Here is a 57,671-nt window from a genome sequence, read left to right as displayed (position 1 = left end):
TCCACTAGTAACTGTACGTAAAATAATATCAGCTTTCTTATTTAGAGGAGATTTTGTCAAGTTAGTAATCACAATTGTTTTAGCCCCAGCTTCCTTTGCCGCATCCAAAACTTGGATTGTTTCTGCATTCGCCCCTAAATCCGAAATAATTACTGCTACGTCTTTTTCTGTAAGCTGGGATGCTGCCCTCAGCTGTAAATAAGGATCTGTATAGGCTACCGTAGAGATGCCCGATCCAATAAATTTATGATGGGCATCAAGCGCTACGATTCCCGAACCGCCTATCCCATAAAATTCAACTCGCTCTGCATGTAATATGGCCTTTACTGCCTTTTTTATTAAGGAAAAATCCATCATTTGAATAGTATCTTTAAATGTTCGAATACTAGTATTAAAGATTTTTTCCGTAACGGCCCTTTCATTATCCTGCTCCTGAATTTTTTCCTGAACCATTTCTCGAATCGGCAGAGCAATTTCAGTCGCCAACACAATTTTCATGGCTTGATATCCTTTAAAGCCAATTCTTTGACAGAAACGAAAGACGGTTGAAGTTGCTACTCCAATATCCTCAGAAACTTGTGTAATTGTTTGATGCATCATTTTCTCTGGAAACTGCAAAATATAATCAGCAACTTTTTTTTCTGTTTCACTAAACTCCGGATAAAATGACTGAATTCTAGTGAGACATTGTTGAGGCTGTTCCATTTTTTCACCCCTTTCCTATAAAACCTTACTCTTATTATAACTAAAATCACTTGAAAAGAAAATTTTTTCTTGAAAACGATTGCACGAGGAATTTTTTTTCGTATAATGAACATATTAGAAAATTTTTTCTCGTTAATTAGGGAAGAAATTGAAACAAGTAAACATATGGCATTTTAGAAAATCGGGGGTGTTGGCACACTTGGGAACCCTAAAACTGTAAAACTCTACAAGGTATCGGAGGATTCATCATGTCCGAATTCAAACTTATTCTAGCCTCTGCCGCCGGGATATCGTTCCTTTTATTCTTAGTTATTCGAACAAAGCTCCATGCATTTGTCGCTCTGCTTCTTGTTAGTTTACTTGTTGGCTCTGCCACGGGAATGCCTTTAAATGATGTTGTTCGTTCCATGCAAAAAGGTATGGGCGAAACACTCGGCTTCGTAGCTGTTGTCGTAGGCTTAGGTGCTATGTTTGGACAAATGCTTGAAGTATCAGGCGGAGCAGAACGTCTTGCCAAAACACTCATAAAAAAATTTGGAGAAGACAAGATTCCTTGGGCATTAGGGTTTACAGGGTTTCTCGTAGGGATTCCAGTTTTTTTTGATGTCGGCTTTGTTGTTTTAATTCCCATTGTTTACCGGCTAGCAAGGAAAACAGGGCGTTCCCTATTATATTATGGTATTCCTCTGTTTGCAGGTCTGGCTATTACCCACAGCTTTATTCCTCCCACTCCAGGTCCCATTGTTGTTGCCAATTTAATTGGTGCCGATCTTGGATGGGTCATTTTATTTGGAACGATTGCAGGTCTGCCTGCAATGATAGTAGCAGGGCCTTGGTTTGGAAAATATATTGCACAAAAAATACATGTGGCTGTCCCCCACTATATGAATGTAGAAGAAATCGAAGACGACCAAGAGCTGCCAAGTTTTGGACTCATTACAGGTATTATTTTAGTTCCACTCGCTCTCATTCTTCTAAATACAATTTCAAAGGTTGTTTTACAAGAAGGAAATATCGTCCGTACAATCTTTACATTCTTAGGGCACCCATTCGTCTCTTTGCTTATTTCAACTCTGCTTGTATTTTACTTGTTAGGCGTTAAACGCGGATATTCAAAGCAGGAGGTACAAGTGATTGCCAGCAAGGCTCTTGAACCAGCAGGAATGATTATTCTTGTCACAGGTGCCGGCGGTGTATTTAAGCAGGTCTTAGTTGATTCAGGCGTGGGAAGGGTATTAGCAAACTCAATGGAACACTCTTCTCTTCCTCCTATTGTCCTTGCTTTTCTTATTGCATCCATTGTACGCATTGCCCAAGGCTCTGCCACAGTAGCAATGGTAACTGCAGGCAGCTTATTATCACCCTTTATAGCCAGCCTTGGCTTAAAAGGGCCAGTCTTAGGATTGATCGCGATTTCTATTGCTGCGGGTGCAACGATTGCATCTCATGTAAATGATTCTGGCTTTTGGCTTATCAATCGGTATTTTGGATTAGATGTGAAGGATACCCTTCGATCTTGGACAATCATGGAAACACTAAGCTCCCTCGTAGCATTCGGGGTTGTATTTTTGATTGGCTTATTTATTACTTAAAAATCTACAAACGATGATGCAGCAGAAGACCGCTAAGCGTGTATATACGATCACATGCTGTATAGATAGGAGATTATACTTATGAAGCAAACTGGATATATGTTAGGTGTCGATATCGGAACAACCAGCACGAAAGCAGTACTTTTCTCAAAGGATGGCACAGTGATTTCCCATCATACCGTTGGGTACCCTTTATTAACTCCAACGCCTTTAACTGCTGAGCAAAATCCTGACGAGATTTACAAGGCGGTATTAGAAACAATCAAAGAGGCAATTGGGCAAAGTTCGATTCGCCAAGAGGAGCTTCTTTGCGTTTCATTCAGCTCAGCTATGCATAGTGTCATTGCAATTGACGAATCCGGGAAACCGCTTACGAACTGTATCACCTGGGCGGATAACAGAAGCACAAAGTGGGCTGAAGCTATTAAGGAGAAGTGGAATGGCCATAGTATTTACATGCGCACAGGAACACCGATTCATCCAATGTCGCCATTATGCAAAATTCGTTGGATAAAGGAAGAAAAGCCAGAGATTTTCTCCAAGGCTTTTAAGTTTATCTCCATTAAAGAATATGTATTTTATCAACTATTTAAAGAATTTGTAGTCGATCATTCCATCGCTTCTGCCACTGGTATGATGAACTTACACAACCTAGATTGGGATGAGGAAGCGCTTGAGGTAGCTGGAATTACAAGAGCTCACCTATCTAAACTCGTTCCTACCACTTATTACTTCGATGGACTCGAGGAAACAGTTGCACAGGAGCTGGGAATTTCTTCTTCTACCCCTTTTGTCATTGGGGCAAATGATGGTGTACTATCCAATCTTGGCGTAAACGCCATTGATCCTGGAGTTGTAGCCGTAACAATTGGGACAAGCGGAGCAATTCGCACCGTAACAGACCGGCCTGTTACAGATCCGAAAGGACGTATTTTCTGTTACGCCTTAACAGAAAATCACTGGGTCATCGGCGGACCTGTGAATAATGGCGGCATGACATTCCGCTGGGTACGGGATACAATCGCTTCTGCTGAGGTCGAAACGGCAAAAAGCTTAGGGGTGGATCCGTACGAAGTACTCACTAGAATTGCAACCCGTGTTTCTCCTGGTGCAGACGGATTGCTGTTCCATCCGTATTTAGCTGGCGAACGAGCACCATTATGGAACGCAAATGCTAGAGGATCCTTCTTTGGTCTAAGCCTGCATCACAAAAAAGAGCATATGATTCGTGCTGTATTAGAAGGTGTAATTTTTAACCTCTACAGCGTTTTGCTCGCACTTGAGGAGCAGATTGGTACGCCGAAAAAGGTACAAGCAACTGGCGGCTTTGCACGCTCAGAGCTGTGGCGCCAAATGATGGCAGATATTTTCGATCAAGAAGTAACTGTCCCGGAAAGCTTTGAAAGCTCTTGTCTCGGCGCAGCTATTCTTGGCCTATATGCTCTAAAAGAAATTGACTCCCTCCGTGTTGTTTCCAACATGGTAGGAGCTACCCATACACATCGACCTATAAAAGAGCATGTTGAAGTGTATCGTGAATTAGTTTCTATTTTCCTTCGTGTCTCTCGTAAGCTGAATGAAGAGTACAATGCTATTGCAGATTTTCAAAGAAAAACATTAGGTTAATTGAAAAAATATAAAAGAGTTGGTTTGCGCTTTGAACCAACTCTTTTTAGTTCCCTTAGTAAAGAAAACTTGCTGATTAGCGGGCTGTTAGGCGAAGACAGAAGCGTAGCTGCACTTACACTGTATTCCTAAAATTTCCTGCTTCGTCGAATTCGCTTCTAGATGGAAATGTATACTTTCTTACAAGTGTAAGAAAAAACAGACTGCGGAGAACATCTTCTCCACAGCCTGGATTTCTATGATTAACGCAGGTTAGCTATACTCTCATATTAAATATTTAATCCTTCTTTAATAGATTTCAGATTTAATCCCTCTGTAATGGATTTCAGCGTTACTTCGTTGGACCATTCTGGTTTATCAGGGTAAGCGAATACTGAATTTGTTACAATTCCATCAAACTTCATTTCTCTTAATTTCCGATATAATGCATCAAAGTTTACTTCTCCTTCACCAGGGTTCAAATGCTGGTGAATGGTTACGTTTGCATTAGGAGGATTCACAATATATCGTAATCCAAATGCAGCTTTATGATTAAGAGTATCAGCAATGAGAACGTGAGCAAGTAAATCTCCTGCCTCGTCTAAGTGTTTCTCTACATCGCCAATACCATCATCATAAAAGAAGGCATGTGCAACAGAATATACCAGCTTAATCCAATCTTTATCCAGTGCACGAATCATTCGAATCGCTTCTGTATTTAACTCAATAAAATCGTTAGGATGAGATTGTAAATTAAGTTTAATACCTTCTCTTTCAAAAATTGGCATGAGCTCTTCCATTGATTTAACAAAAGCAGCTTCACTTTCAACCGGACAGCTTTTGTCGCCGGCAAATTCGCTGTTCATTAAATCTACTCCCAATTCAGAAGTGATTTCAATACAGCGTCTCCAATTTCTCACTGCAGCTTGACGTTCTTCTTCAATGGGTGAAGACCATTGTTGAACAGGAAGTACAGAAGAGATTTTAACACCGGCATCCAAACAATATCTTTTTAAATCCTTTATCAGCTGCTTATTAACCTTTGGATATTCATAAAACCAAATAAAATCTTTACGAGGTGATAGCTCTACATATTCATACCCTAATCTGGCAACTGCCTCGATAGTATCTTTTAAATTTGTATTATCACGATAATGTGACGGATCATATGCTAAACGCAATGTAACCTTCCCCTTTCTTTGACTGTTTGGATTTAACTGTTATCTTCATCTGTTCAGGCTCGGAACTTCATAAGTATGTTCCCTTTTTCTCCAAATAATCACTAGAGCAGTAGCTAATAATCCTAATGCCCCTGCAAAATAAAATCCGGCCTCAATTCCCATCATTGAGTTCAACATTCCCGCAAAAAACGGTCCGCCAAATATACCAAGTGCATATAACGCTTGATATCCTCCTATAGCAGTAGCCCGTTTTTCAAGCGGAATCGATTCAACTGCCATTCCTAGGAAAAGAGGGAAAAGAAGCCCTAGTGAGAACCCATTAAGTCCTTGAATAACACATAATAATCCTTTCGTATGAATTAAAGGTGTTATAAGCGTAAAGCATGTTGTTAAAAAGAAAGCTATTTCTAATGATCTCCACTTACCAAGAAGAGGAACAAGCACTCTCCCCATAAACAGGGTAGCGATAGCATGAGGAATCATAAACGAAAATACAATCATGCTAATATCACTCGTCTTAAGCCCAACACTTAATGCGTAGGCAGGGATAAAACCAAACATTGTCGTAAAAATGATACTGTGCGCCAAAATAGATAAGAAAGAAATTTTGAGTAATAACGGTTCCCGCATAACGGATGTTAAATCCTTCAGCTTAATTGGAGCCTTCGTCACTTCCTCTTTTCTCTCAAAAATAAGTAATGAAAGCGCTAAACCTGCAATACCAATTGCCCCGCCTATCCAAAAAGGAGCATGCCACCCCCATTCATTTACAACGTAACCGCTTAAACTCATCCCAAGCAGCTGTGCTAAAACGACAATGAATGAGATACTTCCCATCGCACGATGAACCTCGTGACTGGCAAAATAAGTTGGATATAGCGCGGTAAAAGCAACCCATGTAGCAGCTGCGAGCCCGGCCAATGAACGAGCTGCAAGCACCCAGCCTAAGCTATCTGTTATAGCGAATGCGAAACAACTAAACGCGCTCACTATCATTCCAAAAATCATAAATGGTTTTCTTAGCTTAGTGAGATCTGAAAAAATCCCAAGCGGCAGCCGAAATAATAGCTGCATGAGTCCATAGCTGCTTAAAACAATGCCTGTAAATGTGTACCTTCCTCCCAACGACTGCACATAAGGAGCTAAGATAGGGACATAGATAAAGTGTGAAAACCAAAGGATAAAGGAAACAACTAGAAAAATATATCTGTCTCTAGTAGGGCTAGATGTACCCAATATATCACTTCCATTCCGTTTGCAATCGATTACAAATGTTGATGCAATCGATTACATTTATGATTATAATTTATTTCACATTCATTTGCAATCGATTACATGCTAATTTTTTTACTATTTTTAATTATATTTCTAAATGGTGAGCTTTCCTATTTTATAGCAGCTGCCAGTAAAGGAGAACGGATGAATTCCATTTTAAGACTACCTTGATTGCACCAAAATCAGAATCTGGCAATAGCCGCTTCAAAAGGGCTGTAAAACAAAAAATACAGACCCAGCATAAGTGACTGGGCCTCTTAATTCCCTTATTGTACAGAAGTTGTTACATCATCTACACTGCTTTCTGATACACTTCGACTTGCAAAACGCATTAACACTACGTAGGAAACAAACCCAAAACCAATTCCTAAAAACCAGGAATACGTATACAGCACTTCCAAAGCAGGAACAACCAGACCAATAAATGATGCAGCTAAACCGATAGCGAGCGCAATAAGAGCAGCTGGATTCCAGCCATTCTTATAGGTGTACGCCCCTCGTTTTGTATAAAAAGCTGATATAGTATATTCTCTGTGTCGTACAATATAAAAGTCTGCAATCATAATTCCAGCAACCGGACCTAACGCACCGCCAATTGCACCGAGAATATTAAAAATTGTTCCGGCATTATCAAACCAAAGCCACGGCATGAAGAAAACCGCAACTACAATAGAAATCAAACCTGCCTTAACAAAGTTCAGCTTTTTCGGGAGCAGGTTTACAAGATCATACGCTGGTGAAACAACGTTCGCTGCAACGTTTACTGATAAGGTAGCAATTAAAAGAGAGAATGCACCTAAAATAAGGACAATGGGATTATCAAATTGCTGCAGTAATTCCACTGGATCCCAAATTGGTCGTCCAAAGGCGATAACTGTTCCAGAGGTAATAATAACGCTCATAAGAGAGAAGATGATAGCAGTTCCCGGCAAACCAATAGCCTGACCCACTACTTGGTCCTTTTGGCTCCGCGAAAACCGGGTAAAATCCGGAATGTTTAAAATCAAAGTCGCCCATGTTCCAACAAGCCCAGTAACTGAAATCGCGAAAACCTTCCAAAACTCTGCGCCAGACAATGTTGATTTTTCCTCAAACAGCGGTCCTAATCCATCTGCTGTATAGATTGCCCAAGCAACAAGACCAAATCCTAAAACAATAACGAGCGGTCCTGCCCAAAGCTCGAAAAACTTAACGCGATCCATTCCGTGGGAGATAATATAAGCATGCAGCACCCAAAATAACACAAGAGCAATTGCATCATTTAAGCCCATTCCAATTACATGATAGGAAGAGAGAGAAGCCCATCCTGGAATTAAAACCCCTAGAACGGCACCAACAGCTTTACTGCCGGCATAGGCTTGCACGGCGAACCAGAAGATTGCCACGAACGCCCTGACTAGTACTGGAATATGTGCTCCTTTATAGCCAAACGCAGCTCTCACTAATACAGGAAACGGCAATCCATACTTTGCTCCAGCCACACCGTTTAGCCACATCGCCACGATTAGTACGATATTAGCAACAATGACTGTACCAAGTGCTTGCCATACACTCATTCCTAGGCCAAGTAAGCTTCCTGCTGTCTCATATGCTACAATGTTATGAACCATGCCCATCCATACAGTTGAAAAGTTAATCCAGCTCCAATTCCGTTTTTCCTTTGCAACAGGGGCAAGATCCTCGTTATAAAGATCCGGATCCAGTTCTATCAGTTTACTCGTATCCTCCATCGCCTTACTCAATACAATCCCTCCCTATTCTAATGAGCTTGCAGCTGTTAGCTGCATTGTACTAAGCTGCATTCACCTCCTCGGGATATTCATTTTCAAGCGACTTCAACAAGGGAAGCAAATTTACTGAAGATTACATTATCTGATGTACATTCAGCTTATCGGATTTACTTCCCTTGTACCCTCATTTTATATATCTGACAAATATAAGTCCTAATATATGTGAGATTTTATTACACATTTTTCTAAATAGTCTGATAATATAAGTTCAGCTTCCCATTGAAGCAGCGGGAGAAAATGTATTGTTTTTAAGCGAATACAGCTCGGGTGAAGCTGATTCATTGAAGTTTTCTATGTGTTCTTCCACGCACAAGACGCTTTTTACCTTATTTGTAAGGGAGCTTATAGAAGAGAAATAAACCGTGGAAGCGAGACATCACTCAAAAGGTTATACCTTCTTGCCCTTAAATAAAAATATCCCATACGGATGAATCCACCGTATGGGATATCAGCTATACAATATTCTTCTATGTATGAAGGAAAATACGTTAGCGCTTTTTACTGCGGCTTTTATTCGCTGAGGAGGCAGTTCTTCCTCGTCCCTGTCTTCCTGGTGCAGTACCCTGCCTTTGTTTATCCCGACTGGAATAACGGGAGGTTGACCAATCTGCTTTCGCTGTACCCCTTGGCTTCTTGTCCTGTTCTGCTCTTGTGCCTTTACTGCGCTGCTCCGCTCTTGTTTTTGAAGCACCTCTTGCACTGCCCTCATTGCGCTGATCCGTTCTTGCCCTTGAGGCATCCTTGCTGCGCTGCTCTACCCCTGCTTTTGGAGCGTGCTTACCCCGCACATTCGCTCCTTCTTTTTGTTCAGCCTTCTGACCTTCCATTATTTTTCTTGGAATCGCGGACTCAATTCCTTTCTCGATAACCTCTAGCAGCTGACGATCCTTCGGTGCAACCAATGTAATTGCAACACCCTTTTCGCCAGCTCTTCCAGTGCGGCCAATTCGATGAATATAGCTCTCCGTATCAAGCGGAATATCATAGTTAAAGACGTGTGTTACACCTTCTACATCAAGTCCGCGTGCTGCCACATCCGTCGCAATTAGGTATTGTATTTCCGCGTCGCGAAATCTCTTCATTACCTTCTCACGCTTCGCCTGAGATAGATCCCCGTGCAATTCATCAGAATTATAGCCATGTTCCCGCAAGGCTGCCTGCAATGTGCTTGCTCGTCGCTTTGTCCGGCAAAAAATAATCGCCAAAAATGGACGATATTGATCAAGCAGCTGCCTGAGCGTTGATTGCTTTGCCCGATCTGTTGTTTCCACAACAAGCTGCTCAATATCACGCAGTGTCACTTCCTCACTTTGGATGCGTACATCCTTCGGGCTATTCATATATTTCCTTGCAAGCTTACGGACCTCAGCAGGCATCGTAGCGGAGAACAAGGCTGTTTGTCTATCTTCAGGAGTCTTTCTAATAATCTCCTCCACATCTCCTAAAAAGCCAATGTGCAGCATTTGATCTGCCTCATCAAGCACAAGCATTGATACTTGCGACAAGTCTACTGTACCGCGCCGCATATGGTCGAGAAGCCGCCCCGGTGTAGCAACAACAATCTGGGTTGCCCCCTTTAGCCTTTTCATCTGCTGCTCCACATCCTGCCCGCCGTATACAGCAAGCACATGAACACCCTCTACATAAGCAAGCAGCTTTTTAATTTCACTTGTAATTTGCACAGCCAGCTCCCGCGTCGGCGTAACGATTAAAGCTTGTACATGCGGTTCGTCCGGCTTAACCCTTTCCAGCATTGGAAGAACAAACGCCAACGTCTTTCCGGTTCCTGTCTGCGCCTGTGCCACTACATCTCTTCCCTCTAGCAAGAATGGAATCGCCCACTCCTGCACCGGCGTTGGCTGAACAAGCCCATGCGAACGCAGCGCCTTTTGTAGCTGATGACCAAGGCCAAGCTGTATAAAATCTGTCAAAATCTTCACTCCTTCTTATTTGGTACACACTGCAACGCCAATAAAATAACGAACATTCTCCCTTGGTTTTTCAAAGGTTACCCCTCTTTGATAATACATCTCCATATTGGAAAAACGGGTGAAGAGCTCCTCAAACTCTTCAGGTGTAAGCTGATGAACATGAAATGGCTCGCTCGTAGGCATTCCCCTGCCTCTCCCAAATGGACTTGATAAGATAAGCATGCCACCAGGCTTTAGCATTCGATATAAGTTATCCATAAACAATTGATCATTCTGTACATGTTCAATTGTTTCAAAGCTTAAAATTGTGTCAAACATCCCAAGCTTCTCTGGAAGCTCTGGATCTAATGCATCTCCTTGGATGTATCTTACCTTCTGATGATTATATTCCCGATTTGCATACAAAACTGTTTCCTGATCCACATCGACACCGATAACTTCATGAACCTCTCGTTTTCGATCCTTCGCTATCATATGACAGCCATACCCTGTCCCACATGCAATATCTAGTACTCTCCCCTTTATATAGGGAATCGCAAAATAATAACGGGCAATATGCTCAAGCAGCATCCCATTCATTGGCTTCATTAATTTCGGAATAATTCGTTCTCCAGTCCATTCCAACCTTATCACCATGTTTCCTTCATTTTCTCATACAGAAGCTTCTATTATACAGACTTTCGAACATCATATATAACAGCTTCTGTAACAGCCCGTAAATCCTCTACGCTTAACTCGATCTGCATCCCAATTTTCCCGCCGCTTACTACTATACTAGAAAGCACTGCGGCACTCTCATCAATAAAGGTAGGATACATCTTTTTCATTCCGATTGGCGAGCAGCCGCCGCGAATGTAGCCTGTCCACTTTTGAATGTCTTTAACAGGCAGCATTTCCAACTTCTTTTCCCCCGCTGCCTTTGCTGCTTTTTTTAAATCCAGTTCAGCTTCGACCGGAATGATGAATACATATAAATTCTTTGTCTGTCCTTGTGTAACAAGTGTTTTATATACAATTGACGGATCCTTGCCAACCTTTCTTGCAACAGATACACCGTCAATTTGTCCATCATCGTTATTGTACGTCATAACGTTATAAATAATTTTTTTCGCATCTAAAATACGCATTGCATTTGTTTTTCCTTGTGCCATTTTGTTTCTCCTTTTTCAATTACTTACCTCTATGTTTATATTTTATCCTAAATTGTACTCTTTTTTCTTATCCTCTTCCTAGTTAATTGTTTCACGAGTACACACCACGCCCTATTAATATTGTTTTACCGACTTATAAATGATTATCGCCTTCATATGCAGGCTATCCTTTACTAGAACTCTCTAGAAGAAAAAACAGAATGAGCAGCATGAATCCAAAAGGAAAAGGGCAAGCCTCATAGCAGCTTACCCTTCTACTTATTATTTTCCCCTCCACACTATATTATTGCAGGATGATCATAACGAAATGAGAGACTCACAAATTACCTCGGACAAAATTCTACATCCTTGTATGCTTTCATATGCTTCCTTTGCTTCCTTCTCAGTTTCAAACTCAAACATTTCAATATCGTTCTTTACATAAACGGTGATGACCCACATGAAAGAGTTCCTCCTACTTCGTTATTTCTCTACCTTCTGCATACTAAAAAGACAGGAGTTTTATGACTTAAATCCAGCCTCTAAAGCGAGTTGCTTCGGCTGTTTTCCGGATACCTATCATATAGGCTGCCATACGCATATTGACTTGATGCGCTTGTGCCGTTTCAAAAACCTCTTTGAAGGAATCTACCATTACACGTTGCAATTTCCCATAAATCTCCTCCTCTGACCAATAATACCCTTGATTGTTTTGTACCCATTCAAAATATGAAACTGTCACACCACCTGCACTTGCTAATATATCAGGAACAAGCAAAATACCCCGCTCCGTCAATATAGTTGTCGCCTCAAGTGTTGTCGGCCCATTGGCTGCTTCGACAATAATAGATGCCTTTATGCGATGTGCATTTTGTACTGTAATTTGATTCGACACAGCAGCCGGTACTAAAATATCACAATCAAGTTCGAGCAGTTCTTCATTAGAAATTGTATCTTGAAAGAGCTGTGAGATCATCCCAAAGCTGTCACGGCGATCAAGCAAATACGGGATATCTAATCCATCAGGGTCATACAATCCCCCGTGCACGTCCGAAATCCCAACTACTTTCGCACCCGCATCGTACATAAACTTCGCAAGGAAGCTTCCGGCATTCCCAAAGCCTTGCACAACAATGCGCGCATCCTGCAGCCGCAGATTTCTTCTTTTTAATGCCTCTTCAATACAAATAGCCACACCTCGTGCCGTAGCCGTTTCCCGTCCGTGCGATCCGCCCAGCACAATTGGTTTACCTGTAATGAAGCCAGGGGAATCAAATTCGCGAAGGCGGCTGTATTCATCCATCATCCAAGCCATAATTTGGGAATTTGTATACACATCGGGTGCTGGTATATCTTTTGTTGGTCCAACGATTTGACTAACAGCCCGGACATACCCGCGGCTGAGCCGTTCGAGTTCACCGAAGGACATTTTTCTTGGATCGCAAATAATGCCGCCTTTCCCCCCTCCATACGGCAGGTTAGTAATCCCGCACTTTAAAGTCATCCAAATGGATAGTGCCTTTACTTCCTCCTCCGTCACCTCAGGGTGAAAGCGGACCCCTCCCTTGGTCGGGCCTACAGCATCATTATGCTGTGAACGGAAACCAGTGAAAACTCGGATTGAACCATCGTCCATCTTTACAGGTATACGGACAGTAAACATACGAATTGGTTCTTTCAACAGTTCAAATACTTCATTTCCATATCCTAGCTTTGTAAGTGCTTCTTTAATAACCTGTTGTGTAGAGAAAAATAAATCATCAGACCCATCCTTCTCCTTTTCCTGCTTGAGTACCTCTTCCTTCGTTTTTACAGCCGACATACACTTCACCTCATTTATAATAGAATACAAGCTCCCTTTGCGTCATTACTGAGATAATACACTGTAAATTTTATTAATTGCCCAATCAAGCTCGGCCTCGGAAATGGTAAGCGGCGGTGCAAAGCGGATGACAGTACTATGTGTCTCTTTACAAAGCAGCCCTTTTTCCTTCAGTTTTTCACAGTAAGGTCTAGCCGCTTCATGGAGCTCCACACCAATAAACAAGCCTCTTCCTCTTACTTCCTTAATAATCGGGTTTGGAATTTGGAGCAACTTTTGTTTAAAGTACTCCCCTAATTTCAGAGAGCGGTCTGCTAGATTTTCCTCCTCCAGTACTTCAAGTGCTGCAATTGATACCGCACAAGCAAGCGGATTTCCGCCAAATGTGGACCCGTGAGAACCCGGATTAAACACACGTAAAATTTCTTTATCTGCTGCAACGCAGGAAATTGGAAATACACCGCCGCCAAGCGCCTTTCCTAAAATTAAGATATCAGGAGTGATATCCTCCCACTCGTAAGCAAACATTTTTCCCGTACGCGCTAGGCCGACCTGGATCTCATCCGCAATGAACAAGACATTATTTTCCTTGCATATATCAAAAGCAGCTTTTACAAATCCAGCAGGCGGTATTATAATTCCTGCTTCTCCCTGAATCGGCTCAAGTAAAAATGCTGCAGTGTCGGGTTTAATGGCTGCCCGTAATGCTTCTATATCTCCGTATGGAACTAATGTGATACCTGGCAGCATTGGACCAAATCCCCTCTTATATTCCGCCTCCGAGGAAAGTGAGACGGCAGCCATTGTGCGGCCATGAAAGTTACCCGTACACGCGATAATTTCAGCACAATTCTCTTCGATCCCCTTTACCTCATACCCCCAGCGCCGCGCTGCTTTTATTGCAGTTTCCACTGCTTCAGCACCGGTATTCATTGGCAGGGCCATACTTTTGCCTGTTAGCTTGCAAATTTTTTCATACCATGGACCGAGCTGATCATTATAAAATGCACGGGATGTTAAGGTTACACGGTCTGCCTGGTTCTTCAATGCCTGAATGATTCTTGGGTGCCGATGTCCCTGATTAACCGCGGAATACGCACTTAACATATCCATATACTTGTTGCCTTCTGGATCCGTTACCCATACACCCTCTGCCCTCGAAATAACAATTGGCAGCGGATGATAGTTGTTCGCTCCATATTGCTCCGTCTGATTAATGATGTTGTTTGTATTTGCTACTGTTTTCATCATATATTCCCTTCCCCCTTTAAATTTTAAAAAGTTTCTGATGTTGTTTTTGCCTGCATATGAAGAAGCAAGTAATCAGGGCTGCCTGCTTTAGAATCCGTACCTGACATATTAAATCCCCCAAATGGCTGGTATCCAACAATTGCCCCGGTACACCCGCGGTTAAAGTATAGATTTCCGACATGAAACTCCTGACGGGCCCGTTCGATGTGCTCCCGATTATTTGAGATGAGTGCACCTGTAAGACCGTATTCTGTATTATTCGCAATATCCATCATGTGGTCAAAATCTCTTGCTTTACAAAATGCTACAACCGGGCCAAAAATTTCTTCCTGCATCAGACGGGATTTTTCCTCTACATCTGCAAAAATAGTAGGCTGAATGAAATAGCCGCTTGCATCATCCCCTTCGCCTCCTGTCATAAGTCTGCCTTCCTGCTTGCCAATTTCTATATAACTCATAATCTTCTTATAAGATCTTTCATCAATAACAGGCCCCATATACGTATTTGCATCTTCCGGACTACCGACTGTTAATGTTTTGGTTAAGGCTACAGCCTTCTCCAGCACTTCGTCGTACACGTCCTGATGGATAACGGCCCTTGAGCCGGCAGAACATTTCTGTCCAGAAAAACCAAATGCAGAATATACAATAGATGATGCTGCTACATCTAAGTCTGCATCCTTATCTACAACAACTGTGTCCTTGCCTCCCATCTCTGCAATGACACGCTTAAGCCAAATCTGTCCCGGGTTCACTTTTGCAGCACGTTCGTAAATACGACAGCCTACCTCACGTGATCCGGTGAAGGAAATAAAGCGAGTTTTTGGATGATCTACAAGATACTCCCCAACTTTGCCTCCTGCACCAGGGGCAAAATTCAATACTCCTGCTGGAAGCCCTGCTTCTTCCATAAGCTCCACAAATTTAGCTGCAATGACTGGTGTTGCATTCGCTGGCTTTAAAACAACTGTATTTCCCGTAACAATGGCTGCTACCGTTGTTCCAGCCATAATGGCAAGAGGAAAGTTAAATGGCGAAATGATAATTCCTACACCCAGTGGAATGTAGAAGAATGTATTTTGTTCCCCCGGACGGCTATTTACGGGAACACCATGCTGCAGCTTCACCATTTGACGTGCATAATACTCTAGAAAATCAATTGCTTCTGCTGTATCTGCATCTGCTTCCTTCCACGGCTTTCCTGCCTCCTTCACAAGATACGCTGAAAATTCATGTTTCCGGCGGCGCAGAATGGCTGCAGCACGAAATAAAATGTTGGCACGATGCTGCGGATCCCACTTCTTCCAGCTTTCAAATGCTGCTAGTGCGGCTTGCATTGCCTGTTCCGCTAAATTCTCATCAGCCATAGACACAATGCCGATAATCTCTTCCTTATTGGCTGGATTTCTCGAAATAGTATGGTTATCTGTTTCAATGCGCTTACCGCCAATTACAAGTGGGTATGATGCACCAAGCTGAGCTTGGACATATGATAATGCCTCTTGAAATGCTTTTACATTTTCTTCTCTTGTAAAATCTGTAAATGGTTCATGTGAATATGGAAATGACATACGTTTGGCCCCCTAATATTTTGGTTTCACTATTTTATAAAGCAATTTTCATGCCAACTTTGAAACATAGAAAATATACATTCTTTTCAGAACACACACGCAAAAAACGCAATATTTTTTTGCTTATAATTATTTATTTTTTAAAAAGCGCAAAAATATTTTGCGTTAAGGAAGTATGTTTGGTTAAATAGTAGGAAAGAGATACTTAGATAGAGGGGTATAGGTCCATGGCAGAACATTCTAAGCAATCTATACAGCATTTAAAGTACATAAATCGTGTATATGAGAGAATTATGAACGAGATAGATATAGGCTTACATGCAGTTGATGAAACAGGAACAACGATCATTTATAACAAGAAAATGATGCAAATGGAATCAATGGATAGCAAGGATGTGTTAAATAAGGACTTACTAGATGTATTCGTATTTAAAGAGGAAGGGAGCACATTGGTTCGGGCTGTACAGCAGGGAAAAGAGACTTTAAATGTAAAGCAAACGTATTTCAACAACAAGGGGAAGAAAATTACAACAATTAACAATACATTTCCAATTATAGAAGATGGAAAAATTTGCGGCGCTGTTGAGATCGCTAAGGACGTAACAAAGATGGAGCAATTAATAGGCAGTATGAAAAAGAAGGGAAGCACAAGGTTTACCTTCGAAAACATTATCGGAGACAGCCCCTGCCTCAAGGAGGTTATTGAAAATGCAATACGTGCAACGCGTACCTCTTCTTATGTACTCATCGTTGGAGAAACTGGAACAGGAAAAGAGTTATTTGCCCAAAGCATTCATAATGGAAGTGCCCGGGCGTCTGGACCATTTATTTCACAAAATTGCGCCGCTCTTCCTGATAATTTAATAGAGGGACTCCTGTTTGGTACAAAGCGTGGTGCATTCACAGGTGCCCTTGACCACCCGGGCCTATTCGAACAAGCGCAAGGAGGTACATTGCTGCTCGATGAGATTAACTCCTTAAACCCAAACCTGCAGGCAAAGCTGCTGCGTGTGCTGCAGGAGAAAACAATCAGACGTATTGGTGATACAAAGGATACACCTATTGATGTCCGTATTATCGCAAATATTAATGAAGACCCGATCGATGCTATTGCTAATAACCATTTGCGTAAAGATTTATATTACCGACTGGGTGTCGTAACATTATTTATTCCTCCTTTACGGGAACGAAAGGAAGATATTCCCCTTTTGGCACAAAGCTTTATTGAAAAATATAATTCCTTGTTTCAAATGGATGTAAAAGGCTTAACAGATGAGGTTCTTCAATTATTTTCTAAATACGATTGGCCTGGTAATGTACGCGAACTAGAGCATGTAATTGAGGCAGCTATGAACTTCGTAGCAGATGAAGATGTTATTCAGTATTCCCACTTACCGTTTCAGTATCGCAGCCGCATACAGGCAAAGGAACAGGCTGCAACTGTTCCAAATACTAAATCATTTATTAATGAGGATCTAGATATTACAGTCAACTTAAAGGATCAGCTAGAGTTGTTTGAAAGACATTATATCGAGCATATACTGCGTAAAAGCAGCTACAACATCTCGCACGCGGCAAAGCTGCTCGGTCTAAGCCGCCAAAGCTTGCAATATCGGATGAAAAAGCTGAACATTACACTTAATGGAAGATAGTTCTACAGGACACGGCTCTCCTTATAACAGTACAGAAAAGCGACCTGTCAAAACAGATCGCTTTTCTTTGCATAAGTATATTAATAGCTTACTTGCTCTGCGAATACAGGAGGAGACTTTAATCTCCTTCCCGTCGATATTTGTCACCGTCAGCTGTTTCACTTCTTATAGCTATCTTTCCAAATCATACCAGAAGTATTAAGAGGAAGGATGGGGCTTAAAATATCGATATGTCTGACGGGATTTATATAGTTATTTTACCACCTTCACGGTATGAATGGATGGGTCTTCTGATCCCTGTACCGGAAGTCCGGCATCAATACAGTCACGAATATATTCAAAGTTATCCATGGTGATGACTTCACCCGGTAGAAGTACAGGAATACCTGGCGGATATACCATTATTGACTCAGCTATCACTCGTCCTATTGCCTTTTCAAATGGAATCTGTTCTACATCAGCATAAAAAGCTTCGCGAGGGGTCATAGCAAGTTCAGGAATATCTGGAACCTTTACCTCGATTGGGTTGGTAAAATTTATGCCATAAAGTCGATTTGAAATTATCTGAAGTGCATGGACTAATTCATCTAATTCTTTTTCTCCATGACCAAGGGAAACAATGCAAAGTATATTGTATAGGTCTGAAAGCTCGACTTCAATATTAAACTCCTCACGAAGCAACCTTTCCATATCAATCCCCATAATACCTAGATCTTTGACATTGATGCACAGTTTTGTTGGATCAAAAGCATAACGCGAACTACTATCGCCTATAATTTCAGCACCAAAGCAGTATAAACCTGGAATTTCATTAATTTTTTCACGTGTCCTATGGGCTAGTTTAATCGATCGGTCTATCATCTCTCTGCCCTTTGTCGCTAATTGTTTACGTGCAACATCAAGAGATGAAAGGAGAAGATAGGATGTGCTAGTGGTGGTTAACATTGAGATGATTGCTTGTACACGTCCAGGATTAACCAACCCTTCTCGTACATTGATTACACTTGTTTGGGTTAAAGAACCGCCAAGCTTGTGAACACTGGTAGAAGCAATGTCGGCCCCAGCCTCCATAGCAGACAAAGGGAGCTCCTCATGGAAATTAGTATGAACTCCCTGGGCTTCATCCACAAGAACAGGAATATTTCTAGAGTGAGCAATATCTATAATTGACTTAAGATCTGTCGATACACCAAAGTAAGTGGGATTAATTATTAGAACCCCTTTTGCATCAGGATGCTCATTCAGTGTATCCCGTACAGTTCCAACACTTACTCCATGGCAAATTCCAAATTGAAAATCCACTTCAGGCGTCATAAATACAGGAACAGCTCCAGACAGGATAATACCTGTAATGACAGATTTGTGTACATTACGTGGAACCAAAATTTTATCTCCTGGCTTACATACACTCATAACCATTGTAATGATAGCACCACTAGTCCCTTGAACACTAAAAAAAGTATGATCAGCCTTGAATGCATTGGCAGCAAGAACCTGAGCTTCACGGATAATACCATGCGGACTGTGAAGATCATCTAGAGGGGCAATATTTATTAAATCAATAGAAAGAGCATTTTCTCCAATAAAATTTTTGAACTCTTCCTCCATTCCTGAACCTTTGATATGACCCGGAATATGAAATTGTAGAGGCTTTCTTTTCACATGGTTAAGAACGCCAGTAAATAGGGGCGTAAGTTCTTGGTTCATATAGTCAAGGACGCCAGTAGATAGGGGCGCAAGTTGTTGATTCACATTCTCACCTCAATAATTTATAACTAAAAAATATTTGAGCAACGAATAGAAATTTTATCATATGGAGGTTATTTTTGTAAATAAAATTTGAATTAAAATAAATTTTAATGAATTAATATAAAATACTCATTGTTATAAAATTCACATTATGTTAGAATTTTCCCTGTCAATAATCAAAAAATGGTAAATTTAACCTAATTTTTCATGCATGAAGGCGCTTTTTTATACGTCTTACTAACTATATTTGAACTAAATAGGAGGGAGTTACACATCTAAAAATCCATAATTTACCTTAGCAATGGTTTGGAGCAGCATGTATTCAATCTTTTAGAAGGGAGTTTGTTAAAAGTTCTCAAAGGCAATTTTAGATTTTCAATTCTAAGTTCTTTAAACACATTATAAATATAGTAAGCTGGGGATATATCAAAATGACTTCTTATGAAAATAATCAAGGATATTTAAAACTTCTAAAAAACAATAAACCTTTTTCATTCCTTTTCTTAAGTCAGATTATGACAAATTCAGCAGATGGTCTTTTTACCGTTCTCGTGACTTTTTTAGCTCTTCAAATGAAGATCTCTTCTGCTGAATTAGGTATTATTACTTTTTGCACAGTGCTGCCACGAGGGATTTTTGGTTTTATTTCGGGATTTATTTCGGATCGCTTCAATCGAAGAAAGGTACTGATTGTTGTTGATTTGTTACGCTGCTTGTTTACTATTGCATTTCTTATGTTGTATATAAGCGGAAATGTTACTTTTTTAGAATTAGCTTGCTTCACCTTCATTATAAACGGACTATATTCGTTTATTATACCAGCAAGCAAATCTTATCTCCCTTCACTAACAACCAAGGAAAATCTACAATTGTCTAATGGTTTGATTCAAACGGTTGTTTGGCCAGCATTTTTTCTAGGATCAGGATTAGCGGGGATACTACAGACAAAAGTGGACTATACCATTTTAGTGTTAGTCAATGCTATTATGTATGCTCTCTCAGTTTTTTCATTACTCATGATTAGAACTACACTGAAAGAAAGAACTCAACAAACTAAAGCAAAATTATCCTTTGTCTCTGACTTTATGAATGGGTACCTGGCGTTAAAAGAGAATAGCTCTCTCCATTTCCGGGTAATATTGTATGGGGTATTTACATTTTTTTGGAGAGGGATTCTAAATGTCGGGTTACCGTTGTTCATTACAGATCAACTTCACGTAAAAGTTGGACTATTTGGTATCCTAATGGCTGTCAATGGTATAGGTGAATTTATCTGGAATTTAGTTATAGGTAAAAGAAAATTACGCAATCAGATCTTTACATCCTTTACAGGTGAAATGATTTTTGGGATTGCAGCTGTTGGAATTGCAATATCAGCTTTTCTTCCCGGATCTTTATGGTTTGTAATATTTTTTGTTTTCCTTATTGGAATTGCCGCTTCTACCGTTGACATTCCCTTAGTAACAGCAATCCAGCTAAATATTCCTGAAGACCACACTGGAAAAGCATTCAGTTATTGGCAAACCTTATCTGTAATAGGGGGTTCCTTGGGAAGTTTGTTTATAGGTACACTATATCAACATATCGGATCTATCAATACTTTTGGATTAAGCGGTATATTTCTAATAATGTTTAGTAGTTCTTGCCTAATATGGATTTATAGAAAGGAATTAGTTAGTACGAAACGAAAAGATAAAATCTCTTAAAAGAGAATTATGGATTATCGGGATATTGTTTTGAAATGTCATTTAATAAGGGGCTGTTTCACGTGAATACAATAGAACAAACAATAGTAGATAAAAACAAATATTATCAATATTTTCTTCGTGAGATTACTGAAGCAAAAAATTTTTGGTGGTTAAATTTAGAACTCAAATCAGAAGGCGTTACTCCACATCAGTGGAGTGTAAATGGACAAACGGTTACCTTTAAGGAGTTAATTCGCTATATGGAGGATTACAGGGCTGGGAAATATCAAAAGTTGACCGATCCTTATGAAACCCTGCTTGTCTCTATCTATGTACTTTATAAGTCCGGGTGTTTTTTTGCAGAAATTACAAACACAGAAGTTTCATGGAGCTCAATCGAACAATTTTTAGATACAAAAATCAAGGAATTCTGTAAATATCAAGATACCTATAACCTAGAGACTCTTCTTGCAAAGACAACTATAGAGAAAGTAGAGATACTTCCAAAGTTACGAGAGGAAGTAAGCAAAAAATACGCTTTTTACACTGATATTGATGGCAATCTAATGAATTGGTGGGAACGTATTTATGACCCTATAAATCTTACAAATGACAACATCCCTCAAGAACTTCAAGAGAAAATAAATAAATGTCTATCTAACAAAGTACAAGCAGACCCTGGTGATTACAAAGCTTTCTTTGGAGAAGCTGTACTATCCTTCCTTAGGGAAAAAGGAAATGTAGTACCACTTCTTGAAGTAATTATCCGCTATCTAATGGATGATCCAGATATTGAAGGCGCGGATTCCTCTATATTAGTAGGCCCTCGCTTTATATTGACTGATCGGCCATGGGATATGGCATCAGAGGAACACTTATTCTGCATAGTATGTATGAAGGAAAACTACAATCCACAGAGCCATGGTTTACGGGCGACTACTAAATTGGTACAAAGCATGGTAGTAACCAGAATGTTTGTAGATAAAATTAGAAAAGCACACTACTACAATCCTGATGAAATGGTTAGATATGAAAAGGCTGTAGCACATTTGGCATATCCTGATATTTCCAATTTCCAACACATCCATCAAAAGGGGCATGCTGCTGCAGGAGTGCGTGCTACATTAAGGGCCCCTATTGCAATTGATATTGCACATGACGGGAAAGTCTCAACATTTACAGGGTTCTCAGATGTACGACTGTTTCGCTCAAATAACGAGGATAGATTCAATATTAATAACTTATACAGAACCATCACCTATTCCCGTTGGATAAAATTTATTTTTGAGCTAACATTTGCTCAAGGATCTAGCTTGCACCACCAGCATACAAATCCAGATATTACATTCTTCACTGCCAGCAATAAAAAATAAATGAAAGAAGGGTTTATTGTGCCATATGTAATTACATCTGCATGTAAGGAACGTAAAGCTGGGGATTGCATTGACGTTTGTCCGGTAGATGCAATTCATTCAGATAATATCCAGTTTTATATTAACCCGGAGGTATGTATCGACTGTCAGGCTTGTGTAACAGTCTGTCCTGTGAATGCGATATATCTTGATGAATACGTACCTGAATCAGAGCAGGAATATATCCAAATTAATGCTGACTTCTTTGATAGGATAAAACAGATATAATATTATAATGATTATTTTAAAATCTATTAAATCACAGTCATCATGTCGCAGAGCTACAATGAAATGGTAAAGCCCTACATAAACAATAGTGATGGATAAGAAAATAGTATCAATTGTAAATAAACATTATTGGTCTCTAAATCTATCGCTCTTTCTTTTAACATAAGAAAAACGTGTTTAATATTTACACATCAACATAATAAAAAAATACTTGCAACCATATATATCTATGCATAAGAACCAATCCGATCGATAATCATAACGATATTCCCTACTATTAGGATTAAATGATTATAATGTTAACTTAAAAACAGCGACATGCAAAATTCAGAATGAAGATAAGCTGGCAGTCTTCTTAGATAGTGAGCAAGATTAAATTCTTATGTTCCATTCTAATAGATGTAACATCTTGATGAAAGATAGTTCTGCAGAACACAGCTATCCTCATAACAGTACACAAAAACGACCTGTTTTGGCAGGTCGTTTTTCCTTGCATATACAGTTAATTGCTTGCTTGCTCTGTGAATACAGGCTGAAGCTTCAAGCTCTTTCCCATCAATGATTGAATGAGCTCTACCGCTGTAATCGCTGTTTTATTTCTTTCATCTAAGATTGGATTCACTTCTACAAATTCAGCCGATTTGACTATGTTGGCCTCCGCCAGCATTTCTAGAGCAAGGTGACTCTCTCTATACGTCAGTCCTCCTATAACCGGTGTTCCCACCCCGGGTGCATGGCTTGGGTCTAAACCATCTAAGTCTAATGATAAATGTACGCCATCCGTATGGGCTAGGTAAGCAATTGTTTCTTCCATTACACGAGGCATACCCATTCGGTCAATATCCTGCATCGTAAATACTTTAATGCCTTGTTCGAAAATCAGTTCTTTTTCCCCTTCATCCAGTGACCGTGCCCCGATAATAACAATGTTTTCTTTCTTTACTTTCGGATACGCCCCATATAGCTCCGTCAGCGAAGGATGGCCGTGCCCTAGACTAACAGCTAATGACATACCATGTATGTTTCCTGAAGGTGATGTTTCCGCTGTATTTAAATCCCCATGGGCATCAAACCAAATTACCCCTAAATTGCTATAATGCCTCGCGAGTCCTGCTAATGTCCCGATTGCGATGCTATGATCCCCTCCTAGTACAAGCGGGAAACTATTTGATTGTACAGTTTGGTCTACCGCTTCAGCAAGAAGCACACACGTATCACGTACTTGGGATAAATTTTTCAATTTTTCATTTACACTCTCTTGAACTTTAGAACGCGGTGCTACATATACGTCACCCATATCACTCACTTCATATCCTAAATATTCCAACTGCTCCACAAGACCCGCATAACGAATAGCACTTGCTCCCATATCTACCCCGCGGCGTGTCTGACCTAAATCCATTGGGCATCCAATTACTCTTATCTTCTTTTTCATCGTTTTTTCTCCTCTCTATACCTATAAATCTATAAATTGTTTTTAGGAATTGATTCTCCTCTGTCGTTGTTCCCCTAGAGAGATTTTATATAATCATCTCTTTATTAGATTCAAGCTGTACCTCCTGCGGTCTTGTTTCTGCTTGACGGGTTCTCTTAATCTTCCATTCATACAATATATAACAGCCAATAAAAAACACACCTCCGCAATAAAGTGCGATTCGCTGCTCCGAATCAAACGCAAGACTAATCATCACAATACAATTTAACAGCAGTGCAATCAGTGGAAGGATTGGGTAGAGCGGGACCTTAAATTTTAAGTCCTCTACCTTGCCGCCTTTACGGGTGTATGCTCTTCGAAATGCAATCTGCGATGCTGTAATGGCAATCCAACCAATTTGTGCGCCTAATCCAGCAAGTGAAAGGAGCCAAACAAATACTGTCTTTTCTGCTACTACGCTTGATAACAGTGAAAGGCCTGCGATGGCAACTGTAATAATTAAAGCCTTCATCGGTACTCCCCTTTTATTTACTTGGCCGACCCACGGCTTTGCCATCCCCTCCTTAGAAAGCGCATACAGCATACGAGTCGCTGCATATAAGCCTGAATTAGCTACGGACAACAGTGCTGTCAAAATAATAACATTCATTATATCTGCAGCGTACGGGATTCCTAAGCTATCTAACACGACAACGAATGGACTCTCGGTAATTCCAGCCTGTTCCCTCGGAATAAGACCTGAAAGTATAACTATAGATAGAACAAAGAAGAAAAGAGTCCGCCAGACTGTTTGTTTAATAGACTTTGGAATTGTTTTAGCAGGATTTTCACTTTCCCCTGCTGCAATTCCAATTAATTCTGTTCCCTGGAAAGAGAAGTTTACCGTAATCATCGTGATAAGTAATGCACTTACTCCATTCGGAAACAAGCCTTCATCGAAAAAGCGGGAGAATAACGGTACTTCTTGTCCACCTTTGATTGGAATAACACCAAACATAGCGGCTCCTCCAAGAATAATGAATAGAAGAATAGCTAATATCTTAATACTGGAAAAAAAGAACTCTGACTCGCCAAATGCCTTTGCGGACAAGGCATTGAGCAAAAATAGCAAAAATGCGAACAATGCGCACCACATCCAAACAGGAGATGAGGGAAACCACCGCTGCATGAGTTGAGATGCCGACAAGCACTCCAGTGCAACTGTTACCGCCCATCCTAGCCAGTACAGCCAGCCAATAGCAAATCCCATAGCGGGACTAATGAACTTTGTTGCATACGTTTGAAATGAACCAGAAACCGGCATGGCTACAGAAAGTTCACCAAGACACAGCATTGTTAAATACATAATAAAGCCGCCTACTATGTATGACAAAATAGCGCCCATCGCCCCTGCCTCATGAATCGTATAACCAGACCCGAGAAAGAATCCTGTACCGATACACCCCCCTAATGAAATCATGAATAGATGTCTTGCTTTCATTCCCCGCTTTAGTTCATATTCTTGTTTTCCCGCTTTTTCCATTCCTGCTCCCCCTTTGATTATAGTAAGTAACTGCAGCTAAGCTAGCATTTACCTTCATTCGTTTTACATGCAATTTTCGTGCCAAATCAATTGACTGAATTGTTAAACATTTTTTAAGGTTACAGCCAAATTCCTATGCATATATGCAATTTTTTTTGCATATCAAGCGCAAAATTTTTGGCTGCATACAGTTTATCTAGATTTCTATGACATCTAACACGGTTTATCTATAATACTTATTAACTTCCCTATATTCATTTATCTAATCTTTAATGGGCTTTTAATAAAACATAGCTGCTAATATCTATCCTCTATAAAGATAAACTGTTAATAATATCTTAGAATCAGTACCTAGGTCTTGACCCCACCGGGAAACCTGTACACAACTCCAAGCATAATTGATCATTTTCCATAACCCCATTAGGTTGTTATATTTTCTTACAATATTTTACTACAATCATTTTCCCATATTATTGAGGTTCTGTCATCTTAAATATAAAAGGGATACAACGGTAATGTATTCTATCCGACAGATGGTTAGTCTCTATCTTTCTATGTACCTGCTCCTAACCTCAACAGATACAAGGATCTAATGATTATACAAAAATGTTTTAAAGGAACAACTGCCTTCTTGCATTCCTGGATAAGTCATAATTCTGCTACAGGTGATCCAATAAAGCTTATATATGGAGATTCTCCTCCTATTGTTTCAACCGAAAACCATGGTCAGTTCCACATTCGTATTACAGAAAAGGATACTTTGCTTGACCTGGAATTTATCAGGGCAAAGTCCCTTGCATGGATTAAAAGGATCGGAGAAGCAAATTTAAAAGGCAATGGAGATATGTGATTGATCACAAGCCCATTGCCTTTTAAATTCTGTTATACCAAGACTAATTGTGCCACACACTCCACATGCATCGTCTGAGGAAACATATCAACCGGCTGAATCTCAAGCGTTTTAAATCCGCCATCCTCCAAAATACGTAAATCTCTAGCTAAAGTTGCCGGGTCGCAAGATACATATACAACACGTTTTGGCTTCATCGCGATAATTGTTTCAAGCAGCGATTCGTCACAGCCTTTACGCGGCGGATCAACCACGATTACATCGGCTTGGATGCCTTGCTCATACCAGTTCGGGATGATCTTTTCAGCCTCTCCAACCGCAAACTCTACGTTCGTAATACCATTTAACTCCGCATTGCGATTCGCATCCTCAATTGCTTCCGGCACAATTTCCACGCCATATACATGCTTTGCCTTTTGCGCTAGGAATAGAGAGATCGTACCGATTCCGCAATATGCATCAATCACTGTCTCCTCTCCTGTTAGCTTTGCATACTCTAGTGCCTTTTCATACAGCACCTTCGTTTGTACTGGATTAACCTGATAGAAGGAACGGGCGGAGATCGCAAACTTTACGTTTCCAATATAGTCATATATATATTCAGAGCCCCAAAGCAGCTTGGTCTTCTCTCCAAAGATAACATTCGTCCGTTTCTCATTTACATTTTGTACAATGGATTTAATGTTTGGAAATGCTGCTGTGATTTCCTCAATGATCGCTTGCTTATGTGCCAGCTCATCCGTTCGTGTAATAAAGACAAGCATAATTTCTCCCGTTACTTGACCATAGCGAACCATCACATGGCGGAGCGTTCCTTTATGCAGCTTTTCATTGTAAGCCTGAACGCCATGCTTGCTGCAAATTCGCTTTACTTCTTGAATGAGCGCATCATTTTCCTCTACTTGGATAAGGCATGACTCGATATCAATAATGTCGTGCGTTCCTTGACGGTAAAAGCCAGCAACGAGACCGCCTTCACGGTCGCCAATTGGTACCTGTGCTTTGTTTCTGTATAGCCATGGATGTTCCATACCAAGTACAGGGTGAATCATTACATTCTTTAATCCGCCAATGCGTGCCATTACATCTCGTACCTGCTTTTCTTTAATCTGCAGCTGCCCCTCGTAGCTTACATGCTGCAGCTGGCAGCCGCCGCACTGCTTATAAACAGGGCAAGGCGCTTCCTGACGATACGGGCTTTCTTTGTACAGCTCAATAAGACGCCCAAATGCATAGTTCTTTTTTACCTTAATAACCTTAATCTTTGCCTCTTCCCCAGGCAAGCCGTGCGGAACAAAAATGGGATAACCATTCACCTTCGCCACGCCGGCACCATCATGTGTTACATCCTCAAATACTGCATCTATGTACTCGTTTTTTTCAACGGGCGGTGCCATTCTCATTGATTCAACCTCATTTTCAGTTTTATGCTGTTGTTCATTTTATCATATTTTGACCCTAAAAAGAAAACTCCTCATAAGCAGCTCAAAAGTAACTAAATTTAAGAAGCCTTACTTTTTAAAGCTGCATTATAACTCCTTCACACAACACATCATGCACATCTATCAAACACTAGCTTCTAAATAGAAACAAAAAAAACCGCTTCAATCAGCGGTCTTCCTTTGGTACAAAAAGCTCTAAATGATGATACAAATTCTCAAACTCCATCGGTGCATCGCCGCCATATTCTCCGTCTAGGTTAATCATAAGCTTTTCAGGAGTATGTATCTTGATACGATTTGCCTGCGTATATAGGATTTGCGGATTGTTAATATGCTCCCCGCGCAGCGCCTGTGATGCTGCTTTAATTAGGTCAGCGATTGAACCCTTCTTCAAAACAAGCAAATCAAACAAGCCATCATTAATGGAGGCGTACGGAGCTACCTTCTCAAAGCCGCCGACTGAGGTAGTATTCGTAATGAGAAAAAGTGTAATCTCTTCGTTTAGCATTTTCCCATCATATTCGATCTCTACATATGTCGGGTGCAAGGATGGCAGCATTTCAATCCCCTTTAGGTAATACGCCAGCTGTCCTAAAACTGTTTTTAGCTTGCTCGGTACTTCAAATGTTAGTTCTGTAATACGGCCGCCACCGGCGATGTTAATAAAGTATTTGTCATTAGCACGCCCAATATCAAGCGGAACGGAATGACCTTCGCAAATAATATCTGCCGCCTCTTCAATGGAACGATTCACGCCAATTGCACGGGCGAAGTCATTTGTTGTACCAACCGGAATAATACCAAACTTCGGACGATGCGCAGCACCGACCAGCCCGTTTACAACTTCATTCAGCGTCCCGTCCCCTCCAGCTGCAATGACTACATCAAACTTACGCTCCACCGCCTGCCTTGCCGCCTCCGTCGCGTCACCTGCTCCTGTTGTTGCATGACAAGATGTCTCATAGCCTACTTGTTCTAATTTTTGCAGCACTTCCGGCAAATGCTTTTTAAACAGCTCACGTCCGGAAGTAGGGTTATAAATGATTCTTGCACGTTTCATTTACACATCATCCTACTTATTTAATCTTTCATTTCATAAAAAAATCCTCTAAATTTAGATGTATCATCATTATAATCATTTTGCAACTATCTTAGTATGCTTAATCAAACGTTTGATTAAGCCTTATACATATACAAATGATTGTGAGAAGAAAAAACCAACGACTCATACACCATGAATCGTTGGTTTTTTTGTTATACTTTAAGAAATTATACATTTCCAACTGAGAAACTATTCAACGCAGCTGGAAATTTCACGTGTAAAGTATAAGCGCAGCTGCACCTCCGCCTTCTCCCATGGCGGGTCGATCGCGTCTTTATCGTTTCGCAATCTCCTCAAGCAATAGCTTGTTCACAAGAGGAGGGTTTGCTTGTCCCTTTGTTGCCTTCATAACTTGACCAACAAAGAAACCAAGTGCTTTTTCTTTACCATTCTTATAATCTTCAATCGATTGCGGACCTTTATCTAACGCTTCGTTGATAATTTTGCGCAGCTCTCCCTCATCAGAGATTTGCACAAGACCCTTTTCCTTTACAATCGCTTCTGGGTCTCCGCCCTTTTCAACCAGATCAACAAAGATCTGCTTCGCAATTTTAGAAGAAATTGTACCGTTTTCGATTAGCTTAATCATTGCAGCAAGGCTTTCTGGTGTTAAAGCAATTTCGTTCAGCTCTTTGCCGTTTTTATTTAGGTACGCCGATACATCACCCATTAACCAGTTCGAAGCAAGCTTTGCGTCTGCACCGCTCGCGACAGCAGCATCAAAGAAATCGGACATTTCCTTTGTTACTGTTAACACTGCTGCGTCGTAAGCCGGCAAGCCAAGCTCCTCTACATAGCGCTTTTTACGCGCGTCTGGCAGCTCAGGAATTTCCGCACGAATGCGTGCCTTCCACTCATCATCAATGTATAAGTCTACTAAATCTGGATCTGGGAAGTAACGGTAATCATCAGAGCCTTCCTTTACGCGCATCAAAATTGTTGTTTTCGTAGCTTCATCGTAGCGGCGTGTTTCTTGTTCAATCACTCCGCCTGCGCGCAGTATTTCCGCCTGACGAATTTCCTCATATTCTAAGCCCTTTTGTACAAAGGCAAAGGAGTTTAAGTTTTTCAGCTCTGTTTTTGTACCAAATTCCTTTTGCCCAACCGGACGAAGGGAAATGTTTGCATCACAGCGAAGTGAGCCTTCTTCCATTTTACAGTCAGATACACCTGTATATTGGATGATAGATTTCAGCTTCTCTAAATATGCATAAGCTTCCTCCGGCGTACGAATATCCGGCTCAGATACAATTTCAATAAGCGGTGTTCCTTGGCGGTTCAAGTCTACTAGTGAGAAGCCATCGCCTGTATGTGTTAGTTTTCCTGCATCCTCTTCTAAATGAAGACGTGTAATACCAATTCGTTTCTTCTCGCCATTTACTTCAATATCAATCCAGCCGTGCTCGCCAATCGGCTTATCATATTGAGAAATTTGGTATGCTTTTGGATTGTCAGGATAAAAATAATTTTTCCGGTCGAATTTCGTTTCTGTCGCGACCTGACAATTTAATGCCATTGCTGCCTTCATCGCAAATTCTACCGCTTTCTTGTTTACCACCGGCAATACGCCTGGATATCCTAATTCAATTACGCTTGTATTCGTGTTTGGAGGCGCACCGAATTCATTTGGACTTGCGGAGAAAATTTTTGAGTTTGTTTTTAACTCAACGTGAACCTCTAACCCTATGACTGTTTCAAACTCCATTTCTTTTCGCCCCCTTACAGCACCGGTTTTTGTTTATGATAATTTGTTGCTTGCTCGAACGCATGAGCAACACGGTATACAGTTGATTCATCAAAGTGTTTTCCAATAATTTGAAGGCCAAGCGGTAAGCCGTTCGCACCGAAACCGCACGGCACAGAAATACCAGGAACCCCCGCAAGGTTTACTGGAATCGTCAAAATATCGTTTGCGTACATCGTTAATGGATCGTCAATTTTTTCACCAAGCTTAAACGCAGTAGATGGAGCAGTTGGTCCAATAATAACGTCATACTTCTCAAACACATTCTCAAAGTCATTTTTAATTAACGTGCGTACTTGCTGCGCCTTCTTATAGTACGCATCATAATAGCCGGAGCTTAACGCGAATGTGCCAAGCATAATGCGGCGCTTTACTTCATCGCCAAAGCCTTCGCTGCGCGTTTGCTTGTACATCTCGATTAAGCTGGAAGCATTGTCGGAGCGCACTCCGTAGCGTACGCCGTCAAAGCGCGCCAGGTTGGCAGAAGCCTCTGAAGATGATAGTAAATAATACGTAGCAAGTGCGTACTTAGAGTGCGGCAGAGATACTTCCTCCCAAGTTGCCCCCATGCCCTCAAGCACCTTAAGTGCTGCAAGAACAGATTGACGCGCTTCCTCGCTTACACCTTCTCCTAAGTACTCCTTAGGAACTGCAATACGCAAGCCTTTTACATCACCTGTTAAAGCGGATAAATAGTCTGGTACCTCTACAGGAGCTGAAGTTCCATCCATTTTGTCCACGCCTGCAATTGCTTGCAGTAAGTATGCGTTATCCGCAACAGTGCGCGTAATCGGTCCGATTTGGTCAAGTGATGAAGCAAATGCAACAAGTCCGAAGCGGGATACACGTCCGTATGTAGGTTTTAAACCAACGACTCCGCAATACGCTGCTGGCTGACGAATCGAGCCGCCCGTATCAGAGCCTAAAGAAAATAATACTTCTCCCGCTGCAACAGACGCAGCAGATCCGCCGCTCGAGCCGCCTGGTACATATTCTATGTTCCATGGGTTTTTCGTCGGTTTAAAGCCAGAGTTTTCGTTGGAGGAACCCATCGCAAACTCATCCATATTCAACTTACCGATTGTAACCGTTTCTGCACTTTGCAGCTTTTGTACAACTGTTGCGTCATAAATTGGATCAAAGTTAGCTAAAATTTTGCTCGCGCATGTTGTACGAAGACCTTTTGTGACAATATTGTCTTTAATACCAATCGGCAAACCAAACAACAAGCCGTACTCATCCGCCTTGCCTGCTTTTTCGTCTAACTCCTTCGCTTTAGCGCGGGCGTTTTCTTCATCTAGAGTTAAAAACGCCTGTACCTTGTCCTCTACTTGTGCAATGCGTTTATAGGACTCTTCTACTAAGTCCGTAACAGAAATCTCTTTGCTATGGAGCTTTTTGTGCAGCTCCGAAATTGAGTAATCAAATAAAGACATGCTCTCTCTCCTCTATTCCAAAATGGCAGGCACGCGAATTTGGTTCTCGTCATGGTCCGGTGCATTTTTCAATACTTCTTCAACAGGCAAGCCTTTTTCTGCAATGTCCTCACGCATAACATTTTTGATATCCAATACGTGGGATGTTGGTTTTACATTCTCAGTATCTAATTCTTCTAATTGCTCAGCAAACGTTAAGATTGCATCCAATTGCTTGGAGAACTTCTCTGCTTCCTGCTCCGTAATCGCAAGACGGGCTAGGTTTGCAACGTGCTTTACAGTGTCTACAGAAATTCTTGACACGTTTCATCCACCTCCATAAAAACTCGTTCTTTATGCAATAATATTGATGATACCAAACTTTTCAGATATTAAGCAACCTGCGGCACGATACTTGTATAACTTTTACATAGAATTTCAAGGTCTATGAGCACATTTTCATAATGAAAGCGGTTGATTTTCCAGAGAGGGTTTCAGGTTTTTCGAGAACCCCTTAACCCCTTCTCATAAAATGTAAAAGAAATCAAAAAAGGAAAGGCTCCACCTTCCCTTTATATTCCTTCCTTAAAGCATTTCCGATGTCGTTTTTGCCTGCATGTGAAGCAATAGATAGTCAGGACCTCCTGCCTTTGAGTCTGTACCTGACATATTGAATCCGCCAAACGGCTGATACCCAACAATCGCACCGGTACAGCCGCGGTTGAAGTACAAGTTGCCAACATGAAAGTCCTCGCGCGCCTTCTCGATATGCTTACGATTATTCGAGATAACCGCCCCTGTTAAGCCATACTCCGTATTATTTGCAATCTCAATCGCATGATTGAAATCTCTGGCTCTGCAAAATGCAACGACCGGTCCAAAAATTTCTTCCTTCATAATACGGGCATCTTCCGCTACATCTGCAAAAATCGTCGGCTGAATAAACCAGCCTTTAGAGCTATCCCCTTCCCCGCCTGTCATAAGTTTTCCTTCCTGCTTCCCAATTTCCACATAGCTCATCACCTTCTGAAAGGCTCCCTCATCATTCACAGGCCCCATATATGTTCCTTGGTCAGAAGGATCTCCGACAGTAAGCCGCTTCGTCAATTCTACCGCTCTTTGCAGTACTAAGTCATACACATCTTCTACAATAACCGCGCGAGAACAAGCGGAGCACTTTTGACCGGAAAATCCGAACGCAGATGCAACGATTGATTGTGCCGCAAGCTCTAAATCCGCCTCCCGATCAACAACAATTGTATCCTTACCGCCCATTTCTGCGATTACACGCTTTAGCCAAATTTGTCCTGGATTCACCTTGGCTGCCCGCTCATAAATACGAATTCCCACTTCCTTTGACCCTGTGAAGCTGATGAATCGTGTACGAGGATGATCAACTATATAATCACCTACCTCAGCACCGCTCCCCGGAAGAAAGTTTACAACCCCTGCAGGCAAACCTGCTTCCTCTAAGACCTCCATGAATTTTGCCGCTACAACAGGTGTTGTACTTGCTGGCTTGAGCAATACCGTATTGCCGGAAACAAGTGCTGCCGCCGTCATCCCTGCCATAATCGCAAACGGGAAGTTCCAAGGAGAAATAATGACTCCTACCCCTAATGGAATATACGTAAAACGGTTATACTCTATTTTACGGCTCTCTACCGGCATACCATCCTTCAGCTTCAGCATTTGACGTCCGTAGTACTCCATAAAATCAATAGCTTCCGCTGTGTCTGCATCCGCCTCTCTCCACGGCTTTCCAGCTTCCTTCACTAATAATGCAGAAAACTCATGCTTCCTGCGCCGAACAATTGCGGCCGCTCGAAATAAAATATCTGCCCTCATTTCCGGGTTAGACTTTCTCCATGTTTGAAATACTTTATCCGCAGCCTGCATAGCCTTCTCCGCCAGTTCACGGTTTGCTTTTGAAACTCGTCCAATAATCTCCTCCTTATTTGCCGGGTTTACAGATACAATCTTCTCCTCTGTTACAATACGTTCATCCCCAATTCGTAACGGATAATCCTGCCCAAGGTATGCATCTACTGTCTTAAGCCCTTCTTCAAATGCGCGGCGATTTGCCTCAAGATTGAAATCTGTAAAAGGCTCATGATTATAGGGTGCTACCATCATCCTTCCCCCTTTTCAAATGTTCGCATCACCAAATCATTATTTCGGAAAACTTTCTCCATTTTGTTTAGATAATCGCTCATCCAAAAGCTTCGCTTTTTGTACCGGTGAGCTAGCTCCTCAGTTTAATATATTCTTCTGTTTTCCCTGTTATGTCCCTGCCAACCTCACAGTTTAAGCCTTTCCACTCAGTTATATTGAAAAAGCATGGTCAGCAGTAACAAAAAAAGGTAACCGAGCAGAGAAATAGTTCCTCTTTTCGATCACCTTACTAAAAAATAAAACAACAGATCAAAATGAAAGCCTGTAATCCATTTCTAACTAAAAATATGAACAAACGGTTCTTCTTGATCCACATCACGAAGAATCACCGCTTCTGGATTATTCACAGAGTAAATATTTACTTCTACCTTTATATAATTCGGGAAATGCTCCATAACAAGACCCGTTACATATTGGGTAAAGCCAATAATTTCTGCCTTTCCATTAAATTGCACAGGGATACTAATCTTTAGTTCCTGCAGCTGGCCATCCTTATAAAAGCCGCGTCCTACAACAGCTGTGAAATCATTTGGAAAATACTCTGAAAGGTCAGAACGGAAATTAGAAACCTTCATAGCATCCTCCCGATAATTTTTAGATGCTTCCTCGGATGGAAATAAATAGTACTTTTCATCTAAACTTTCCCAATCATCGGCCGTATCATCTCCTTTATCTACTTTTGTATATGCGAGGAGATTGCCAGGTACGAGCGAGGACTTTGCCTCCTGACGATAGATGGCAATAATAATGGGAACGTTCTTGAGTTCATCCTTTTTACGCAGGGTTTCTAACACTGTTTGCGCCATTTTCTTTCCTTGCGCTAATGATTCTTCGACCGAAATCTTTTGCTCCCTAGGATATCCTTGCTCCGTATTAAAATAGTGCACAGAGTTCATCGCAAGTCCAACCACAACGCCGCTTAGCTCAACCTTATTATCGCTTTTCTTCACAAGGTAGTTATGTTCTAAAATGTTGGAAATATAAATTGGGCTTTTCGCATTCTTTTCTTCAGCCGTCCCCGCCGCACTTTCATCAAGAGGAGGATTTAAGCCAATGTTCGGTACCTTCTTATTTAATTTCTTTTCAAGCTCCGCCTGCTGAGCATCAGTCCGTTGTCTCTCAACAAGCAGCTGTGCTGTTCGTTTGTCCAAATACTGACCTTCTTGAAATAAATAGTCCTTCGTACTAAAGGTTTTTTGCGCAATGCGCATCAGTCCTGTTTCAAACTCATCGATATCCAATCGGCTGTTTAAGCCTTGCACAACTAAGCCGCGTGCCGCTCCTTCTTGAAATGGAATGAGCGTTTTATAGTATTCATCTGAGATTGAATACTTCGGAACAACTGCACTTTCTTTTGAATCGCTCGTTTCTTTTACAATTTTCTCTTCTTGCTGAAAGCCCGGGCTGCACCCGCTAAGAAGCAGCCAAAGGCTTGCGATAAGTAATGTTAACTTTTTCATACCCAACCGCCTACTCTTATTTGTTAAGCTCCTGCAAAAATCTCTCTTCATCCCAAATCTCAACATTATGCTTCTGCGCCTGCTCCAGCTTCGACCCCGCTGCTTCACCGGCAATAACCAAATCTGTGCTTTTACTAACACTGCCTGTCACCTTTGCACCTAAAGCTTCAAGTTTCTTCTTCGCTTCACTTCGTCCCATTGATTCCATCTTTCCGGTTAATACAACTGTTTTCCCCGCAAGATACGAATCTGCTTCGTCTATATTCACAGGCTGCGGACCTTTATATGCCATATTTACGCCATGCGCCTGAAGCTGTTTGATGAGCTGCTGCGCCTCTTCATTCTCAAAGTATGCCGTAATAGACTGCGCCATCTTTTCCCCAATTTCTTTGATGGACGTCAATTCCTCCTGAGAAGCTGTCTGCAGCCGCTCCATCGTTTGGAAGTGCTGCGCAAGAGTACGAGCTGCCTTCGCGCCAACATGACGAATACCAAGACCAAACAGCAGCTTTTCAAGCGAATTGCCCTTGGATGCCTCAATGGAAGCAATTAAGTTAGTTGCAGATTTCTCTCCAAATCGCTCTAAAGCAAGCAGCTGTTCCTTCGTGAGCGTATATAGATCAGCAAACGTGCGAATAAGATTCCCATCAAACAGCTGGGTGATTACACGCTCTCCCAGCCCTTCGATATTCATCGCGTCACGAGATACAAAGTGAATAAGCCCTTCTCGAATCTTTGCCGGACATACAGGGTTTATGCAGCGAAGCGCTACCTCTTCCTCCAGCCGGACAAGCTCGCTCCCGCATTCCGGACAATGGGTCGGCATGCGGAATTCCTGCTCATCTCCTATGCGGCGCTCCTTAATAGAGGCGACTACCTCTGGAATGATTTCAGCAGCCTTTTTCACAATTACATAATCACCAATGCGAATATCCTTTTCACGGATTAAATCTTCATTATGAAGCGAAGCCCGTCTTACGACCGTACCCGCCACACGAACTGGCTCTAAAATTGCAGTTGGTGTCACCGCTCCTGTACGTCCGACATTTAGCTCAATATCAATGAGCTTTGTCGTAACTTCCTCTTCCGCAAATTTATACGCAACAGCCCAGCGCGGACTTTTTGCCGTTGTCCCCAATTTTTCCTGCAAGGCTAATTCGTCTACCTTAATTACAATTCCGTCGATTTCGTAATCAAGTGTATGGCGCTTCTCCTCCCACTCTTTTACAAAGGCTACAACCTCTTCAACGGTTTGACATACACGACGATGCGGATTTGTTTTAAATCCAAGCTCTCCGAGAAGATTCAATGCCTCTCCATGAGAAAAGACAGTTCGCCCTTCCAAATTAGCAAGACCGTAAACAAAGAAGGAAAGGTTACGCTGAGCCGCAATTTTCGGGTCAAGCTGCCTGAGCGAGCCCGCTGCGGCATTACGCGGATTCGCGAATACCGTCTCTCCTCTTTGCTCCCGCTCCTCATTCAGCCTTTGAAATGAGCTTTTTGGCATATAAGCTTCCCCGCGCGCCTCTAAGGCTACATCCTCAGTAAGACGGAGCGGAATAGCTTTAATTGTTTTTAAATTGCTTGTAATATCCTCTCCGGTCACTCCATCTCCGCGCGTTGCACCCTGTATAAACCGGCCATTTTCATAATGAAGGGAAACGGCAAGACCATCAATTTTCAGTTCGCAGACATACGATACATGCTCCGCACCCGTTCCTTGCCGTACCTTCCGGTCAAAGTCCTTTATATCACCTTCATTATATGCATTCCCAAGGCTTAGCATCGGTGCCTTATGCGTTACCTTTTGGAACATATCAAGCACCGCACCGCCAACGCGAACAGTCGGAGAATCCTCTGTCATAAGCTCTGGATTCTCTTCCTCAAGACGAATCAGCTCCTGCATATAGCGGTCGTATTCCGCATCGGAAACAGAAGGATTGTCCAATACGTGATACTCATAGTTTAATTTATTTAAAATATCCCTAAGTTCTTCAATGCGAGCCGATACAGCTTCGTTTGCCATTCTCCTCACTCCCTTTCCTACATCTTTGTAATCGGCGCAAATTTTGCAAGCAATCGTTTAATTCCAGTCGGACTCGGAAATGCGATATCAAGCTCCATTCCATCTCCTGTACCCTTGACACTTACAACCGTGCCAATGCCCCACTTTCCGTGTGAAGCCCGATCTCCCGGCTTCCAATCCATCTGCTCGCCGCCAGTTGCTTTTAAGGCAGGAGTTTGCACCGCGCTGCGGACAGGAGCGGACCTTACCGGAGACGCGCTCGGGAATGCACGTTGTTTAGGAACTGTATGAAGCGGCTCTATCAAATCCTGCGGGATTTCCTTAATAAACCGGGATTCTGCGTTCACATTTGTTCTACCGTATAACGTACGGCTTTGTGCATTCGTTAAGTACAGTTCTTCCTCTGCACGCGTAATGCCAACGTAGGCGAGGCGACGCTCTTCCTCCATTTCACTCTCATCCATTAACGCACGCAAATGCGGGAAGATTCCTTCCTCTAAGCCGAGAATAAACACAACCGGGAATTCTAAGCCCTTCGCTGCATGCATTGTCATCATGATGACTTCTTCACCAGAATTGTTTTGCTCATCTACACGGTCAATATCAGCAACAAGCGCCAAGTCTGTAAGGAATGCCACAAGGCTCTTGTCCTCACTTTGTTCTTCAAAGCTTTGCGTCACCGATAGAAATTCGTTTAAGTTCTCTAAGCGTCCTTCTGATTCAAGTGTGCGATCATTTTTTAACGCCTCACGGTATCCCGTTCTCTCTAACACATCCTCAACGAGCTCCGTAACAGACAAGTATTCCTGCATTTGCACCCAGCCTTTGAGACTCTTGTAAAACTCCTCGACCATCTTGGATGTTTTGCCCGTGAGCCCAACGAGGTCAATGCGCTCTAGCACCTCACCGAGCGACAAATCATGCACGCGTCCATAGTTAATAATTTTATCAATAGAAGCTGCCCCAATACCGCGCTTCGGCACATTAATAATACGTGAGAAGCTAATTTCGTCATCCGGGTTAGCAATTAAACGCAAGTATGCTAATAAGTCCTTGATTTCTTTACGGTCATAGAACTTCGTACCCCCAACGATTTTGTACGGAATACCTGACTTTAAGAAAACCTCCTCGACCACACGCGACTGCGCGTTCGTCCGGTATAACACAGCAAACTGGCTATAGTTTCGTCTTCCTTTTTGTACCTCTTCCCGTATTTTCTTCGCAACAAAGTATGCCTCATCCTGCTCCGTTACTGCTCGGTAGTACGAAATATGGCTTCCTTGGTCATTATCGGTCCAAAGGTTCTTTGCCTTGCGCTGCAGATTGTTTTCAATGACTGCATTGGCAGCCCTTAAAATCTTTTTCGTCGAACGATAATTTTGCTCAAGCAGAATTACCTTTGCGCTCGGATAATCCTTCTCAAAGGATAGAATATTTGCGATATCCGCGCCGCGCCAGCGGTAGATAGATTGATCAGAATCGCCCACTACACAAAGGTTTTTCAAGCGCGAGGCCATCATATTCACAAGCTTATATTGGGCTTTGTTCGTATCTTGATATTCATCTACGTGAATATACTGAAACTTTCGCTGATAAAACTCCAGCACTTCCGGCACACGCTCAAACAACCGAATCGTTGTCATAATTAAATCATCAAAATCAAGCGCGTTGTTTTTTAAGAGGCGGCTTTGATAGTCCTTATACACATCGCTAACCATTTTCTCAAACGGCTCGCCCGGCGTAATTTGCTTTGCATAATCCGCTGGGGAAAGCAGTTCATTTTTCGCACTGCTAATGCCGCTTAGTAAGGCACGCGGTTCAAACTTTTTCGGATCCACATTGCGCTCTTTTAAAATATTTTTAATGACTGTGAGCTGATCACTGTCATCTAAAATCGTGAAATTCCGGCTAATTCCGATGCGATCGATATCACGTCGTAAAATACGCACACACATTGAGTGGAACGTCGAAATCCAAATATCACTCGCTTCAGGTCCTACCAACTTATCAATACGATCTCGCATTTCGCGCGCGGCCTTATTCGTAAATGTAATCGCCAGCACATTCCATGGCGCCACGCTCTTCTCCGCTAATAAATATGCGATACGGTGTGTTAACACACGTGTTTTTCCGCTTCCGGCTCCAGCCATAATGAGGAGTGGCCCGTCCGTCGTTTTTACCGCCTGCTGCTGCTCTCGGTTCAATCCTGTTAACAATTTTTCAGCTGTATTCATTTTACTCCCTCCCTTTTACCGCCTGTACTGTTCGCAAAGCCTCCTCAATGTTTGTATATATGATATTGCCAACCACAACAGTATCCGCATACTGTGCCATTTCCTCTGCCTGCTGGGCACTGGTGATACCGCCTCCGTAATACAGCCTTGCATGTTCGAGCGCTTCCTTTACTTGCTTCACAAGCTCCGGGTCTCCGTAAACGCCGCTGTACTCCAAATAAAAAATAGGCAAGCGAAACAGCTTGTCTGCCATACGGGCATACGCAATAACATCGTCATTTGTTAGATCGCATCGTGCCTCTGACAGCTTTGCTGCTTTTGCATCCGCATTTAGGATACAGTAGCCTTCTGTAAAAATTTCATCCCAATTCATAATGTCGCCGAACTCCTTCAGCGCCTCATGATGAAGTCCTGTAATCCATTCTGTTTTCCGGCTATTGAGTACGGTCGGTATGTAGTAATAATCAAAACCCGGCGTAACCGAATCAATTGTTGATACTTCAAGTACACATGGTACGCTGTATCTTCGAATGCTCGCGAGCATATGCAAAACATTATCTAAGGTAACACCATCGCTGCCGCCGACAATGACAGCATCTGTTCCAGACTCGCAAATAAGCTCCAGATCCCGTTCGCTTAACTCCTTCTCTGGATCCAGCTTGAATACATGTTTCCATCCCAAAAAATCCTCCATGAAAACACCTCTTTCTTCTTAATACATCGTTTCATTATACCAAAAAATGATGAAAACACGTACCGTCCTTTAGCGTATACCGAAATGTTGGATTGTATAGTCGGAAAAAGGTGAGGGACACTATACATTGAAGCGGAATCCTTTCCCCTTCAATGCTCATGTAAAAAGGAGCTGATTCAATTGTTTCATTTTAAGCAAAATATTGGTATCGTAAATGCGCTTATTCGCATCACAATCGGGCTAACGATGATTAGCCTATCGTCAGCCAAACTTGTTAGAAAGCCTTGGTGCTTCTCCTCCAAGCTTTCTATCTTCCTTGGAGCGATGAAGGTAGCTGAAGGTATTGTCAGATTCTGCCCGATAGTGGAAGCAATGAAGTTCGGTAAATACATGAATTTACCAGCCATGAATATGCTAAATAAAGCTAACGATAAAAAGCAAGAAGCCGGGCCGTTCAGCGACGACAGCGAAAAACACCATTCTGCTTCAAGCAGCAATGGTGAGAAACACGAAGCTGCATCTAACAACAACGGCTACGATGCTTCTGATAAACAGATAGAGACAGCAATAGAAGAAATGGTTCTGGGTACGAAATCATTGTGAATTCGGAAGAGGAATCAGCATATTTCTATTGGTTCTCAATGTGCTAGTATGATACCCGTCTCAAATGAGGCGGGTATTTTTGATTGTAATCCTGGTACAACATATAAAGCATAATCATTTTTTAGATCCCTTTTCTAAATGCTAATGAGTTCAAACCTAATATAGGGAGAAGTCCATATTTGCTATACCATGTTTCTAAAAAGACTTAGAAGGATTGTTATTTTCAATCTATACGGATTATAGGAGAGGCTATCTTCGGCCTAAGACATGAAATAGGGTGGATAAAATATAGAATAGACAAACACAATAGGAATTTTTTTATATTCGGTGAGCGACTAGTTAATTGCAAAAATGCTAATACCTTACCGATACAAGCCTATGTAAAAGCAAACCAAAAGGCTTCATCATCTCTTGAAGCCTTTTCGTCTTTTTGGGACAAACCTTTCTATTCGCTTAATACACTTTTTAAGGCGATAGCCCTATAACGGAGATTCTTTCTTAGGTAACTGTTCTACATTTTGATTATCCTTCTCAACAGTATCAGATTTTAAATAATCAGACACATATACATGCCCTTCCCCATTACAAACCTTACATTTGATAAAGGAAAGCAGCCTGAACCCATACTTATGCCCGTCTCCTTGACAATGCGGACAAATGTACCGAAATGCCATGATAATCTCCCTTCCTGTTTCGCAGTATAAATAAAAGCTTGTACGAAAAATAAACACAAAGTTCTCTTATCCGTATGTTATCAAGCTCTCTACATACATCTTTTGAGTTATTATAACGTAGTGAACATGATGTATGGTTACAGAAGTATGAAGTTTTCATTACACCCATATATTGGAATATTTTCCCTCAATCAACCAAAACATTTATACGCCCTAAATTTACGTTTTATAAATTTAAAAAAGCTATCGTCATCCGGATAGCTTTTTAAATTTATCTATTTACTTTTTCATTTACAAAATAAAAGGACATCCTAATAATATACCTTATCCCTGGTACCAGCCCCACCTACGCTGTATACCTTGACGGCCACGCGCGCCATCCAACCCAATTACTAGTATAGTAGAAAATACCTAAAATGTAAAGCGCTTACATTTAATTAAGGGTTTTTGTTTCATATTTGTGTATTCTCTAATCAGCAAATGTACTAAAAAGGGGTGCTTTCCAAACACTTTTGAAAATCACCCCTTTTGCTTTTATGCCGTTTTATGCCGTTACAAAGTCAATTGCCTTTTGTCCGATATCAGAGCGGTAGAACAAGCCTTCACTCTTAATATTTTGAAGTTCTTTATAAACCTTTGCCTTTGCCTCACGCAAATCGCTGCCCTTGCAAGCAACAAACAGCACACGGCCGCCGTCATTGACGAATTGTCCGTCTTTTACAGCTGTCCCTGCATGAAACACAAGTACATCTTTACTTAAAGCATCTAATCCAAAGATCGGGTAGCCCTTTTTATACTCTTCTGGATAGCCTTTAGATGCCAAGAACACACCAACAAGCGCGTCTGTTGACCATTCTAGCTTCGGCTCTTTGCCGTCTAATACGTCGATCATAACTTCAACAAGATCGCTTTCTAACAGCGGCAGTAAAACCTCTGTCTCCGGGTCACCGAATCGTGCATTGAACTCAATAACCTTTGGACCTTCCGCTGTTAAAATAAGTCCTGCATATAAAATACCTGTGAATGAGCGGTCTTCCTGTACCATCGCATTTGCTACAGGTTTTAGAATTGTTTCAACTGCCTCATCTAACACACTTTGAGGAATTTGCGGAACTGGAGAATATGCACCCATTCCACCTGTGTTTGGACCTTCATCATTATCAAACGCACGCTTATGATCCTGTGAGATAATCATTGGATAAACAGCTGTTCCGTTTACGAATGCCATAAAAGAGAATTCTTGTCCTTCCAGGAACTGCTCGACAACAACCTTTTGGCTTGCATCGCCAAATTTTGCGTCTACCATCATTTCCTTTACAGCGGACAGCGCATCTTCAAGTGTCATTGCTACCGTTACACCTTTACCAGCAGCTAGTCCATCAGCTTTAATAACGATTGGCGCACCGATTTTTTCAATATACGCCGCTGCATCCTCGTAATTTGTAAATGTTTCGTAAGCAGCTGTTGGAACGTTATATTTCTTCATTAATTCTTTTGTAAATGCTTTGCTGCCTTCAATAACTGCCGCGTTAGCGCGAGGTCCAAATACGCGAAGACCAGCTGCTTCAAATGCATCCACAGCACCGTTTGTTAATGGAACCTCAGGCCCAACCATTGTTAAGCCAACGTTATTTTCCTTTGCGAACGCAACAAGTGCATCAAAATCATTTTCATCAATTGCTACAGGTGTAGCAACATCTTTCATTCCTTCGTTGCCAGGTGCAACATATACTGTCTCAACTTGCTTCGATTGTGCGAATTTCCACGCTAATGCGTGCTCACGGCCGCCGCGGCCAATTACTAAAACGTTCATGGTTCTCCTCCTGCCGAATTAATGTTTAAAGTGACGAACTCCTGTAAACACCATTGCAATGCCGTACTCATCCGCTTTTTTGATGGAATCTTCGTCACGGATAGAGCCGCCCGGCTGGATAATCGCCGTTACGCCTGCCTTTGCTGCCGCTTCTACTGTATCATCCATTGGGAAGAATGCATCAGATGCAAGAGCTGAGCCTTTTGCTTTTTCTCCTGCTTGCGCAAGTGCGATGTTCGCAGCGCCGACACGGTTCATTTGTCCTGCTCCGATACCGATTGTCATGTTATCCTTTGCTACAACAATCGCATTGGATTTTACATGCTTAACAACCTTCCAGCCTAGCTTCAAATCTTCCCATTCTTGCTCTGTTGGCTGACGCTTTGTTGGAATAGTCACGTTTGCATCTTCTAAAGAAAGGATGTCCTCTTCCTGTACTAGTAAGCCGCCCTGTACAGATGTAAGTTTTTTGCTTGCCGCAGCACTCTTCGCAATATCAACTGTAAGAAGGCGAATGTTTTTCTTTCCTTGTAGAACTTCTAATGCCTCTTTAGAGAACGATGGAGCGATAACAATTTCTAAGAAGATTTCATGCAGCTTTTCTGCTGTCGCTTTATCGATTTCACGGTTTGCTGCTACAATGCCGCCGAAAATAGATACTGGATCTGCCGCATACGCACGCTCGTAAGCTTCTTCAATTGTGCTGCCAACGCCAACGCCGCAAGGATTCATATGCTTAACCGCTACAACTGCAGGCTCAGTGAATTCCTTTACAATGCTAAGAGCTGCGTCCGCATCGTTAATGTTGTTATAAGACAATTCTTTTCCATGAAGCTGTTCTGCATAAGCAATAGAAGATGCTGCTGCAAATGCGCTCTTATAGAAAGTAGCCTTTTGATGCGGGTTTTCTCCGTAGCGCAGATCCTGCTTCTTCTCAAACGTTACTGTGATCGATTCAGGGCTTTCTTCTCCAACTTGCTTTGTTAAGTACTCAGAGATCAGCGCATCGTAAGCTGCTGTATGACGGAATACCTTTGCCGCCAACTTTTGTTTTAACCCTTTTGATACTTCCCCGTTTTCCTTCAGCTCTGCTAAAACAGCACCATAGTCTGCTGGATCTACAAGAACAGTCACATACTCATGGTTTTTCGCTGCAGAACGAATCATCGTCGGACCGCCGATATCGATATTTTCAATCGCATCTTCGAAAGTAACATCTGGCTTAGACACTGTTTCTTTAAATGGGTATAGGTTTACAACAACGAAGTCAATTGGCTGAATGCCAAGCTCATTTGCTTGTGCCATATGTGTTTCATTGTCGCGAACTGCAAGCAAACCGCCATGAATATTCGGATGAAGTGTTTTTACGCGGCCATCCATAATTTCAGGAAAGCCAGTTACATCTGAAATACCAATTACATTTAAGCCGTTTTCTTGTAATAGCTTCTTTGTTCCGCCTGTAGAGATAACCTCTACTCCTTGCTCGATTAAGCCTCTTACAAATTCTACAATGCCTTCTTTATTTGATACGCTCACTAGCGCGCGTTTTGTTGCCATTATAATTTCGCTCCTGTCTGTACTAAATCTCGGATTGTCTGTACATACAAAGTATGTTCGACAGCTTGGATCTTCTTTTGCAGACTTTCGTATGTGTCATTCTCTACCTGTACTGCTTGTTGGGCAATAATAGGACCCGTATCCATTCCTTCGTCTACATAATGAACCGTAACGCCTGTCTCCTTCACACCTGCGGCCAAAGCCTGTCCAATTGCATCTTTACCCGGAAAGTTTGGAAGCAAAGAAGGATGGATGTTCACAATGCGTCCGCTGTAGGCAGATAAAAGTGTTTCGCCGATTAAACGCATATAACCGGCTAGAATAACCCAATCCACTTCTGCCTGCTGCAAATGTTTTATAATTTCTGTTTCAAAGGCAGCCTTAGAAGGGTAATCCTTTGCAGAAAAAACAAACACTGGAATGTTATGCTTATTGGCACGTTCAATTACCTTAGCACCGGGCTTATCACATACTAGCAAGGTAATTTTCACATCTAAAGCGCCGCATTCCACCGCATCGACCAGCGCTTGAAAATTCGTACCGCTCCCCGATGCAAATACTGCTATTCGACTCATGCAAACGCGCCTCCAAAACTAATGCCTTCTCCTGCTTTTGTACGACCGATTACGTAAGCTTTTTCTCCCTGCTCTTCTAGAAGGGCTGTGATACCAGCTACATCCTCTTCCTTCACCGCAAGCACCATTCCGATACCCATGTTGAAAATGTTGAACATTTCCTTTTGATCTAGCTTGCCCGTTTCCTGCAGTAAATCGAAAATCGGCAAGATTGGCCAAGAGCCGTACTCAATTTCTGCTCCAATTCCTTCAGGAAGCATACGTGGAATATTCTCAATAAAACCACCGCCGGTAATATGAGCCATTCCCTTAATTTCAAATTGCTTTAGCGCTGCTAAAATTGGTTTTACATAAATTTTTGTAGGAACTAATAGCTCTTCGCCGAGCGTATTCTCGAGTTTACCGTACTTTTCATGAAGAGATAACTTTCCAACCTCAAAAAGAACTTTACGTACGAGGGAATAGCCATTACTATGAATCCCGCTTGAAGCCAAACCGATTAACACATCACCAGCTTGAATGCTTTGTCCTGTTACAAGCTTTTGTTTATCGGCAATACCTACTGTAAACCCAGCTAGGTCATACTCCTCTTCCGTATACATCCCTGGCATTTCTGCTGTTTCTCCGCCAATCAATGAGCAGCCTGCTTGTTCACAGCCTTGTGCTACTCCTTTTACAATGCTTTCAATTTTCGCAGGATCTGCCTTTCCACATGCGATGTAATCAAGGAAGAAAATAGGCTCCGCACCTTGTACAACAATATCGTTTACACACATTGCTACTGCATCTATCCCGATTGTATCATGCTTATCCATAATAAAAGCCACCATGAGCTTCGTACCAACACCATCCGTACCAGATACAAGCACAGGCTCCTTTAGACCAAACTTTGAAATATCAAACATACCGCCGAAGCCGCCTAGTCCACCAAGCACTTCTGGTCTTATTGTTTTTTGTACGTGCTTTTTCATGCGGGATACGGCTTCATAGCCTGCTTCGATATCAACACCCGCTTGTTTATATGCATTTGCCATCTATAAATTACCTCCTTTTTAAGAAAAGCGGACACAGCCCGCTTTCGCTCCCGGAGTAACATACTCCTCAACATAGAAGAATCTTTTTCCGTTTATGCTGGGAGCTATATTACGGAAGGGAACAGGCTGTGGCAGCTAGACAGCCCCACTTATCTTATATTTTCCCTAATGTAAGAAACGCGGCTTCTACCGAAGTAGAAGCCTGTAAGTTAACTGCGCTGATGCACCAATTCATCTTCATAAGTCGGCGTTGGATACTTTCCGTTAAAACATGCCGTGCACTGTCCGCGTGATTCTGTTGTATTCGGACGCCCTACCGCTTCGAGCATTCCCTCTTCGCTCAAAAATGCCAATGAGTCTGCCCCAATTAATTCACGAATTTCCTCAATAGAATGCGTCGCAGCAATCAGTTCCTCGCGTGTAGATGTATCAATGCCATAATAGCAAGGATTCATAATAGGAGGTGAAGCAATTCGAACATGAACCTCTGTTGCTCCTGCATCACGAAGCATTTGTACAATACGTCGGCTTGTTGTGCCGCGTACGATGGAATCATCAATCATGACAACGCGCTTTCCTTCGACAATACCGCGGACAGGAGAGAGCTTCATTTTTACACCGCGCTCGCGCAGCTCTTGCGAAGGCTGAATAAATGTCCGGCCTACGTATCTGTTCTTAATTAAACCGATCTCGTATGGAATACCCGATACTTCAGCAAAGCCAATCGCTGCAGAAATACTTGAGTCTGGAACACCTGTCACAACATCTGCTTCAATCGGTGCTTCATACGCCAATTTCTTCCCCATGCTTTTGCGTGCCGCGTGTACATTAATACCAGAAATATTGCTGTCTGGACGGGAAAAATAGATATATTCCATGCTGCAAATCGCATCTCTTGTTTGTGTTGTAAAGTTATGGGATTCTATTCCTTCATCGGAAATGACAAGCAGCTCACCTGGCAGTACATCACGAATATAGCGTGCCCCTACCACATCAAAAGCACACGTTTCAGATGCAACTACATAAGCCCCATCCATTTCTCCGAGCGCAAGCGGACGGAAGCCATTTGGATCAAGCGCTACAAGAAGCTGTGTTTCTGTCATCATTAAGAAAGCAAATGCACCTTCGATCTTATTTAAAGCTACCTTAGCGCGATCTAGCAGCGGAAATTCACCGTGACGCTTCAGCAAATGCGCCAAAACTTCTGTATCAGACGTTGTTTGAAAAATACTTCCTTGCATCTCGAGCTCAAGCTTTAATTTATTGGCGTTCACAAGATTTCCGTTGTGGGCAAGCGCAAGACTTTCTAGCTGGGAGCGGAATAGAAGCGGCTGCACGTTTTCGTGGCCGCCTCCACCTGCTGTTGCGTAACGCACATGTCCAATAGCAGCTTTTCCGCTTAGCTTCTCCAATTGACCTTGCGAAAACACTTCTGTTACTAACCCAAGCCCCTTATGACCAATTAGCTTCTCTCCGTTGCTGACAACAATACCGGCTCCTTCTTGACCGCGGTGCTGCAGACTGTGCAGACCGTAATACGTGATTTGCGCCGCATTTTCATGACCCCAAATGCCGAAAATCCCGCATTCTTCATTTAAGCCTTTTATTTCAGCAAGCATGCAATTGCTCCTTTCCAAGCATCCCTCATCTGATCTACTGAAGCTTGTACAAGCACTTGCCCCTCTTCGCCTTGGATTACAAGCTCATTTGTGTTTGTCACTTCTCCAATAAGATACGCTTCAACAGCTTGTTCAAATGCTTCTTTATTTTCTGGCTTAACAGATACAATAAATCGTGATTGCGTTTCTGCAAATAAAGCAGCCACCGCTTCACCCGTTACTTTTACATTTGCTCCAAGGCCTTTTGCTCCAATGAGAGCTTCGGCAATTGCTACTGCAAAGCCGCCTTCAGCCACGTCATGGGCTGATTGCACAAGACCATCTTGGATTGCACTTAATAATTGCTTTTGACGCTTTGATTCTACATCTAAATCAATCGCTGGAGCTGGTCCAAAGATTCGACCATCATTCAATAGTTTTTGCAGTTCGCTTCCGCCAAATTCTGCTTTTGTTTCTCCAATTACGTATACTAAGTCGCCTGCTTGCTTGAACTCTTGTGTTGTAATATGGCTTAAATTATGCACAAGACCGACCATACCAACAGTAGGAGTTGGATAAATCGCCTCACCGCTGCGCTCATTGTATAGTGATACGTTTCCGCCGATAACCGGTGTGCCTAACGTACGGCAAGCTTCGCTCATACCGTCTACAGACTTTTCAATTTGCCAGAAAATCTCTGGTTTTTCTGGATTTCCGTAGTTTAAGCAGTCTGTAATCGCTAGAGGCTCTGCTCCGGAGCAAACGATGTTACGCGCTGCTTCAGCTACAGCAATTTTTCCGCCCGTTTCTGGATCTAGGTAGATATAGCGGGAGTTACAATCTGTTGTCATCGCTAACGCCTTTTTCGTTCCGCGTACGCGCACTACAGCAGCATCAGAACCAGGTGTGACAACCGTGTTTGTACGAACCTGATAATCGTACTGGTCATATACCCATTCCTTACTTGCGATTGTTGGCTGCTGCAGGAGAGCAAGCAATGTTTCTTTATAATCGTTTACCTCTGGTGTTTCTAATGTCATCCCTTGGAACTCAGCAAAGTACGCCGGCTCTTTAGAAGGCTTGTGGTAAACTGGCGCTTCCTCTGCTAATGCATCAGCAGGAACCTCTGCTACAATTTCACCTTTATGATATAAGCGAAGCATTTTATCGCTTGTTACCTTACCGATTGATACAGCTTCTAAGCCGTACTTGTGGAATAGGTCAACAATCTCCTGCTCGCGTCCTTTTTTCACAACGATAAGCATACGCTCTTGAGATTCAGATAGCATCATTTCATATGCTGTCATACCTGTTTCACGCTGTGGTACATGATCTAGGTACATCTCAATTCCCATGCCAGCTTTACTTGCCATTTCAGCAGAAGATGATGTAAGCCCTGCTGCACCCATATCTTGAATACCAACAAGCGCATCAAAGTGCACAAGCTCTAGACATGCTTCAAGTAAAAGCTTTTCCATAAATGGATCGCCTACTTGTACAGCTGTACGTTTGGATTCTGATTCTTCAGAAAGGTCTTCAGAAGCGAATGTTGCACCGTGGATGCCATCGCGTCCTGTAGCTGCACCAACATACATAACTGTGTTGCCTTCGCCGTGTGCTTGACCTTTTTTAATATCTTCATGGTTAATTAAGCCTACGCACATTGCGTTTACAAGCGGATTTCCTTCATAGCAATCATCAAATTGGATTTCGCCGCCTACTGTCGGAATCCCAATACAGTTTCCGTAGCCTGCAATACCAGCAACTACTTCTTCAAACAAATATTTCACGCGCGGAGTTTTCAGTTCTCCGAAGCGAAGAGAGTTTAATAGAGCAATTGGACGAGCTCCCATAGAGAACACGTCACGAATAATACCGCCCACCCCTGTTGCTGCGCCTTGGTACGGCTCAATCGCAGATGGATGGTTATGACTCTCAATTTTAAATACAACCGCTTGATTGTCTCCGATATCTACAATACCAGCGCCTTCTCCCGGACCTTGCAAAACACGCTCGCCTGTTACTGGAAACTTACGAAGTACAGGCTTGGAGTTTTTGTAGCTGCAGTGCTCAGACCACATAACAGAGAAAAGACCGATTTCTGTGTAGTTTGGAAGGCGGCCGAGGATTTTCTCGACCATTGCAAATTCTTCATCGGACAATCCCATTTCGGCATATATTCTTTTTTCTTTAATTTGCTGTGGATTTGGCTCAAGCTGTAACGACATACGTTTCCCTCCAGTGCTTCAAAATAGATCGGAACATTTTCAATCCGTCTGCTCCGCCTAACAATTCGTCTACAGCGCGCTCAGGATGCGGCATCATTCCAAGTACATTTCCTTTTTCGTTCACAATACCAGCAATATCAAGTAAACTTCCGTTCGGGTTGCTAGCATAGCGGAACACAATTTGATTATTTGCTTCTAGCTTCTTAAGCGTTTCTTCATCACAGTAATAGTTACCCTCACCATGCGCAATCGGAATCGTGATAATTTCTCCGGCCTCATATTGTGAAGTAAACATCGTGTTGTTGTTTTCTACACGAAGCTCAACCGGACGGCACATAAATTTCAGGTTTTGGTTACGAATTAAAGCACCTGGCAGCAAACCGGATTCTACTAAAATTTGGAATCCATTACAAACACCTAAAACCGGTTTGCCAGCTTCAGCTGCTTTTTTCACAGCAGCCATTACATTTGAATAATGGGCAATTGCTCCGCAGCGCAGGTAATCACCGTAGGAGAAACCGCCTGGCAATAGAACTGCATCATACTCATCTAAGTTGTCGGCAGTATGCCAAACATATTCTACTTCTTCTCCAAGCTCATCCTTCACAGCATGATACATATCCACGTCACAGTTGGAACCAGGAAAAACGATTACGGCGAATTTCACTGTGCGACTACCTCCTCAACATCATAACGGTAATCTTCAATTACAACATTCGTTAGAAGCTTTTCACACATTTCTTTTACTAATGTGTCAATATCCGCTACATCTTGATCAATTTTCAACTCCAAGTATTTTCCGATACGTACATCTTGTACAGCATTAAAAGATAGGCTGTGCAGAGCACCTTTTACAGCATTTCCTTGTGGATCAAGCACGCTTTCGCGTAACGTAACATAAACTTTTACTTTATACATGTGAAGCTCCCCCTAATCGTTTTAAAATTTCTTCATACGCATCTGTTAAGTTTCCTAAATCACGACGGAATACATCTTTATCAAACTTTTCATTACTTTCTTTATCCCAAAGACGGCATGTATCCGGTGAGATTTCATCAGCTAATAAAATGCTGCCCTCTTCTGTTACACCGAACTCAAGCTTAAAGTCGACTAATCTAACACCGCATGCTGAGAAGTGCTCTGTTAGAACATCGTTCACCTTTAATGCTGCTTCGCGCAGAGATGCAAGCTGCTCAGAAGAAGCAAGACCTAGCAAATGAATGTGATCTTCCGTTACAAGCGGGTCACCTAGGCTATCATCTTTATAATAAAATTCAACAATCGTTGACTTGAGCTGAACGCCTTCTTCTAAGCCTAAACGCTTCGAAAGGCTGCCTGCAGCAATATTTCTAACAACTACCTCAAGAGGAATAATTTTTACTGCTTTCACAAGCTGCTCCGTATCAGACACTTTTTCAATAAAGTGACTAGGAATTCCAGCCTCATGCAGCTTTTTGAACAACAGGCTTGTAATTTCATTATTCAAACGCCCTTTACCGGAAATGCTTGCTTTTTTCTCACCGTTAAAAGCTGTTGCGCTGTCTTTATATTCTACCCAAACAATGCCTTCCTGCTCCGTCCGATAAATTCTCTTTGCTTTTCCCTCATAGAGCAAATCTAACTTTTGCATCCCGAGTGCCCCCTATGTTTTGAATAGTAAGAATCGTTCGATTAAATAATATGGCACAGAATTTATGTATTCTGTGCCATATCCAATTATCAGTTTAAGCCAAGACGTTCAAAAATTGTATCCACATGCTGTAAATGATATTCATAGTTAAAGCATTCGTTAATTTCTTCTTGAGACAGCTTGCTTGTAATACGCTCATCACTTTCTACAAGCTCTTTAAACTGCACTTGCTTCTCCCACGCTTCCATCGCTTTCGGCTGTACGATATCGTAAGCTTCTTCGCGAACAAGACCTTTGTCAATCAAGGAAAGCATTACACGTTGGGAATAGATAAGACCGAACGTTCTTTGCATGTTGCGCTTCATGTTTTCTGGGAATACCGTTAAGTTTTTCACGATATTACCGAAGCGGTTTAACATGTAGTTAAGTGCGATTGTTGCATCCGGTAAAATAACGCGCTCAGCGGATGAATGGGAAATATCGCGCTCATGCCAAAGCGGAACGTTCTCATACGCTGTCATCATATAACCGCGGATTACGCGAGCTAATCCTGTCATATTCTCAGAGCCGATTGGATTACGTTTATGAGGCATAGCGGAAGATCCTTTTTGCCCTTTCGCAAAGAACTCTTCTACCTCACGCGTTTCACTCTTTTGCAAGCCGCGAATTTCTACAGCCATTTTTTCGATAGATGTTGCAATGAGAGCCAGTGTTCCCATATAGTGAGCATGGCGGTCACGCTGTAATGTTTGTGTGGAAATTGGAGCTGCTGCTAATCCAAGCTTTTCACATACAAACTTTTCAACAAATGGATCAATATTTGCATACGTACCAACAGCACCGGAAATTTTACCTACACGCACGCTCTCAGCAGCTTGCTTGAAACGTTCTAAATTACGTTTCATTTCCTCATACCAAAGTGCCAGCTTTAAACCAAATGTAGTCGGTTCTGCATGAACACCGTGCGTTCTTCCCATCATTACCGTATATTTATGCTCTTTAGCTTTTTCTTTCAAAATCTCAACGAAACGCTCAATGTCCTTAAGAAGGATTTCGTTCGCTTGTCTTAATAAATAAGATAGTGCTGTGTCTACTACATCTGTAGACGTTAAACCGTAGTGTACCCACTTACGCTCTTCACCTAGTGTTTCGGATACTGCCCGTGTAAATGCAACAACATCGTGACGCGTTTCTTCTTCGATTTCATAAATACGATTGATATCAAAGGATGCGTTCGCACGGAGCTTTTGTACATCCTCTTTTGGAATTTCGCCAAGCTCAGCCCATGCCTCACATGCTAAAATTTCTACTTCAAGCCATGCTTGAAACTTATTTTCTTCCGTCCAAATAGCTCCCATTTCCGGGCGCGTATAACGATTAATCATTTTGTCCCCTCCAATAATTGTTCTTCCCTATGCCAAACACCTAGTGTTCGGGCCTTTTCCAAGGCTATATCTGTATGGTCTGCTAAAATATTCAGATGTCCCATCTTACGTTTATACTTTGCCTCACTCTTTCCATACAAATGAAGCTTGCTGTCTGAAAGCTGATCTAGCTGACCAAGAATTCCTTCTACATGCTCTCCGAGGATATTTACCATAACAACCGGCTTTAATAAGGTTGTTTCACCGAGAGGCAAATTACAAACCGCGCGAACATGCTGCTCAAACTGACTTGTCTCGCACGCATCAATCGTATAGTGTCCTGAGTTATGAGGTCTCGGGGCTAACTCATTAACATATAGCCCTCCATCTGCAGTTACAAACATTTCTACAGCAAGCGTACCGATTAGCCCAAGTTCATTTGCCAAATGTTCTGCGCACTCTAGTGCTTTTTGTTCAACTTCTTGCGAAATCCGAGCCGGTACAATTGTTTCATGCAAGATATTCTCAACATGGATATTCTCTGCTACTGGAAACACCTTTGTTTCTCCGCCAACAGATCGCACTACAATAACAGAAATTTCTTTTTCAAACGGCACCCAAGCCTCTAATATGCATTCAGCTTGCTCCACAAGCTCTATTGCAGGAGCGAGCCCTTCTTCATTCCGAATGACAACTTGTCCCTTCCCGTCGTATCCACCTGTTGTTGTTTTTAACACAGAGGGATATGATAATCGCTCCAATGCAGAGAGTAACTCTTGTTGGCTGCGAACCAATGCATAGGGAGCAACGGGAATTCCCGCATTAGAAATTGCATTTTTCTCCGTGAACCTATTTTGAGTTGTTTGCAGTACTTTGCTTCCTTGTGGTAAATATGCATTTTGCTCTAACCAGCGCAAGCAATCGTAGTCAATATTTTCGAATTCGTACGTAATTACATCGCTAACCTTAGCTAATTGTTCAATAGCTTGTAAGTCGTTATAAGGAGCAACAATTTCTATGTCCGCCAATTGTGCGCAAGGACCATTTGGAGTTGGCTCTAGCACAGCAATATTATAGCCCATCTCCCTTGCGGAAATAGCCATCATTCGTCCAAGCTGGCCGCCTCCGATAATACCTATAGTTTGACCAGGTATAATCCTCTTCGTCATAGGAGTTCACTGCCTTCTAATACCGTTCTTTTCGTTTCTTCTCTTCTCTTTTCCAAAGCCATATATATTGTATCGTCAAACGCTCCGAGAATTTCCGCTGCCAGCAAGCCAGCGTTTGTTGCCCCAGCCTTTCCGATCGCTACAGTTGCAACCGGGACTCCTCCCGGCATTTGAACGATTGATAATAAAGAATCAAGTCCGTTTAAGGCCTTTGACTGTACAGGAACACCAATGACAGGGAGTGTTGTTTTCGCAGCTACCATTCCTGGCAAATGAGCCGCTCCTCCAGCCCCTGCAATAATGACCTTAAGTCCCTTTTCCCTTGCAGTTTCTGCATATTCAAACATATAATCTGGAGTACGGTGGGCTGATACAACCTGCTTTTCATATGAAATTCCTAGCTCATCCAGTACATCACATGCATGCTTCATCGTTTCCCAATCCGAAGTGCTTCCCATAATAACTCCAATTACCGGTTTCATACCGAGCCTCCCATCCAAATAAAAAAGCCTAAGCAGAGTATTCCCTTTATGAGGGAAAGTACTCTACCTAGGCACATTCATCCTGTTGGACTAAGATACACTAAGCAGCTTTCCCTCATAGTCCAATGATTTACGGTCATCAGGTAGAAACTTGCAGGCCATATCCCTGCGATTATATGAGGTATTTTTCGTTTTCTTGTCTCCTTCGTTATCTTACCAATCTTTTTAAAGAAGTGTCAACTAAAAATCGAATATTTATATACCTTAAAAAAATATTGTTCGTCTTTTGTTAGTTAGATGGAAAAAATAAGATTAAAATACAAAAAATAAAACAAAGAAAGCGGTTTAATAAGGGTTGATACTACTCTGAATAATTCGCCAAATAAGAACTTTCTATTTTTAATGAAATTACGAAGGATTTTCTCTTCCTCAAATGTATACCAACATGGCATAGGTGAAGAAGTTCATTAATGAAGAAAATATATCTTGGTTCTCCTCTTCTCTAAAGGAACATTCAGCAAGCAGAGGGAGTTATAACTGTGCATTGCTTGAAAGAGGTTTTTCAGAGTGCTGCAAATTCCATATCGTTAAGCCTCGCGGGAAATGATATGTAAGAAACCCCACTTCAAGCAGGGAGTATTCATTAAGGCATACAAAAAAGACTAAATCTCAGTGATTTAGTCTTTTTTGTATGCCTAGCGACGTCCTACTCTCACAGGGGGAAACCCCCAACTACCATCGGCGCTGAAGAGCTTAACTTCCGTGTTCGGTATGGGAACGGGTGTGGCCTCTTCGCCATCATCACTAGACCTATTTGGTTTGAAGGATATTCCCTCAAAACTAGATAACACGCTGTGCTGTGTAATTATGATTAAGCCCTCGATCGATTAGTATCTGTCAGCTGCACGTGTCGCCACGCTTACACCTCAGACCTATCAACCTGATCATCTTTCAGGGATCTTACTAGCTTGACGCTATGGGAAATCTCATCTTGAGGGGGGCTTCATGCTTAGATGCTTTCAGCACTTATCCCGTCCGCACATAGCTACCCAGCGATGCCCTTGGCAGAACAACTGGTACACCAGCGGTGCGTCCATCCCGGTCCTCTCGTACTAAGGACAGCTCCTCTCAAATTTCCTGCGCCCGCGACGGATAGGGACCGAACTGTCTCACGACGTTCTGAACCCAGCTCGCGTACCGCTTTAATGGGCGAACAGCCCAACCCTTGGGACCGACTACAGCCCCAGGATGCGATGAGCCGACATCGAGGTGCCAAACCTCCCCGTCGATGTGGACTCTTGGGGGAGATAAGCCTGTTATCCCCGGGGTAGCTTTTATCCGTTGAGCGATGGCCCTTCCATGCGGAACCACCGGATCACTAAGCCCGACTTTCGTCCCTGCTCGACTTGTAGGTCTCGCAGTCAAGCTCCCTTATGCCTTTACACTCTTCGAATGATTTCCAACCATTCTGAGGGAACCTTTGGGCGCCTCCGTTACACTTTAGGAGGCGACCGCCCCAGTCAAACTGCCCACCTGACACTGTCTCCCGCCCCGATGAGGGGCGCGGGTTAGAACTTCAATACAGCCAGAGCGGTATCCCACAGGCGCCTCCACCGAAGCTGGCGCTCCGGCTTCCCAGGCTCCCGCCTATTCTGTACAAGCTGTACCAAAATTCAATATCAGGCTACAGTAAAGCTCCACGGGGTCTTTCCGTCCTGTCGCGGGTAACCTGCATCTTCACAGGTACTATAATTTCACCGAGTCTCTGGTTGAGACAGTGCCCAAGTCGTTACACCTTTCGTGCGGGTCGGAACTTACCCGACAAGGAATTTCGCTACCTTAGGACCGTTATAGTTACGGCCGCCGTTTACTGGGGCTTCGATTCAAAGCTTCGCCTGGAGCTAACCTCTCCTCTTAACCTTCCAGCACCGGGCAGGTGTCAGCCCCTATACTTCGCCTTGCGGCTTCGCAGAGACCTGTGTTTTTGCTAAACAGTCGCTTGGGCCTATTCACTGCGGCTCTCCTTACGAAGAGCACCCCTTCTCCCGAAGTTACGGGGTCATTTTGCCGAGTTCCTTAACCAGAGTTCTCTCGCTCACCTTAGGATTCTCTCCTCGCCTACCTGTGTCGGTTTGCGGTACGGGCACCATTTACCATCGCTAGAAGCTTTTCTTGGCAGCGTAGAATCAGGGAGTTCGCCCATAAAGGGCTTCCCCATCACAGCTCAGCCTTTACGGTAAGCGGATTTGCCTGCTTACCAGCC

Annotated in this window: 44 protein-coding genes, 2 rRNA genes and 1 riboswitch (2 of these 47 running past the window's edge); of the genes, 7 read left to right on the top strand and 39 right to left on the bottom strand. The window is 42.3% G+C overall.

Going from position 1 to position 57,671, the window contains the following annotated elements; genetic code table 11:
* Positions 1-705 carry the 5' portion of a MurR/RpiR family transcriptional regulator gene (locus AC6HZ4_RS01695; RefSeq protein WP_497493294.1) on the bottom strand. 138 nt of this gene lie to the left of the window's left edge, so 705 of the gene's 843 nt are visible here — the first part of the coding sequence; it begins with the start codon at positions 703-705; the stop codon falls past the left edge of the window.
* Between the two features lie 248 nt (positions 706-953).
* Between AC6HZ4_RS01695 and AC6HZ4_RS01690 the strand changes: the two genes are divergently transcribed.
* On the top strand, positions 954-2,297 hold the full coding sequence (locus AC6HZ4_RS01690; RefSeq protein ID WP_497493293.1) for a GntT/GntP/DsdX family permease: 1,344 nt from the start codon (positions 954-956) through the stop codon (positions 2,295-2,297).
* An 81-nt stretch (positions 2,298-2,378) separates the two neighbouring features.
* Positions 2,379-3,923 (top strand): gluconokinase, encoded by a 1,545-nt coding sequence (gene gntK / locus AC6HZ4_RS01685; RefSeq protein ID WP_497493292.1) that lies wholly within the window; start codon positions 2,379-2,381, stop codon positions 3,921-3,923.
* Positions 3,924-4,192: 269 nt separating this feature from the next.
* Here the strand turns inward: gntK and AC6HZ4_RS01680 are convergent, their stop codons facing one another.
* The 10 genes from AC6HZ4_RS01680 to pruA (AC6HZ4_RS01635) form a co-directional block, all read right to left on the bottom strand.
* The gene (locus AC6HZ4_RS01680) at positions 4,193-5,083 is read right to left on the bottom strand and encodes a sugar phosphate isomerase/epimerase family protein (RefSeq protein ID WP_497493291.1); all 891 of its coding nucleotides are present in this window, start codon (positions 5,081-5,083) and stop codon (positions 4,193-4,195) included.
* 45 nt (positions 5,084-5,128) lie between these two features.
* Positions 5,129-6,319 carry an MFS transporter gene (locus AC6HZ4_RS01675; RefSeq protein ID WP_497493290.1) on the bottom strand — a complete coding sequence of 397 codons (1,191 nt, stop codon included), beginning with the start codon at positions 6,317-6,319 and terminating at the stop codon, positions 5,129-5,131.
* A 305-nt stretch (positions 6,320-6,624) separates the two neighbouring features.
* The gene (locus AC6HZ4_RS01670) at positions 6,625-8,100 is read right to left on the bottom strand and encodes an NCS1 family nucleobase:cation symporter-1 (protein WP_497493289.1); all 1,476 of its coding nucleotides are present in this window, start codon (positions 8,098-8,100) and stop codon (positions 6,625-6,627) included.
* 536 nt (positions 8,101-8,636) lie between these two features.
* Positions 8,637-10,088 carry a DEAD/DEAH box helicase gene (locus tag AC6HZ4_RS01665; protein ID WP_497493288.1) on the bottom strand — a complete coding sequence of 484 codons (1,452 nt, stop codon included), beginning with the start codon at positions 10,086-10,088 and terminating at the stop codon, positions 8,637-8,639.
* Positions 10,089-10,094: 6 nt separating this feature from the next.
* Positions 10,095-10,715 carry a class I SAM-dependent methyltransferase gene (locus tag AC6HZ4_RS01660; RefSeq protein ID WP_497493287.1) on the bottom strand — a complete coding sequence of 207 codons (621 nt, stop codon included), beginning with the start codon at positions 10,713-10,715 and terminating at the stop codon, positions 10,095-10,097.
* 32 nt (positions 10,716-10,747) lie between these two features.
* The gene (gene ybaK / locus AC6HZ4_RS01655; protein ID WP_497493286.1) at positions 10,748-11,230 is read right to left on the bottom strand and encodes a Cys-tRNA(Pro) deacylase; all 483 of its coding nucleotides are present in this window, start codon (positions 11,228-11,230) and stop codon (positions 10,748-10,750) included.
* A 297-nt stretch (positions 11,231-11,527) separates the two neighbouring features.
* On the bottom strand, positions 11,528-11,671 hold the full coding sequence (locus AC6HZ4_RS01650) for a hypothetical protein (RefSeq protein ID WP_497493285.1): 144 nt from the start codon (positions 11,669-11,671) through the stop codon (positions 11,528-11,530).
* 67 nt (positions 11,672-11,738) lie between these two features.
* The gene (locus AC6HZ4_RS01645) at positions 11,739-13,031 is read right to left on the bottom strand and encodes a Glu/Leu/Phe/Val family dehydrogenase (protein ID WP_497493284.1); all 1,293 of its coding nucleotides are present in this window, start codon (positions 13,029-13,031) and stop codon (positions 11,739-11,741) included.
* A gap of 45 nt (positions 13,032-13,076) precedes the next feature.
* Positions 13,077-14,279, bottom strand: coding sequence for an ornithine--oxo-acid transaminase (locus AC6HZ4_RS01640; RefSeq protein WP_497495564.1), 1,203 nt, complete (start codon positions 14,277-14,279; stop codon positions 13,077-13,079).
* 26 nt (positions 14,280-14,305) lie between these two features.
* Positions 14,306-15,853, bottom strand: coding sequence for an L-glutamate gamma-semialdehyde dehydrogenase (pruA, locus tag AC6HZ4_RS01635; RefSeq protein WP_497493283.1), 1,548 nt, complete (start codon positions 15,851-15,853; stop codon positions 14,306-14,308).
* A gap of 293 nt (positions 15,854-16,146) precedes the next feature.
* On the opposite strand from pruA (AC6HZ4_RS01635), the gene AC6HZ4_RS01630 reads away from it, so the two are divergent.
* Complete coding sequence (locus tag AC6HZ4_RS01630) at positions 16,147-17,505, top strand: sigma-54 interaction domain-containing protein (protein WP_497495563.1); 1,359 nt, start codon at positions 16,147-16,149, stop codon at positions 17,503-17,505.
* Between the two features lie 252 nt (positions 17,506-17,757).
* Here the strand turns inward: AC6HZ4_RS01630 and AC6HZ4_RS01625 are convergent, their stop codons facing one another.
* Complete coding sequence (locus AC6HZ4_RS01625; protein ID WP_497495562.1) at positions 17,758-19,212, bottom strand: aminotransferase class I/II-fold pyridoxal phosphate-dependent enzyme; 1,455 nt, start codon at positions 19,210-19,212, stop codon at positions 17,758-17,760.
* Positions 19,213-19,685: 473 nt separating this feature from the next.
* Here AC6HZ4_RS01625 and AC6HZ4_RS01620 point away from each other — a divergent pair, with 473 nt between their 5' ends.
* From AC6HZ4_RS01620 to AC6HZ4_RS01610, 3 genes are all read left to right on the top strand, one after another.
* On the top strand, positions 19,686-20,960 hold the full coding sequence (locus AC6HZ4_RS01620; RefSeq protein WP_497493282.1) for an MFS transporter: 1,275 nt from the start codon (positions 19,686-19,688) through the stop codon (positions 20,958-20,960).
* Between the two features lie 62 nt (positions 20,961-21,022).
* Positions 21,023-22,315 (top strand): hypothetical protein, encoded by a 1,293-nt coding sequence (locus AC6HZ4_RS01615; protein ID WP_497493281.1) that lies wholly within the window; start codon positions 21,023-21,025, stop codon positions 22,313-22,315.
* A gap of 18 nt (positions 22,316-22,333) precedes the next feature.
* Positions 22,334-22,582 (top strand): DUF362 domain-containing protein, encoded by a 249-nt coding sequence (locus AC6HZ4_RS01610; RefSeq protein WP_497493280.1) that lies wholly within the window; start codon positions 22,334-22,336, stop codon positions 22,580-22,582.
* Positions 22,583-23,084: 502 nt separating this feature from the next.
* On the opposite strand, the gene rocF is transcribed toward AC6HZ4_RS01610, so the two are convergent.
* The 12 genes from rocF to pcrB form a co-directional block, all read right to left on the bottom strand.
* Positions 23,085-24,017 carry an arginase gene (rocF, locus tag AC6HZ4_RS01605; protein WP_497493279.1) on the bottom strand — a complete coding sequence of 311 codons (933 nt, stop codon included), beginning with the start codon at positions 24,015-24,017 and terminating at the stop codon, positions 23,085-23,087.
* Positions 24,018-24,102: 85 nt separating this feature from the next.
* Complete coding sequence (locus AC6HZ4_RS01600; protein ID WP_497493278.1) at positions 24,103-25,539, bottom strand: amino acid permease; 1,437 nt, start codon at positions 25,537-25,539, stop codon at positions 24,103-24,105.
* An 882-nt stretch (positions 25,540-26,421) separates the two neighbouring features.
* Positions 26,422-27,786 (bottom strand): 23S rRNA (uracil(1939)-C(5))-methyltransferase RlmD, encoded by a 1,365-nt coding sequence (gene rlmD / locus AC6HZ4_RS01595; protein ID WP_497495561.1) that lies wholly within the window; start codon positions 27,784-27,786, stop codon positions 26,422-26,424.
* Positions 27,787-27,997: 211 nt separating this feature from the next.
* The gene (locus AC6HZ4_RS01590) at positions 27,998-28,891 is read right to left on the bottom strand and encodes a diacylglycerol kinase (protein WP_497493277.1); all 894 of its coding nucleotides are present in this window, start codon (positions 28,889-28,891) and stop codon (positions 27,998-28,000) included.
* Positions 28,892-29,207: 316 nt separating this feature from the next.
* Positions 29,208-30,638, bottom strand: coding sequence for an Asp-tRNA(Asn)/Glu-tRNA(Gln) amidotransferase subunit GatB (gatB, locus tag AC6HZ4_RS01585; protein ID WP_497493276.1), 1,431 nt, complete (start codon positions 30,636-30,638; stop codon positions 29,208-29,210).
* Positions 30,639-30,652: 14 nt separating this feature from the next.
* A complete protein-coding gene (gene gatA / locus AC6HZ4_RS01580) occupies positions 30,653-32,113 on the bottom strand; it encodes an Asp-tRNA(Asn)/Glu-tRNA(Gln) amidotransferase subunit GatA (RefSeq protein WP_497493275.1) in 1,461 nt (486 codons plus the stop codon).
* 12 nt (positions 32,114-32,125) lie between these two features.
* Positions 32,126-32,416: an Asp-tRNA(Asn)/Glu-tRNA(Gln) amidotransferase subunit GatC gene (gatC, locus tag AC6HZ4_RS01575; protein WP_497493274.1), complete on the bottom strand. Its 291-nt coding sequence runs from the start codon at positions 32,414-32,416 to the stop codon at positions 32,126-32,128.
* A gap of 261 nt (positions 32,417-32,677) precedes the next feature.
* The gene (pruA, locus tag AC6HZ4_RS01570) at positions 32,678-34,225 is read right to left on the bottom strand and encodes an L-glutamate gamma-semialdehyde dehydrogenase (protein ID WP_497495560.1); all 1,548 of its coding nucleotides are present in this window, start codon (positions 34,223-34,225) and stop codon (positions 32,678-32,680) included.
* Between the two features lie 317 nt (positions 34,226-34,542).
* Positions 34,543-35,727, bottom strand: coding sequence for a CamS family sex pheromone protein (locus AC6HZ4_RS01565; protein WP_497493273.1), 1,185 nt, complete (start codon positions 35,725-35,727; stop codon positions 34,543-34,545).
* Between the two features lie 16 nt (positions 35,728-35,743).
* The gene (gene ligA, locus AC6HZ4_RS01560; protein WP_497493272.1) at positions 35,744-37,753 is read right to left on the bottom strand and encodes an NAD-dependent DNA ligase LigA; all 2,010 of its coding nucleotides are present in this window, start codon (positions 37,751-37,753) and stop codon (positions 35,744-35,746) included.
* 17 nt (positions 37,754-37,770) lie between these two features.
* Positions 37,771-39,987, bottom strand: coding sequence for a DNA helicase PcrA (gene pcrA / locus AC6HZ4_RS01555; RefSeq protein WP_497493270.1), 2,217 nt, complete (start codon positions 39,985-39,987; stop codon positions 37,771-37,773).
* Between the two features lies 1 nt (position 39,988).
* Positions 39,989-40,681 carry a heptaprenylglyceryl phosphate synthase gene (pcrB, locus tag AC6HZ4_RS01550; RefSeq protein WP_497493269.1) on the bottom strand — a complete coding sequence of 231 codons (693 nt, stop codon included), beginning with the start codon at positions 40,679-40,681 and terminating at the stop codon, positions 39,989-39,991.
* Positions 40,682-40,927: 246 nt separating this feature from the next.
* Between pcrB and AC6HZ4_RS01545 the strand changes: the two genes are divergently transcribed.
* On the top strand, positions 40,928-41,284 hold the full coding sequence (locus AC6HZ4_RS01545) for a YgaP family membrane protein (protein WP_497495559.1): 357 nt from the start codon (positions 40,928-40,930) through the stop codon (positions 41,282-41,284).
* A gap of 479 nt (positions 41,285-41,763) precedes the next feature.
* Here the strand turns inward: AC6HZ4_RS01545 and AC6HZ4_RS01540 are convergent, their stop codons facing one another.
* The 15 genes from AC6HZ4_RS01540 to AC6HZ4_RS01470 form a co-directional block, all read right to left on the bottom strand.
* Positions 41,764-41,958, bottom strand: coding sequence for a hypothetical protein (locus AC6HZ4_RS01540; protein WP_497493268.1), 195 nt, complete (start codon positions 41,956-41,958; stop codon positions 41,764-41,766).
* A 544-nt stretch (positions 41,959-42,502) separates the two neighbouring features.
* The gene (gene purD / locus AC6HZ4_RS01535; RefSeq protein WP_497493267.1) at positions 42,503-43,771 is read right to left on the bottom strand and encodes a phosphoribosylamine--glycine ligase; all 1,269 of its coding nucleotides are present in this window, start codon (positions 43,769-43,771) and stop codon (positions 42,503-42,505) included.
* An 18-nt stretch (positions 43,772-43,789) separates the two neighbouring features.
* The gene (gene purH, locus AC6HZ4_RS01530; protein WP_497493266.1) at positions 43,790-45,328 is read right to left on the bottom strand and encodes a bifunctional phosphoribosylaminoimidazolecarboxamide formyltransferase/IMP cyclohydrolase; all 1,539 of its coding nucleotides are present in this window, start codon (positions 45,326-45,328) and stop codon (positions 43,790-43,792) included.
* Positions 45,328-45,903 carry a phosphoribosylglycinamide formyltransferase gene (gene purN, locus AC6HZ4_RS01525; RefSeq protein ID WP_497493265.1) on the bottom strand — a complete coding sequence of 192 codons (576 nt, stop codon included), beginning with the start codon at positions 45,901-45,903 and terminating at the stop codon, positions 45,328-45,330. The genes purH and purN overlap by 1 nt, the downstream gene beginning before the upstream one ends.
* A complete protein-coding gene (gene purM / locus AC6HZ4_RS01520) occupies positions 45,900-46,937 on the bottom strand; it encodes a phosphoribosylformylglycinamidine cyclo-ligase (RefSeq protein WP_497493264.1) in 1,038 nt (345 codons plus the stop codon). Before purM ends, purN begins: the two co-directional genes overlap by 4 nt.
* Positions 46,938-47,146: 209 nt before the next feature.
* Positions 47,147-48,556: an amidophosphoribosyltransferase gene (gene purF / locus AC6HZ4_RS01515; protein ID WP_497493263.1), complete on the bottom strand. Its 1,410-nt coding sequence runs from the start codon at positions 48,554-48,556 to the stop codon at positions 47,147-47,149.
* A complete protein-coding gene (gene purL / locus AC6HZ4_RS01510; RefSeq protein ID WP_497493262.1) occupies positions 48,541-50,763 on the bottom strand; it encodes a phosphoribosylformylglycinamidine synthase subunit PurL in 2,223 nt (740 codons plus the stop codon). The genes purF and purL overlap by 16 nt, the downstream gene beginning before the upstream one ends.
* The gene (gene purQ, locus AC6HZ4_RS01505; RefSeq protein ID WP_497493261.1) at positions 50,747-51,430 is read right to left on the bottom strand and encodes a phosphoribosylformylglycinamidine synthase subunit PurQ; all 684 of its coding nucleotides are present in this window, start codon (positions 51,428-51,430) and stop codon (positions 50,747-50,749) included. Before purQ ends, purL begins: the two co-directional genes overlap by 17 nt.
* The gene (gene purS, locus AC6HZ4_RS01500; protein WP_497493260.1) at positions 51,427-51,681 is read right to left on the bottom strand and encodes a phosphoribosylformylglycinamidine synthase subunit PurS; all 255 of its coding nucleotides are present in this window, start codon (positions 51,679-51,681) and stop codon (positions 51,427-51,429) included. The genes purQ and purS overlap by 4 nt, the downstream gene beginning before the upstream one ends.
* Positions 51,674-52,393, bottom strand: coding sequence for a phosphoribosylaminoimidazolesuccinocarboxamide synthase (purC, locus tag AC6HZ4_RS01495; protein ID WP_497493259.1), 720 nt, complete (start codon positions 52,391-52,393; stop codon positions 51,674-51,676). Before purC ends, purS begins: the two co-directional genes overlap by 8 nt.
* An 89-nt stretch (positions 52,394-52,482) precedes the next feature.
* Positions 52,483-53,778 (bottom strand): adenylosuccinate lyase, encoded by a 1,296-nt coding sequence (purB, locus tag AC6HZ4_RS01490; protein WP_497493258.1) that lies wholly within the window; start codon positions 53,776-53,778, stop codon positions 52,483-52,485.
* Positions 53,775-54,926, bottom strand: a complete 1,152-nt coding sequence (gene purK / locus AC6HZ4_RS01485) for a 5-(carboxyamino)imidazole ribonucleotide synthase (RefSeq protein WP_497493257.1) — start codon at positions 54,924-54,926, stop codon at positions 53,775-53,777. Before purK ends, purB begins: the two co-directional genes overlap by 4 nt.
* A complete protein-coding gene (purE, locus tag AC6HZ4_RS01480) occupies positions 54,923-55,408 on the bottom strand; it encodes a 5-(carboxyamino)imidazole ribonucleotide mutase (protein ID WP_497493256.1) in 486 nt (161 codons plus the stop codon). The genes purK and purE overlap by 4 nt, the downstream gene beginning before the upstream one ends.
* 98 nt (positions 55,409-55,506) lie before the next feature.
* Positions 55,507-55,608, bottom strand: a riboswitch (purine riboswitch).
* A gap of 493 nt (positions 55,609-56,101) precedes the next feature.
* A 5S ribosomal RNA gene (rrf, locus tag AC6HZ4_RS01475) occupies positions 56,102-56,217 on the bottom strand.
* Positions 56,218-56,275: 58 nt separating this feature from the next.
* A 23S ribosomal RNA gene (locus AC6HZ4_RS01470) occupies positions 56,276-57,671 on the bottom strand (it continues 1,530 nt past the right edge of the window).

It is taken from the genome of Ectobacillus sp. OTK, from assembly GCF_059698935.1.
Note: the sequence above shows the minus strand (reverse complement) of the source record. Positions and strands in the feature narration are given on the sequence as shown.

Excerpts from the sequence above, each read along its gene's own strand:
- purD (WP_497493267.1), bottom strand. The coding sequence starts at position 43,771 with ATGAACGTTTTAGTAATTGGCCGCGGCGGCCGTGAGCACGCATTAGCG.
- AC6HZ4_RS01640 (WP_497495564.1), bottom strand. The coding sequence starts at position 14,279 with ATGAAAACAGTAGCAAATACAAACAACATCATTAATCAGACGGAGCAA.
- ligA (WP_497493272.1), bottom strand. The coding sequence starts at position 37,753 with ATGGCAAACGAAGCTGTATCGGCTCGCATTGAAGAACTTAGGGATATT.
- purH (WP_497493266.1), bottom strand. The coding sequence starts at position 45,328 with ATGGCAACAAAACGCGCGCTAGTGAGCGTATCAAATAAAGAAGGCATT.
- purK (WP_497493257.1), bottom strand. The coding sequence starts at position 54,926 with ATGACGAAGAGGATTATACCTGGTCAAACTATAGGTATTATCGGAGGC.
- AC6HZ4_RS01660 (WP_497493287.1), bottom strand. The coding sequence starts at position 10,715 with ATGGTGATAAGGTTGGAATGGACTGGAGAACGAATTATTCCGAAATTA.
- pcrB (WP_497493269.1), bottom strand. The coding sequence starts at position 40,681 with ATGGAGGATTTTTTGGGATGGAAACATGTATTCAAGCTGGATCCAGAG.
- AC6HZ4_RS01645 (WP_497493284.1), bottom strand. The coding sequence starts at position 13,031 with ATGTCGGCTGTAAAAACGAAGGAAGAGGTACTCAAGCAGGAAAAGGAG.
- gntK (WP_497493292.1), top strand. The coding sequence starts at position 2,379 with ATGAAGCAAACTGGATATATGTTAGGTGTCGATATCGGAACAACCAGC.
- AC6HZ4_RS01630 (WP_497495563.1), top strand. The coding sequence starts at position 16,147 with ATGAACGAGATAGATATAGGCTTACATGCAGTTGATGAAACAGGAACA.
- purB (WP_497493258.1), bottom strand. The coding sequence starts at position 53,778 with ATGATTAATCGTTATACGCGCCCGGAAATGGGAGCTATTTGGACGGAA.
- AC6HZ4_RS01620 (WP_497493282.1), top strand. The coding sequence starts at position 19,686 with ATGACTTCTTATGAAAATAATCAAGGATATTTAAAACTTCTAAAAAAC.
- AC6HZ4_RS01690 (WP_497493293.1), top strand. The coding sequence starts at position 954 with ATGTCCGAATTCAAACTTATTCTAGCCTCTGCCGCCGGGATATCGTTC.
- gatA (WP_497493275.1), bottom strand. The coding sequence starts at position 32,113 with ATGTCTTTATTTGATTACTCAATTTCGGAGCTGCACAAAAAGCTCCAT.
- AC6HZ4_RS01625 (WP_497495562.1), bottom strand. The coding sequence starts at position 19,212 with ATGAACCAAGAACTTACGCCCCTATTTACTGGCGTTCTTAACCATGTG.
- AC6HZ4_RS01650 (WP_497493285.1), bottom strand. The coding sequence starts at position 11,671 with ATGTGGGTCATCACCGTTTATGTAAAGAACGATATTGAAATGTTTGAG.
- purN (WP_497493265.1), bottom strand. The coding sequence starts at position 45,903 with ATGAGTCGAATAGCAGTATTTGCATCGGGGAGCGGTACGAATTTTCAA.
- purE (WP_497493256.1), bottom strand. The coding sequence starts at position 55,408 with ATGAAACCGGTAATTGGAGTTATTATGGGAAGCACTTCGGATTGGGAA.
- purF (WP_497493263.1), bottom strand. The coding sequence starts at position 48,556 with ATGCTTGCTGAAATAAAAGGCTTAAATGAAGAATGCGGGATTTTCGGC.
- pruA (WP_497493283.1), bottom strand. The coding sequence starts at position 15,853 with ATGTCATTTCCATATTCACATGAACCATTTACAGATTTTACAAGAGAA.
- pruA (WP_497495560.1), bottom strand. The coding sequence starts at position 34,225 with ATGGTAGCACCCTATAATCATGAGCCTTTTACAGATTTCAATCTTGAG.
- AC6HZ4_RS01540 (WP_497493268.1), bottom strand. The coding sequence starts at position 41,958 with ATGGCATTTCGGTACATTTGTCCGCATTGTCAAGGAGACGGGCATAAG.
- purC (WP_497493259.1), bottom strand. The coding sequence starts at position 52,393 with ATGCAAAAGTTAGATTTGCTCTATGAGGGAAAAGCAAAGAGAATTTAT.
- AC6HZ4_RS01600 (WP_497493278.1), bottom strand. The coding sequence starts at position 25,539 with ATGGAAAAAGCGGGAAAACAAGAATATGAACTAAAGCGGGGAATGAAA.
- pcrA (WP_497493270.1), bottom strand. The coding sequence starts at position 39,987 with ATGAATACAGCTGAAAAATTGTTAACAGGATTGAACCGAGAGCAGCAG.
- rocF (WP_497493279.1), bottom strand. The coding sequence starts at position 24,017 with ATGAAAAAGAAGATAAGAGTAATTGGATGCCCAATGGATTTAGGTCAG.
- purS (WP_497493260.1), bottom strand. The coding sequence starts at position 51,681 with ATGTATAAAGTAAAAGTTTATGTTACGTTACGCGAAAGCGTGCTTGAT.
- purL (WP_497493262.1), bottom strand. The coding sequence starts at position 50,763 with ATGTCGTTACAGCTTGAGCCAAATCCACAGCAAATTAAAGAAAAAAGA.
- AC6HZ4_RS01565 (WP_497493273.1), bottom strand. The coding sequence starts at position 35,727 with ATGAAAAAGTTAACATTACTTATCGCAAGCCTTTGGCTGCTTCTTAGC.
- AC6HZ4_RS01590 (WP_497493277.1), bottom strand. The coding sequence starts at position 28,891 with ATGAAACGTGCAAGAATCATTTATAACCCTACTTCCGGACGTGAGCTG.
- AC6HZ4_RS01545 (WP_497495559.1), top strand. The coding sequence starts at position 40,928 with ATGATTAGCCTATCGTCAGCCAAACTTGTTAGAAAGCCTTGGTGCTTC.
- ybaK (WP_497493286.1), bottom strand. The coding sequence starts at position 11,230 with ATGGCACAAGGAAAAACAAATGCAATGCGTATTTTAGATGCGAAAAAA.
- purM (WP_497493264.1), bottom strand. The coding sequence starts at position 46,937 with ATGGCAAATGCATATAAACAAGCGGGTGTTGATATCGAAGCAGGCTAT.
- rlmD (WP_497495561.1), bottom strand. The coding sequence starts at position 27,786 with ATGGCACCGCCCGTTGAAAAAAACGAGTACATAGATGCAGTATTTGAG.
- gatB (WP_497493276.1), bottom strand. The coding sequence starts at position 30,638 with ATGGAGTTTGAAACAGTCATAGGGTTAGAGGTTCACGTTGAGTTAAAA.